Source organism: Streptomyces phaeofaciens, assembly GCF_014648915.1.
GTDB classification, from domain to species: domain Bacteria; phylum Actinomycetota; class Actinomycetes; order Streptomycetales; family Streptomycetaceae; genus Streptomyces; species Streptomyces phaeofaciens.
On sequence record NZ_BMSA01000024.1, the window covers coordinates 56,573 to 113,336 of the forward strand.

At 72.6% G+C, this 56,764-nt stretch carries 54 protein-coding genes and 1 riboswitch (2 of these 55 cut by a window edge); of the genes, 27 read left to right on the forward strand and 27 right to left on the reverse strand.

Annotated elements, in window-relative coordinates; genetic code table 11:
• The 13 genes from IE275_RS32875 to IE275_RS32935 form a co-directional block, all read left to right on the forward strand.
• A protein-coding gene (locus IE275_RS32875) for a Gfo/Idh/MocA family protein (protein ID WP_189715941.1) crosses the window boundary here: on the forward strand, positions 1-133 show its 3' portion. 1,064 nt of this gene lie to the left of the window's left edge; 133 of the gene's 1,197 nt are visible here — the last part of the coding sequence; the start codon falls outside the window, past its left edge; its stop codon occupies positions 131-133.
• Positions 133-1,023, forward strand: coding sequence for a DUF6807 domain-containing protein (locus IE275_RS32880; RefSeq protein ID WP_189715942.1), 891 nt, complete (start codon positions 133-135; stop codon positions 1,021-1,023). Before IE275_RS32875 ends, IE275_RS32880 begins: the two co-directional genes overlap by 1 nt.
• Entirely contained in the window at positions 1,020-2,522 is a 1,503-nt protein-coding gene (locus IE275_RS32885) for a glycoside hydrolase family 43 protein (RefSeq protein ID WP_189715943.1), read from the forward strand. Before IE275_RS32880 ends, IE275_RS32885 begins: the two co-directional genes overlap by 4 nt.
• A gap of 33 nt (positions 2,523-2,555) precedes the next feature.
• Positions 2,556-2,945, forward strand: a complete 390-nt coding sequence (locus IE275_RS32890; RefSeq protein WP_189715944.1) for a hypothetical protein — start codon at positions 2,556-2,558, stop codon at positions 2,943-2,945.
• A gap of 51 nt (positions 2,946-2,996) precedes the next feature.
• Positions 2,997-4,337: an ABC transporter substrate-binding protein gene (locus IE275_RS32895; RefSeq protein WP_189715945.1), complete on the forward strand. Its 1,341-nt coding sequence runs from the start codon at positions 2,997-2,999 to the stop codon at positions 4,335-4,337.
• Positions 4,338-4,439: 102 nt separating this feature from the next.
• A complete protein-coding gene (locus tag IE275_RS32900) occupies positions 4,440-5,237 on the forward strand; it encodes a rhamnogalacturonan acetylesterase (protein WP_189715947.1) in 798 nt (265 codons plus the stop codon).
• A gap of 18 nt (positions 5,238-5,255) precedes the next feature.
• Positions 5,256-6,572, forward strand: a complete 1,317-nt coding sequence (locus IE275_RS32905) for a pectate lyase family protein (protein WP_189715949.1) — start codon at positions 5,256-5,258, stop codon at positions 6,570-6,572.
• 80 nt (positions 6,573-6,652) lie between these two features.
• The gene (locus IE275_RS32910) at positions 6,653-7,771 is read left to right on the forward strand and encodes a pectinesterase family protein (RefSeq protein ID WP_189715950.1); all 1,119 of its coding nucleotides are present in this window, start codon (positions 6,653-6,655) and stop codon (positions 7,769-7,771) included.
• Between the two features lies 1 nt (position 7,772).
• Positions 7,773-8,807, forward strand: a complete 1,035-nt coding sequence (locus IE275_RS32915) for a pectinesterase family protein (RefSeq protein ID WP_189715952.1) — start codon at positions 7,773-7,775, stop codon at positions 8,805-8,807.
• Positions 8,794-9,999, forward strand: coding sequence for a dienelactone hydrolase family protein (locus IE275_RS32920; RefSeq protein ID WP_189715954.1), 1,206 nt, complete (start codon positions 8,794-8,796; stop codon positions 9,997-9,999). Before IE275_RS32915 ends, IE275_RS32920 begins: the two co-directional genes overlap by 14 nt.
• Before the next feature lie 35 nt (positions 10,000-10,034).
• Positions 10,035-11,147: a right-handed parallel beta-helix repeat-containing protein gene (locus IE275_RS32925; protein ID WP_189715956.1), complete on the forward strand. Its 1,113-nt coding sequence runs from the start codon at positions 10,035-10,037 to the stop codon at positions 11,145-11,147.
• Between the two features lie 87 nt (positions 11,148-11,234).
• Positions 11,235-12,032 carry an HAD family acid phosphatase gene (locus IE275_RS32930; protein WP_189715958.1) on the forward strand — a complete coding sequence of 266 codons (798 nt, stop codon included), beginning with the start codon at positions 11,235-11,237 and terminating at the stop codon, positions 12,030-12,032.
• Between the two features lie 153 nt (positions 12,033-12,185).
• Positions 12,186-13,340, forward strand: coding sequence for a right-handed parallel beta-helix repeat-containing protein (locus IE275_RS32935; RefSeq protein WP_189715960.1), 1,155 nt, complete (start codon positions 12,186-12,188; stop codon positions 13,338-13,340).
• 83 nt (positions 13,341-13,423) lie between these two features.
• On the opposite strand, the gene IE275_RS32940 is transcribed toward IE275_RS32935, so the two are convergent.
• From IE275_RS32940 to IE275_RS32950, 3 genes are all read right to left on the reverse strand, one after another.
• Complete coding sequence (locus IE275_RS32940; RefSeq protein ID WP_189715962.1) at positions 13,424-14,254, reverse strand: pectate lyase; 831 nt, start codon at positions 14,252-14,254, stop codon at positions 13,424-13,426.
• Positions 14,255-14,384: 130 nt separating this feature from the next.
• A complete protein-coding gene (locus tag IE275_RS32945; protein ID WP_189715964.1) occupies positions 14,385-15,281 on the reverse strand; it encodes a hypothetical protein in 897 nt (298 codons plus the stop codon).
• Positions 15,278-15,841 (reverse strand): SigE family RNA polymerase sigma factor, encoded by a 564-nt coding sequence (locus IE275_RS32950; protein WP_189715966.1) that lies wholly within the window; start codon positions 15,839-15,841, stop codon positions 15,278-15,280. The genes IE275_RS32945 and IE275_RS32950 overlap by 4 nt, the downstream gene beginning before the upstream one ends.
• A gap of 280 nt (positions 15,842-16,121) precedes the next feature.
• Between IE275_RS32950 and IE275_RS32955 the strand changes: the two genes are divergently transcribed.
• Positions 16,122-17,579: an NCS2 family permease gene (locus IE275_RS32955; RefSeq protein ID WP_189715968.1), complete on the forward strand. Its 1,458-nt coding sequence runs from the start codon at positions 16,122-16,124 to the stop codon at positions 17,577-17,579.
• Between the two features lie 49 nt (positions 17,580-17,628).
• Here the strand turns inward: IE275_RS32955 and IE275_RS32960 are convergent, their stop codons facing one another.
• From IE275_RS32960 to IE275_RS32970, 3 genes are all read right to left on the reverse strand, one after another.
• Positions 17,629-19,083, reverse strand: a complete 1,455-nt coding sequence (locus tag IE275_RS32960) for a peptidoglycan D,D-transpeptidase FtsI family protein (protein WP_189715970.1) — start codon at positions 19,081-19,083, stop codon at positions 17,629-17,631.
• 80 nt (positions 19,084-19,163) lie between these two features.
• Positions 19,164-19,634 carry a GNAT family N-acetyltransferase gene (locus tag IE275_RS32965; protein ID WP_189715972.1) on the reverse strand — a complete coding sequence of 157 codons (471 nt, stop codon included), beginning with the start codon at positions 19,632-19,634 and terminating at the stop codon, positions 19,164-19,166.
• Between the two features lie 66 nt (positions 19,635-19,700).
• Entirely contained in the window at positions 19,701-20,474 is a 774-nt protein-coding gene (locus IE275_RS32970; RefSeq protein ID WP_189715974.1) for an IclR family transcriptional regulator, read from the reverse strand.
• A gap of 110 nt (positions 20,475-20,584) precedes the next feature.
• Here IE275_RS32970 and IE275_RS32975 point away from each other — a divergent pair, with 110 nt between their 5' ends.
• From IE275_RS32975 to IE275_RS33005, 7 genes are all read left to right on the forward strand, one after another.
• Complete coding sequence (locus IE275_RS32975) at positions 20,585-22,114, forward strand: aldehyde dehydrogenase (NADP(+)) (protein ID WP_189715976.1); 1,530 nt, start codon at positions 20,585-20,587, stop codon at positions 22,112-22,114.
• Positions 22,115-22,170: 56 nt separating this feature from the next.
• Entirely contained in the window at positions 22,171-22,779 is a 609-nt protein-coding gene (locus IE275_RS32980) for a DUF1349 domain-containing protein (protein WP_189715978.1), read from the forward strand.
• A 43-nt stretch (positions 22,780-22,822) separates the two neighbouring features.
• Positions 22,823-23,341, forward strand: a complete 519-nt coding sequence (locus tag IE275_RS32985) for a GNAT family N-acetyltransferase (RefSeq protein ID WP_189715980.1) — start codon at positions 22,823-22,825, stop codon at positions 23,339-23,341.
• 78 nt (positions 23,342-23,419) lie between these two features.
• The gene (locus IE275_RS32990) at positions 23,420-24,136 is read left to right on the forward strand and encodes a DsbA family oxidoreductase (RefSeq protein WP_189715982.1); all 717 of its coding nucleotides are present in this window, start codon (positions 23,420-23,422) and stop codon (positions 24,134-24,136) included.
• Positions 24,137-24,241: 105 nt separating this feature from the next.
• The gene (locus tag IE275_RS32995; RefSeq protein WP_189715984.1) at positions 24,242-25,294 is read left to right on the forward strand and encodes an aminotransferase class V-fold PLP-dependent enzyme; all 1,053 of its coding nucleotides are present in this window, start codon (positions 24,242-24,244) and stop codon (positions 25,292-25,294) included.
• A gap of 145 nt (positions 25,295-25,439) precedes the next feature.
• A complete protein-coding gene (locus IE275_RS33000; protein WP_229870807.1) occupies positions 25,440-25,997 on the forward strand; it encodes an RNA polymerase sigma factor in 558 nt (185 codons plus the stop codon).
• Positions 25,998-26,022: 25 nt separating this feature from the next.
• Entirely contained in the window at positions 26,023-27,087 is a 1,065-nt protein-coding gene (locus IE275_RS33005) for a maleylpyruvate isomerase family mycothiol-dependent enzyme (RefSeq protein ID WP_189715988.1), read from the forward strand.
• A 36-nt stretch (positions 27,088-27,123) separates the two neighbouring features.
• Here IE275_RS33005 and thpD read toward each other — a convergent pair whose 3' ends face one another.
• The 6 genes from thpD to IE275_RS33035 all read right to left on the reverse strand — a co-directional run bounded on the left by thpD (position 27,124) and on the right by IE275_RS33035 (position 32,273).
• A complete protein-coding gene (gene thpD, locus IE275_RS33010; protein WP_189715990.1) occupies positions 27,124-28,017 on the reverse strand; it encodes an ectoine hydroxylase in 894 nt (297 codons plus the stop codon).
• A gap of 4 nt (positions 28,018-28,021) precedes the next feature.
• Complete coding sequence (locus tag IE275_RS33015; RefSeq protein WP_189715992.1) at positions 28,022-28,426, reverse strand: ectoine synthase; 405 nt, start codon at positions 28,424-28,426, stop codon at positions 28,022-28,024.
• Between the two features lie 46 nt (positions 28,427-28,472).
• Positions 28,473-29,744 (reverse strand): diaminobutyrate--2-oxoglutarate transaminase, encoded by a 1,272-nt coding sequence (ectB, locus tag IE275_RS33020; RefSeq protein ID WP_189715994.1) that lies wholly within the window; start codon positions 29,742-29,744, stop codon positions 28,473-28,475.
• A gap of 11 nt (positions 29,745-29,755) precedes the next feature.
• Complete coding sequence (gene ectA / locus IE275_RS33025) at positions 29,756-30,271, reverse strand: diaminobutyrate acetyltransferase (protein WP_189715996.1); 516 nt, start codon at positions 30,269-30,271, stop codon at positions 29,756-29,758.
• A 258-nt stretch (positions 30,272-30,529) separates the two neighbouring features.
• Positions 30,530-31,057, reverse strand: a complete 528-nt coding sequence (locus IE275_RS33030) for a DinB family protein (protein ID WP_189715998.1) — start codon at positions 31,055-31,057, stop codon at positions 30,530-30,532.
• Positions 31,058-31,172: 115 nt separating this feature from the next.
• A complete protein-coding gene (locus IE275_RS33035) occupies positions 31,173-32,273 on the reverse strand; it encodes a pyridoxal-phosphate-dependent aminotransferase family protein (RefSeq protein ID WP_189716000.1) in 1,101 nt (366 codons plus the stop codon).
• Between the two features lie 186 nt (positions 32,274-32,459).
• Here IE275_RS33035 and IE275_RS33040 point away from each other — a divergent pair, with 186 nt between their 5' ends.
• The 5 genes from IE275_RS33040 (at position 32,460) to IE275_RS33060 (ending at position 37,340) form a co-directional block, all read left to right on the forward strand.
• On the forward strand, positions 32,460-33,317 hold the full coding sequence (locus tag IE275_RS33040) for an ABC transporter substrate-binding protein (RefSeq protein WP_189716002.1): 858 nt from the start codon (positions 32,460-32,462) through the stop codon (positions 33,315-33,317).
• Between the two features lie 4 nt (positions 33,318-33,321).
• Positions 33,322-34,155, forward strand: coding sequence for an amino acid ABC transporter permease (locus IE275_RS33045; protein WP_189716004.1), 834 nt, complete (start codon positions 33,322-33,324; stop codon positions 34,153-34,155).
• Entirely contained in the window at positions 34,152-34,955 is an 804-nt protein-coding gene (locus IE275_RS33050; protein WP_189716006.1) for an amino acid ABC transporter ATP-binding protein, read from the forward strand. Before IE275_RS33045 ends, IE275_RS33050 begins: the two co-directional genes overlap by 4 nt.
• Before the next feature lie 13 nt (positions 34,956-34,968).
• Entirely contained in the window at positions 34,969-36,060 is a 1,092-nt protein-coding gene (locus IE275_RS33055) for an amidohydrolase family protein (protein ID WP_189716011.1), read from the forward strand.
• Positions 36,061-36,380: 320 nt separating this feature from the next.
• Positions 36,381-37,340 (forward strand): SCO1860 family LAETG-anchored protein, encoded by a 960-nt coding sequence (locus IE275_RS33060; protein ID WP_189716013.1) that lies wholly within the window; start codon positions 36,381-36,383, stop codon positions 37,338-37,340.
• 53 nt (positions 37,341-37,393) lie between these two features.
• Here the strand turns inward: IE275_RS33060 and cobC are convergent, their stop codons facing one another.
• Genes cobC through cobM form a run of 6 tightly spaced genes read right to left on the reverse strand, consistent with a single transcriptional unit; the run spans position 37,394 to position 43,705 of the window.
• Positions 37,394-38,455, reverse strand: coding sequence for an Rv2231c family histidinol phosphate aminotransferase CobC (gene cobC, locus IE275_RS33065; RefSeq protein ID WP_189716015.1), 1,062 nt, complete (start codon positions 38,453-38,455; stop codon positions 37,394-37,396).
• Entirely contained in the window at positions 38,445-39,380 is a 936-nt protein-coding gene (locus IE275_RS33070) for a sirohydrochlorin chelatase (RefSeq protein WP_189716017.1), read from the reverse strand. The genes cobC and IE275_RS33070 overlap by 11 nt, the downstream gene beginning before the upstream one ends.
• On the reverse strand, positions 39,377-39,964 hold the full coding sequence (locus IE275_RS33075) for a precorrin-8X methylmutase (RefSeq protein WP_189716019.1): 588 nt from the start codon (positions 39,962-39,964) through the stop codon (positions 39,377-39,379). Before IE275_RS33075 ends, IE275_RS33070 begins: the two co-directional genes overlap by 4 nt.
• Positions 39,961-41,643, reverse strand: a complete 1,683-nt coding sequence (gene cobJ, locus IE275_RS33080) for a precorrin-3B C(17)-methyltransferase (protein ID WP_189716021.1) — start codon at positions 41,641-41,643, stop codon at positions 39,961-39,963. Before cobJ ends, IE275_RS33075 begins: the two co-directional genes overlap by 4 nt.
• Complete coding sequence (cbiE, locus tag IE275_RS33085; RefSeq protein WP_189716023.1) at positions 41,640-42,890, reverse strand: precorrin-6y C5,15-methyltransferase (decarboxylating) subunit CbiE; 1,251 nt, start codon at positions 42,888-42,890, stop codon at positions 41,640-41,642. Before cbiE ends, cobJ begins: the two co-directional genes overlap by 4 nt.
• Complete coding sequence (gene cobM, locus IE275_RS33090) at positions 42,887-43,705, reverse strand: precorrin-4 C(11)-methyltransferase (protein ID WP_189716025.1); 819 nt, start codon at positions 43,703-43,705, stop codon at positions 42,887-42,889. The genes cbiE and cobM overlap by 4 nt, the downstream gene beginning before the upstream one ends.
• An 87-nt stretch (positions 43,706-43,792) precedes the next feature.
• On the opposite strand from cobM, the gene IE275_RS33095 reads away from it, so the two are divergent.
• Complete coding sequence (locus tag IE275_RS33095) at positions 43,793-44,521, forward strand: ZIP family metal transporter (RefSeq protein ID WP_189716027.1); 729 nt, start codon at positions 43,793-43,795, stop codon at positions 44,519-44,521.
• A gap of 11 nt (positions 44,522-44,532) precedes the next feature.
• Here the strand turns inward: IE275_RS33095 and cobI are convergent, their stop codons facing one another.
• The 9 genes from cobI to IE275_RS33140 form a co-directional block, all read right to left on the reverse strand.
• Positions 44,533-45,264 carry a precorrin-2 C(20)-methyltransferase gene (gene cobI / locus IE275_RS33100; protein WP_189716029.1) on the reverse strand — a complete coding sequence of 244 codons (732 nt, stop codon included), beginning with the start codon at positions 45,262-45,264 and terminating at the stop codon, positions 44,533-44,535.
• Positions 45,261-46,655: a cobyrinic acid a,c-diamide synthase CobB gene (locus IE275_RS33105; protein ID WP_189716031.1), complete on the reverse strand. Its 1,395-nt coding sequence runs from the start codon at positions 46,653-46,655 to the stop codon at positions 45,261-45,263. The genes cobI and IE275_RS33105 overlap by 4 nt, the downstream gene beginning before the upstream one ends.
• Positions 46,649-47,248, reverse strand: a complete 600-nt coding sequence (gene cobO, locus IE275_RS33110; RefSeq protein ID WP_189716033.1) for a cob(I)yrinic acid a,c-diamide adenosyltransferase — start codon at positions 47,246-47,248, stop codon at positions 46,649-46,651. The genes IE275_RS33105 and cobO overlap by 7 nt, the downstream gene beginning before the upstream one ends.
• Complete coding sequence (locus IE275_RS33115; RefSeq protein ID WP_189716035.1) at positions 47,248-49,245, reverse strand: putative cobaltochelatase; 1,998 nt, start codon at positions 49,243-49,245, stop codon at positions 47,248-47,250. Before IE275_RS33115 ends, cobO begins: the two co-directional genes overlap by 1 nt.
• A complete protein-coding gene (gene cobN, locus IE275_RS33120) occupies positions 49,242-52,895 on the reverse strand; it encodes a cobaltochelatase subunit CobN (protein ID WP_189716037.1) in 3,654 nt (1,217 codons plus the stop codon). Before cobN ends, IE275_RS33115 begins: the two co-directional genes overlap by 4 nt.
• Positions 52,892-54,403: a cobyric acid synthase gene (locus tag IE275_RS33125; RefSeq protein WP_189716039.1), complete on the reverse strand. Its 1,512-nt coding sequence runs from the start codon at positions 54,401-54,403 to the stop codon at positions 52,892-52,894. The genes cobN and IE275_RS33125 overlap by 4 nt, the downstream gene beginning before the upstream one ends.
• Positions 54,400-55,350, reverse strand: coding sequence for a cobalamin biosynthesis protein (locus IE275_RS33130; RefSeq protein ID WP_189716041.1), 951 nt, complete (start codon positions 55,348-55,350; stop codon positions 54,400-54,402). The genes IE275_RS33125 and IE275_RS33130 overlap by 4 nt, the downstream gene beginning before the upstream one ends.
• A 101-nt stretch (positions 55,351-55,451) precedes the next feature.
• Positions 55,452-55,591, reverse strand: a riboswitch (cobalamin riboswitch).
• A gap of 162 nt (positions 55,592-55,753) precedes the next feature.
• A complete protein-coding gene (locus tag IE275_RS33135; protein ID WP_189716043.1) occupies positions 55,754-55,975 on the reverse strand; it encodes a hypothetical protein in 222 nt (73 codons plus the stop codon).
• A 37-nt stretch (positions 55,976-56,012) separates the two neighbouring features.
• On the reverse strand, positions 56,013-56,764 hold the 3' portion of the coding sequence (locus tag IE275_RS33140; protein ID WP_189716045.1) for an inorganic phosphate transporter. It continues 484 nt past the right edge of the window; only the last 752 of its 1,236 coding nucleotides appear in the window; the start codon falls outside the window, past its right edge; its stop codon occupies positions 56,013-56,015.

Consider the following 56,764-nt stretch of genomic DNA (forward strand, 5'->3'; position numbering starts at 1 on the left):
CGGCGAGGACCGCAGGGTCGTCCCCGGCATCGACGGACTCGTCGCCGCCGCCGCCGACACGCTCGCCCTCTACTCCGAACTGGGCGCCACCTGGGCGCTCACGACCGCGCATCCGAAAGAGGTGAGCACCTGATGGCGGTACCGGCATCCGACTCCCCGGTCGTCCTGCGCGTCGCGGGCCGCCCGGTCGCCCGCTACGCCACCCGGCCCGAGCTGCCCGCCCGGCTCTCCCCGCGCCCCTATCTGCACCCCGTCACCACCCTGGCCGGCACGGCGGTCACCGAGCTGACCCCGCCCGACCACCTCCACCACCTCGGCGTCGGTGTGGCCGTACCCGACGTCGAGGGGTACAACTTCTGGGGCGGCCGCACCTACGTCCGTGACCGGGGCCCGACCGAGCTGGACAACCACGGCGCCCAGCGGCACCACTCCTTCCAGCTCCGCGACCCCGACGGGTTCGTGGAGGAGCTGCGCTGGGTCGCCGCCGGGACCGAGCTGCTGCGCGAGCGCCGTACCGTCGCGGCCACCGAACTGACCGGGACCGCCTGGGCCCTGGACTTCACCTTCTCCCTCACCAACGTCACCCCCGAGCCGCTGTCCCTCGGCAGCCCGGCGACGAACGGACGCCCCGGCGCGGCCTACGGCGGCTTCTTCTGGCGGGCCCGGAAGGAGAGCGCGGCGCCCCAGGTCTTCACCGCCCGCAGCGAGGGCGAGTCCGAGGTCCACGGCCGCCCCGCCGACTGGCTCGCCCTGGCCGGATGGGGGTCCCCCCGCTCGAGCGGAGCCGAGAGTGGGGGAGGCTGGACGCTCGTCCTCGCGGGCGCCACCGACGCCACCCGCCGCGACCCCTGGTTCGTGCGCACCGCCGAGTACCCCGGCGTCGGCTCCTCGCTGGCCTCGGCGGAGCGGCTGCCGATCCCGCCCGGCGAGACCGCCGTACGCCGGATCGTCACCGTCGTCGCCGACGGCCGGCTGGGCCGCGACGAGGCGGCGGCCCTGGTCCGGAAGGCGGTCGGCCAGTGACGTACCGCAACCCGGTGCTCGACGCCGACTGGTCCGACCCGGACGTGGTCCGCGTCGGCGACGACTTCTATCTCACCGCCTCCAGCTTCTCCCGCGCGCCCGGCCTGCCGCTGCTGCACTCGCGGGACCTGGTGAACTGGACCCTGGTCGGTCACGCCCTCGAACGCCTGGAACCGGCGGCCGAGTTCAGGACCCCCCGGCACGACTGCGGTGTCTGGGCCCCTTCGCTGCGCCACCACGACGACCGCTTCTGGATCTTCTGGGGCGACCCCGACCAGGGCGTCTTCCAGGTCAACGCGCCCGCGATCAGGGGACCGTGGACCCGGCCGCACCTGGTGAAGGAGGGCAAGGGGCTCATCGACCCGTGCCCCCTGTGGGACGACGAGACCGGCGAGGCGTATCTCGTCCACGCCTGGGCGAAGTCCCGCGCGGGCGTCAAGAACCGGCTCACCGGCCACCGGATGCACCCCGCCGGCACCTCGGTCCTCGACGAGGGCAAGGTGATCGTGGACGGGGACCGCATCCCCGGCTGGTTCACCCTCGAAGGGCCCAAGCTCTACCGGCACGACGGCTGGTTCTGGATCCTCGCCCCCGCCGGGGGAGTGGAGACCGGCTGGCAGGGCGCCTTCCGGGCCCGGGACTTCTTCGGCCCCTACGAGGAGCGGATCGTCCTGGAGCAGAGGGACACCGAGGTCAACGGCCCCCACCAGGGCGGCTGGGTGCGCACCCCGTCCGGCGAGGACTGGTTCCTGCACTTCCAGCAGCGCGGCGCGTACGGCCGGGTCGTCCACCTCCAGCCGATGCGCTGGGACGACGTGGAGGGCTGGCCGGTGATCGGCGACGAGGGCGCGCCCGTACGGGAGCACCGGCTTCCGGACCTGCCGCCGCAGCCGCCCGCCGCTCCCGCCACCGACGACGACTTCCCCGGCGGACGCTTCGGCCGTCAGTGGCAGTGGACCGCCAACCCCCAGGTCGGCTGGGCCACCCAGCACTCCGGCGACGGCCTGCGCCTGGCCTGTGTCCGGACGGCGGACGCGCACGACCTGCGTCGGCTGCCGCACGTCCTCACCCAGCGGCTCCCGGGCGTCCCGTCCGCCGTGGAGGTGGAGCTGACCCTGCACGGCGAGGAACCGGGCGCCCGCGCCGGACTCGCGGTCCTCGGCGACGCGTTCTCCTGGATCGGGCTGCAACGCGGGAGCGACGGGGACGTCCACCTCGTGCACCGCTTCGCCGAGCCGGTCGCCGAAGAGGAACGCGACGCCGACCACCCCCGGCCCGCCCCCGGGGGACGGGCCCGGCTGCGCATCGAGATCGGCGCGGGCGCACGCTGCCGTTTCGCGTACGACGTCGGCGACGGCCTGCGCCCCTCCGGTCCCGTGTTCACCGCCACGCCCTGGCGCTGGGTCGGCGCCCTGCTCGGTCTCTTCGCGCTCGCCCCCGCGGGACCGGGGCACGCCGGGGCGGCCTCGTTCGACGCGTTCCGCATCAGCCCGCTCTGATCCGCTTTTCCCGTACGCCTGTGGGGAGCCGCAATGACGCACTTCCGTAGCAAGCGCTTGCCGAGAGTCGGTGTCGAGCGGTCGGTGATCCGGCCGCCGGGCCGGGGGTCCGCCACCGACGGCGGCCGTCCGACGGCCGCTTCGGCCCGGACGGGCACCCCGTACGGGTTCCTGATCGCCCACGCGAAGGTCGTCGGTGACGCGCCCGACCGGTCCTTGCACCCGGGCCGACCCCGTCACCCCGGCGGTGGACCGGAGGCGGTCCCCCCGGCGCTGGTCCGGGACACCGATCCGCCGGCGGCCGTGACGTCGCCGTGCACCGGCACGAGCGGGTTCTCGTGGCGCGACGCGCGGTCGTGCACGGTCGCCGGCCGCCCCGCGGGCGTGGACGGCCGGGCGCCGTACGCCCGCTCCTCCCACTGACCCCCCACAACTTCATATCTCCGTTGGATCCAGACGAAGAGAGCCGACCACATGAAGAGCAGCATCCGCAGAAGCAGGCGCGCCGCCCTGGCCGTCGCCCTGGGCTCCGTGCTCGCGCTGACCGCCACCGCCTGCGGCGACGACGGCAGCGGCAGCGCGGGGGACAAGGGCAATGAGGGCTCGGGCAAGGGCGAGATCACCTTCTGGGACAACAACGGCGGTGTCCGCACCGACATCTGGAAGGAGATCATCGCCGACTTCGAGAAGGCGAACCCGGACATCAAGGTCAAGTACGTCGGGATCCCCGCCGCGAGCGCCCAGTCCAAGTACGACACCGCCATCCAGGGCGGCGGCCTGCCCGACGTCGGCGGTGTGGGCACCGCGATGCTCGCCGAGGTCGCGGTCCAGGGCGCCCTCGAACCGCTGGACGGCAAGCTGGACAAGAGCGAGCTGAAGGGGGTGCTGAGCGAGAACCTGGTGGCGAGCAGCCGGGCGGCGGGCGGCGGCGAGGAGCTGTACCAGATCCCGACCTCGTCCAACAACGGCACCCTGTGGTACCGCACCGACCTGTTCGAGAAGGCCGGCCTGGAGGCCCCGACCACCTGGACGAAGTTCTACGAGGCCGCCGACAAGCTCACGGACAAGGACAAGAACGCGTTCGGGTTCACCATCCGCGGCGGCGAGGGCTCCATCGCACCGGCCCTGGACGCGGCGTACAGCCAGACCGGCATCGACACCTTCTGGAACGGCGACACGACCACCGTCAACGACCCGAAGATCGTCGCGGCGCTGGAGAAGTACGTCGCCCTGTACAAGAAGGACACCCCGTCCGCCGACGTCAACAACGACTTCACCAAGATGGTCGCCCAGTGGGACAGCGGCACCATCGGCATGCTGAGCCACAACCTCGGTTCCTACCAGGACCACCTCAAGGCGCTGGGCGCGGACAAGTTCCGGGGCATCCCGAGCCCGACCCGGGACGACGGCAGCCGGGTGCAGATCTCCAACCCGGTCGACGGCCTGAGCGTCTTCAAGTCCAGCAAGAACAAGGCGGCCGCCTGGAAGTTCGTGGAGTTCGCCGTCTCGCACGCGGAGAACTCCAAGTACAACGAGTCCGCGGGGCAGATCCCGGCGAACACCGAGGCCGCGCAGGACGGCTGGATCCAGCAGGCGGAGGCGACGAAGCTGGCGGCGGAGGCGCTGAACGGGGCCGGCACCAAGATCGTGCAGCTGCCGTACTACCTGCCGGACTGGAACACGATCTCCAAGGCCGACAACGAGCCGAACTTCCAGAAGGTGCTGCTCGGCAAGATGAGCGCGAAGGACTTCCTGGACACGCTGGCCGAGCAGCTGAACGCGGCGCAGGCCGACTGGAAGAAGAACCACGGGTAGTTCGGGCGGTTTCGGTGTGCGGGGCGACTGCGGGCAGGCTGCCGCCGGTCGCGCAGTTCCCCGCGCCCCCCAAGGACAAAAGACTTCGAGAGGCGCACGTTCGTGTCCCTTACCCGTAGACAGGTCACCTCGGCGGCGCTCGCCGCCCTTCCGCTCGGCGCGACGGCCGCCGGGCCCGCCCGGGCCGGTGCGCGCCGGCCCCGTACGCTCTACCTCGCCGGTGACTCCACCGCGGCCCAGAAGTACTCCGACGCCGCGCCCGAGACCGGGTGGGGCATGGCGCTCCCGTTCTTCCTGCACGGCGACCGGCCGGTCGCCAACCACGCGGTGAACGGGCGCAGTTCCAAGAGTTTCGTCGACGAGGGCCGGCTCGACGCCGTCCTCGCGGCCCTGCGGCCGGGGGACTTCCTCCTCGTGCAGTTCGCGCACAACGACGAGAAGACCACCGACCCCACCCGCTACACCGAGCCGTGGACGACGTACCAGGACCATCTGCGGCTGTACATCGCCGGCGCCCGGGCCAAGGGGGCGCGGCCGGTCCTCGCCACGCCGGTCGAGCGCCGCAGGTTCGACGCCGAGGGGAACGCGGTGCCGACGCACGGCGAGTACCCCGCCGCGATGCGGGCGCTCGCCGCGCAGGAGCGGGTGGCGCTGCTCGACCTCCAGGCCCTGTCGCTCGCGCTGTGGCAGGAGCTGGGTGTCGAGGAGACCAAGACCTACTTCAACTGGACCGGGTCCGAGCAGGACAACACGCATTTCAATCCGCCGGGTGCGATCGCCGTGGCGCGGCTCGTCGCGCGGGAGCTGCTGCGCTCGCGGGTGCTCGGACCGCGTGACGTGGTCCGGCTGCACGACGAGATCCCCACGTCCTGGATCACCTGGCCCGAGCCGCTGTCGTAATCAGAGGAGACCCGCACAGTGCGTACACAGATATGTCATGCACGCGTCATAGCTGCCCTGGTGGGATGCACCGCCCTGGTGCTGTCCGTCACCGGTACCGCCTCCGCCGCCCCCGGCGCCTCCCGCGACCCGGGCCGCCAGGTCCTGCCCGCGAACGACGGCTGGGCCTCGCAGGGGAGCGGGACGACGGGCGGTTCGGCGGCGGACGCCGCACACGTCCACACCGTCACCACCTGGGCCGAGTTCAAGGCCGCCCTCGCCGCCGGCGGCTCCGCACCGAAGATCATCAAGGTGAAGGGCGTGATCGACGCCGTCGCCGAGGGCTGCGACTCCTTCGCCGCTCCCGGCTACGACTTCGACGACTACCTCACGGCGTACGCCCCCGAGACCTGGGGGCTGGACACCGACCTCGCCGCCGAGCCCGACGACAGCCCCGAAGGGCTGCGGCGCGCCTCCGCCGCCGCGCAGGACCAGGCCATCAAGGCGAACGTCCCCGCCAACACCACCATCGTGGGCGTGGGACGCGACGCCGGATTCAAGGGCGTCAGCCTCCAGATCAAGGCCGTCGACAATGTGATCATCCGCAACCTGTCCTTCGAGTCGCCCATCGACTGCTTCCCGCAGTGGGACCCGACCGACGGCGCCACCGGCAACTGGAACTCCGAGTACGACACCGCCGTCGTCTACGGCTCCACCCATGTCTGGCTGGACCACAACACCTTCACCGACGGATCCCACCCCGACAGCGCCGCGCCGACCTACTTCGGGATGCTCTACCAGCAGCACGACGGCGAACTGGACATCGTCCGGGGCGCCGACTACGTGACCGCGTCCTGGAACGTCTTCACCGAGCACGACAAGACGATCCTGATCGGCAACAGCGACAGCGAGTCGACGGCCGTCGGCGACCGCGGGCACCTGAAGGTGACCTTCCACCACAACCTGTTCTCCGGCCTGGTCGAGCGCGCGCCCCGGGTCCGCTTCGGACAGGTCGACTCCTACAACAACCACTTCGTCGCGAACGGCGACTACTCCTACAGCTTCGGCGTCGGCAAGGAGTCCCGACTCGTCGCCGAGCACAACGCGTTCACGCTGCCCGAGGGGGTCAGCGCGGCCAAGGTGTTCAAGCGGTGGAACGTCTCCCCGGTGACCGCCGCGAACAACTACGTCAACGGCACGCCCACCGACCTGATCGCCGTGCACAACGCGGAGATCCCCGCCGAGACCCTGGAGTCCGGCGCCGGCTGGACACCCACCCTGCGCACCAAGGTCGACCCCGTGAAGTCGGTCCCCCGGATCGTCGACTGCGGCGCGGGCGCGGGCCGCCTGGGCTGATCCACCCTCCCCCTACGACGGCCGGGGCGGCGCCCCGCTCCGCCCCGGCCACCCCCTCAGCCTCGCCAAGGAGCACCCGCATGCCCTCCCACCCTTCGAGAAGGCGGTTCCTCGCCGCGACCGCGGGGACGGCCACCGCGCTCGGCCTCGCCGCCGTACCCGCGCACGCGGGCACCGGCGGGCGCCGCCCGTTCGGCCGCTTCGGTTCCCCGGCCGCCCGCCGCACCCCGCGGACCCTGTACGTCGACCCGCTCGGCCGGGGCGACCACCCCACCGTCCGCGACGCCGTCGCCGCCGCCACCGGCAGCGGCTGGACCCTCGTCCTCGCCCCCGGCACCTACCGCGAGACCGTCGTCCTCGACGCCACCCGCACCGAGGCCACCTGGATCGGTGCCTCCGAGAACCCCCGCGACGTCGTCGTCGTGTACGACAACGCGGCCGGCACCCCCAAGCCCGGCGGCGGCACCTACGGCACCACCGGCTCGGCCACCACCACCGTGCAGGCCGACGGCTTCACCGCCCGCTGGATCACCTTCGCCAACGACTGGCTGCGCGCCGACCATCCGGAGATCACCGGCACCCAGGCCGTCGCCGTCAAGGTCCAGGGCGACCGCTCCGCCTTCCACCACTGTCGCTTCCTCGGTCACCAGGACACCCTGTACGCCGACTCGATCGCCCTCACCGCCTTCGCCCGGCAGTACTACGCGCACTGCTACACCGAAGGAGACGTCGACTTCGTCTTCGGCCGGGCCACCGCGGTCCACGAGCACTGCCACTTCCACACCCTGGACCGCACCGACCTGGCCGCCGCGCCCTACGGCTTCGTCTTCGCGCCCTCCACGGCCGGCGCCAACCCGTTCGGCCACCTGGTGACCCGCAGCCGGATCAGCGGTGCGGCCCCGGACGCCTTCTACAAGCTGGCCCGCCCCTGGGTCCCCAGCTCCGACCCCACCGCCCGCCCGAGCCTCGTCGTCCGCGACACCCACCTGGGACCCGGCATCGACGCGGCCGCGCCCTACACCGACATGTCGGCCTCCTTCCCCTGGCAGAACCAGCGGTTCGCCGAGTACCGCAACGTCGGGCCGGGAGCCGAGATCACCGTCCCCCAGAACCGCCCCCAACTCACCGCCCTCCAGGCCGAATCGGCGACCCGTGCCGCCTACCTGGGCGACTGGGAGCCCTGGAAGGAGGAGTGCTGACATGCGCCGCCGCGCCCTTCTCGCCGGCCTCACCGGCGCCGCCCTGACCGGGGCGGCCCCGGCCCACGCCCGCACCCACGCACGCCGCGTCCTGCACGTCCGCCCCGGCGACTCGGTCCAGGCGGCCGTGGACGCGGTCGACGGCCCCGGCTGGACGATCGTCGTGCACCCGGGGACGTACCGGGAGGTCGTCGCCGTTCCCGCGGAGAAGAGCGGGCTGACCCTGCGGGGTGCCGACCGCGACCCGCGCGCCGCGGTCATCGTCTTCGACAACGCGGGCGGGACGCAGCGGCCCGACGGTTCGGGCACCTACGGCACCGCGGGCTCCGCCACCTTCACCTCCGCCGCCCCCGGCCTCACCGTCCGCGATCTCACCCTGGCCAACGACTGGCTGCGCGCCGACCACCCGGAGATCACCGGCACCCAGGCGGTCGCCGCCCGTGTCACCGGCGACCGCACGCACTTCGACCACGTCCGGCTCCTGGCCCACCAGGACACCCTCTTCGCCGACACCACCGCGCTGGACGCCTTCGACCGGCAGTACTTCCACCGCTGCTACATCGAGGGAGACGTCGACTTCGTCTTCGGGCGGGCCCGGGCCGTCTTCGACACCTGCCACTTCCACACCCTCCAGCGGGACGTGACCTTCACCCCCAAGGGCATGGTCTTCGCGCCCGCCACCGCCCGCGCCAACCCCTACGGCTTCCTCGCGGTGCGCGGCCGGATCACCTCCGCCGCCGAGGACGGGGCGTACAAGATCGCCCGGCCCTGGGTCCCGTCGTACGAGACGACCGCCTGGCCCTCGCTGGTCGTACGGGACACCTGGATCGGCTCCGGGACCGACGCCGTGGCCCCCTACACGAACATGCGGGACGCCTATCCCTGGCAGACCATGCGCTTTCGCGAGTACGCCAACTCCGGGCCCGGCTCGGTGATCTCGGTGCCGGAGAACCGGCCGCAGCTGACCGGCGCGGAGGCGGCCATCCACACCCGGCGGACGTATCTCGGGGACTGGAGGCCGTATGGGCGCCCCTGACCCGGGGGTGGGGCGGCGGGCGTTCGTGGCCGGAGCCGGAGCCGCGCTCCTGACCGGGGCCGTCACCCCCGCCGACGCGCGGGCGGCCGGCGGGGAGGGACCGGCGGCCGCCGCGGACGGGCCGACGGCCGTCGTGGAAGGGCCACTGCCGGACTTCCATCCCGCGCTCAGAGCCGAGCTGACCTTCCCCCTGGCCTGGGGAAAGTCCCCGATCCGCGACTTCCGCGCCTGGCGGCGGGCGGCCCGCGCCAAGGTCGAGGAACTGCTGGTCGTCGGATCGCAGGACCGGACGCCGTACGCCCCCGAGTTCACCGACCGACGCCGACAGGACGGCTACACGAGCGAGTTGGTGACACTCGCCCTCACCCGCCACGAACGCGTCCGCGCCGCGCTCCTCACCCCGGACGGCCCCGGCCCCTTCCCGGCCGTACTGCTCCTGCACGACCACGGGGCGAAGTTCGACATCGGGAAGGAGAAGCTGGTCCGGCCCTGGTACGACGACACCCGGCTCGCCTCCGCGCAGGGCTGGGCGCAGCGGTACTTCAGCGGACGGTTCGTCGGCGACGAGCTGGCCCGGCGGGGGTATGTCGTGCTGTGCGCGGACGCCCTCGGCTGGGGCGACCGCGGGCCCCTCGCCTACGACCAGCAGCAGGCCCTCGCCTCCAACTTCTTCAACCTCGGCTCCTCGCTCGCCGGACTCATGGCCCGGGAGGACGCCCGGGCCGCCGGATTCCTGGCCGGCCTCGACCGGGTCGACCGGGGCCGGGTCGCGGCCGTCGGGTTCTCCATGGGCGCCTTCCGCGCCTGGCAGGCGGCGGCGCTCAACGACGACCTCGCCGCCGCGGCGGCCGTCTGCTGGATGACCGGCCTCAAGGAAATGATGGTGCCCGGCAACAACACCCTGCGCGGGCAGTCCTCTTACCACCTGCTTCATCCCGGGCTTCCCCGGTTCCTCGACTTCCCCGACGTGGCGAGCATCGCCGCACCCAGGCCGATGCTGTTCTTCGACGGCGGGCTCGACCCGCTGTTCCCCGCCGACGGTGTCCTCACCGCCCACGAGAAGCTGCGGGCCGTCTGGCGCTCGCGTCACGCCGAGGAGCGGTTGCACCTGAAGAGCTGGCCCGACCTCGGCCATGTCTTCGTCGACCGCATGCAGGACGAGGTCTTCGACTGGCTGGACTGCGTCCTGTGAACCCTCCCCTTCCGTACGAGAAAGGACCGCACTCCATGTCTCGTCGTACCGCTCTCACCGCACTCGCCGCCCTCACCCTGGGCGCCGGACTCGCCGTCCTCCCGACCCAGGCGCAGGCCGCAACCGTGGTGGTCAGCAACTCCACCGACCTGTCGAACGCCATCAAGAACGCCACCGCTGGCACCGTCATCCAGGTCCGCGCCGGCACCTACTACCCGACGGCCACCCTCCAGTCCACGGCCAACGGCACTTCCTCGTCGCCCGTCACCCTCACCGCGTACGGCTCGGAGACCGTGAAGATCGACGGCTCGTCCCTCCCCGACGGCGACTGGATCTTCAAGCTCACCGCCGACTACTGGAACGTCTCCAACATCACCTTCCAGAACTCCCCGGACAGCGCGGTCGTCTGCCAGTCCTGCACCGGAACGGTCTGGAACAACATCAAGACCATCAACGGCGGCGACTCCGGCTTCACCCTCACCGGGGACGGCACGGTCAACAACACCGTCAGGAACATCGACTCCTACGGTCACTACGACGCGGCGGGCCACGGCGAGAACGCCGACGGCATCGCCGTGAAGTACGGCTCCGGCAGCGGAAACCTCATCACCGGCGCCCGCCTCTACAACAACTCGGACGACGGTCTGGACTTCTGGTCCTTCTCCTCCCCGGTCACCGTCGAGCACACCTGGGCCTTCGGCAACGGCGTCAACCGCTGGTCCGACTCCGCCTTCGCGGGCGACGGCAACGGCTACAAGCTGGGCGGCGACGGCGAGGTCGTCGCGCACGTCGTCAACAACTCGGCCGCCTGGGGCAACGCCGGGAACGGATTCACCGAGAACTCCAACACCGGCGCGATCGTCCTCAATCGCACCACCGCCTACGCCAACAGCAAGTGGGGCTACTACTTCGCCACCGGCTCCGCCCGCCTGGGCAAGAACCTGGCGGTGAGCAATGGCAGCGGCCTGGTCAGCAAGGGCTCTTCGGTCGTCTCGGCCGGCAACAACTGGGACTCCGGCATCTCCACCCCCGCCTTCAGGTCGACGGACGCCTCCACGACGTACAACGCCCGCAGCTCCAGCGGCACCCTGCCGACCACCACGTTCCTGACGACGGGGTCGACGACGATCGGGGCGACGATGGACTGACCCGCAGCAGGCCTTTCCGGGTGCTTGACCCGTTTTTTGCCCGACGGGTCTCGCGCCCGACGAGGTGACGCGCGTAGAACACCTGTCATGCATAAGACACTACGCATCGCGGCCATCGGTGCCGCCTGCGCCGTCGCCGGTGCCGCGCTCTACGGCGCCGGCGCGGCCACGGCCGGCCAGTCCACGGCCAACTCCACCCACGAGCCCTACAACATCGGGCTCCTGGTGAAGGACATCGACACCTACTACGGCACCACGGCCGACGCGGCCGGTGTCTACCAGGCGTCGCCGACGAGCCCGTACGCCAAGGATCTCGCCGCGCTCGACAAGGCCGCGAAGAAGTACATCGACCAGGCGGCCCGCAAGGCCCACCACCGGGGCGAGAAGCCCGCGGTCGTCTTCGACATCGACGACACGCTGCTGCTCAGCCTCGACTACGAGAAGAAGACCAACTACACCTACAACTCGACCACGTGGGCCGACTACGTGGCCAAGGCGGACCGTCCGGCCGTCTTCGGCAGCCCCGAGCTGGTGCGCTACGCCACGTCCAAGGGCGTCGAGGTGTTCTACAACTCGGGCCTGAAGGAGTCGCAGCGCGCGGCGGCCGTCGAGAACCTGAAGAAGGTCGGCGCCGACGTGAACCTCGACGCCGCCCATGTGTTCCTCAAGGACGCGGCGAGCCCGCCGTCCTACCTGAGCGCCTGCGCGACCCCGGGCACCTGGACCTGCACCACCGTGCAGTACAAGTCCGGCACCCGCAAGCACATCGAGGACGACCTCGGGTACGAGATCATCGCCAACTTCGGCGACCAGTACTCCGACCTCGACGGCGGCTACGCCGACCGCACGTACAAGCTGCCGAACCCGACGTACTTCGTCAGCTGACGTTCCGTACGGTCCGAAGAGGGTTGCCGTCCCGGGCACTTTCGCCGGGGCGGCAACCCTTTTCGGCCATGGTGGCGACTGGTGGGCAGAAACGGGCCGGGGCGGCCCCTCCGGCCCGTTTCGGTCCCCTCACCCCACCGAAAGGAACGCCCCGTGCGTTTGAGCACCGGACGGCACCGCAGGACCCGCACCCTCTCGATCGCCGCCGCGGTGGCGGTGGCCGCGGGGGCGGGCGGTGTCTTCCTCGGCCTGTCGAACGGCGGCGCCCAGGCCGCCTCCTCGACGGTCACCGTCTCCACCACCGCACAGCTGGAGTCGGCCGTGAAGAACGCGGTCGCCGGCACCCTGATCCAGGTCCGCGCCGGCACCTACTACCCGACGGCCACCCTGAAGTCGACCGCGAGCGGCACCCCGACGAGCCGGATCACCCTCCAGGCCCACGGCGCCGAGAAGGTACGGATCGACGGCTCGAAGCTGGCCGCCGGCTCCTGGCTCGCCGGGATCTACGGCAGCCACTGGACCGTGCAGAACCTCACCTTCCAGAACTCCCCGGCCCAGGGATTCGTCGTCACCTCGTCCACCGGCGGGATCTTCAAGAACCTGGTCACGGCGGACAACGGCGACTCCGGGTTCACCCTGCGAGGCGACCACACCGTCGGCAACCTCGTGCAGAACCTGGACAGTCACGGCAACTACGACGCCGCCGGCCACGGCCAGAACGCGGACGGCATCGCCGTCAAGTTCGGCTCCGGATCGGGCAACCGGATCACCGGCGCCCGCCTGTACGACAACTCCGACGACGGCCTCGACCTGTGGCAGTTCTCCACGCCGGTCAGGATCGAGCACTCCTGGGCCTTCGGCAACGGCGAGAACCGCTGGAGCGACCCCGCCTTCGAGGGCAACGGCAACGGCTTCAAGCTGGGCGGCGGGGGTGTCGCGGTCGCGCATGTCGTCAACGACAACGCCGCCTGGGACAACACGCTGAACGGGTTCACCGAGAACTCCAACACCGGCGCGATCGTCCTCCACCGCAACACCGCCTACACGAACGCCCAGGCGGGGTTCTACTTCGCCACGGGCAAGGCCCGGCTGGCCCGCAACCTCGCGGTGGGCAACAAGGGCGGCTCGTCGAAGCCGGGGCCGTCGACGGTCTCCGCCGCGAACAACTGGGACGCCGCGGTGGCCACGCCCCCCTTCGTCTCGACGGACGCGACCACGGCGTACGGCGCCCGCGAGGCGGACGGATCGCTCCCGGCCACCACGTTCCTGACCACGGGCTCGACGGCCATCGGCTCGACGATGAGCTAGGAGAGACGCGAAACGCCCCCGCCGGTGAGCAACGGCGGGGGCGTTCTGCCGACCGGAGAGGGGCTCCGGCCAGCAGGTCCACATCACGTGTACGTGATGTCAGAGGAAGAGAACTTGCAGGTGGTTCCGTCCGCGCCGGTACCGATTTCGGTGGGCTCCTTGCCGGTGTCGTTGCCCTTGAAGCGCACGCAGGTCCTGACCTTCTTCTTCGGGTCGCCCTGGATGCGGATCTTCGACATCGTGACGGTGTCGCCGAAGTTGGCGTTGACACCGGCGATCACCTTCAGCGGTGCCACGACGTCGATGTCGCTCAGCACGATCGTGCGCTTGAACTGCTTCTTGCAGTTGCCGCAGGACCGCACCAGCTTGCCGGAGTTCTCCACCCGGAAACCGGTCACGACCAGCCTGCCGGCGCCGTTGAACTGGAGCACCTTGTCGGAGCCGTTCTTCGCGCCACCGCCGATGACCTTGTAGACGGCCGACGACGACGTGCCCTTGAAGCTCGCCGCGTCCTCGCCGACGTCCAGCCACCACACGTTCTGGAGCGTGCAGGAACCCTTGCAGTGGACGCCGTCCGCGCCCGGCGTCCCGATGATCACGTTCTTCAGGACGGCACCGTCGGCCAGCTCGAAGATCGGGTCCTGGCCCTCGTCCTGGCCGCTGCCGCCCAGCTCGCCCTTGCCGGAGAACTTCGTCAGCTTGCCGTCGTAGGTGCCCGACACCTTGATCGTCGAGGCCACGGCCTTGCTGCCGCTCGCCGTCGGCCAGACGGACGCGGCGCCCGCCGGCGACAGCAGCGTCGTGGTGACGATCGCCGCGCCGGTGATGCCGAGCGCGGTGGAACCCGCGATCAGCGCCCGTCGCCGGGTGACCCTGCGGCGGTGGCGGACGGGCGGCTGTGCTGAAGCAGTCATGTGCCGATTCCTCAACTGGGTGGTGACTCTTGCGCCTTGTGGTCGCCACCGGTGGGGAAAGGGTTGCCGCTGTTACGGAAGTTTTCCGCGAGCCGAGACCGAGCCGGGTCCCGGCCGGGTCCGGGGCCGGCTACGAGTCGGCGGCGGCGTCGGCGTCGTGGGCGGTGAAACCGCCGCCCAGGGAACGGGCTCTGCCGTCCGACTCGCCCGCGATCACATAGCGGTCGGCGGCGGCGTCACGGCCTCCGCGATCGTGGTCGTACTGCCCGGCGAACACCCACTCGCCCGCGGGGACCGTACGGCCCTCCTTGAGCACCCAGGTGTACACCAGCAGGTCGTCCCGCTCGGTGACGGTGAGGGTGAAGTCGTCCTCGGGCAGGGAGCGCCAGGCGCCGGCCGACGACACCCCGCCGGTCTGGGCGATCTTCAGCTGCACGGTGAGTGCGGTGACCGGCTGCTTCGCCTTCAGGGTGACATTGCTCTGGGCCCAGAAGTCGTTGCTGTGCGGATCCACGGAGCCGTCCGACCAGAGCGGGCCGTCGTCGTCGTCGGCGTTGTCCGGCAGCAGCGTGACGGCCGGCGCGGAGGGCGTCGACCCGGTGGAGGGCGTCGGGGATCCGCTCGGCCGGACCGGTTCCCGGGTGCCGGCGCCGCCGCCGGAACTCGGCGTGGCCTTCGGCGAGGCCGGCGGACGGCTCGTCGCGTCCGGGGACTCCGCAGGCGGAGACGAGACGGCGACCGTCTGCGGCGACGGGGTGTCGTCCTTCACCGCGGAGGCCACCGCGTAGCCGCCGGCCGCGAGCATGCCCGCGACCGCGGCCGTCGCGCCCACGATCCGGGCCCAGCCCCACACCAGCGGGCGGGTCGCCCGGTGGTCGCGCCGGTCGTGCCGGGCGGCCCGGTCATCGGGGTGCCCGGCCATGCCGCGCTCGACCCGCGCCAGGATGCGGGCCCGGTCGGGTTCGTACGCCTCGGCCGACTCGTGCAGCCGGGCACGCAGTTCGTCGTGCACGTCCCGCTGCATCATCGGTTCCTTCCCGAGGCCTCGCCGGTGCGTGCCATCGCATGTACCTTCAGCGGCGTTCCCTTGGCGCCGAGCAGCTTCTGCAACTCGGCCATCCCCTTGGAGGTCTGGCTCTTCACCGTACCCACCGAGATCCCCAGGGCGAGCGCGGTGTCCTTCTCCGAGAGGTCGAAGGCGTGCCGCAGCACCACGCAGGCCCGTTTGCGGAAGGGGAGTCTACGCAGTGCCGACTGGACGTCCACCACGCCCGCCACGTCGGGGTTCTCCGTCTTCTCCTCGCGCTGCGACCAGAACAGGGCGATCCTGCGGCGCTCACGGACGGCGCTGCGGATACGGGTGCGGGCCAGATTGGCGACGACGCCTCGGGCGTACGCCACCGGATGGTCGGCCGCGCGCACCCGGTCCCAGCGGTTCCACAGCGCCAGCAGGGCGTCCGCCGCCAGGTCGTCGGCGGCGTCGGCCTCGCCGGTCAGCAGGTGGGCGAGGCGGGCCAGTTCGGCGTAGTGGCGGTCGAAGAAGGCATGGAATTCCACGGAGGCGGCGTCGTCGACGACTGTGCCCACGGGTGACCTCTTCTCGGTGCGGCTCGGCACCGGCGGGGGAGCCGGCTGTGCGTGTCATGTGAATGACATGGGGATGTCCCGGGGAGGAGGCGGGACGAGATCCGGAAGCGTAGCAGTGCCCTGTCGCCCGGATTTGTACGGGGGTTCGAACGCCGTGTGGTGGGCCGACCGGTTGGCGGCCCGATTCCGTAACACGGCGAAAACCTGAAGACGGTTCAACACAGGAACAATCCAGCCAGCATCCGCACACCGATCAGCAGGCAGCAAGGAGCGACACGTCATGTCCGAGACGAAGCAGGCGGCCGACCGCGCGAGCGCACCGCCACCGGCGGTGAACAGCGTCGACCGGTTCTTCAGGATCTCCGAACGGGGCTCCACCTTCGGCCGGGAGATACGCGGCGGCCTCGCCACGTTCTTCACGATGGCCTACATCCTTGTCCTGAATCCCCTCATCCTCGGCAGCGCGAAGGACAAGTACGGCCACTCGCTCGACTTCGTCCAACTCACCACCGCCACCGCCCTGGTGGCCGCCGTGATGACGATCATCATGGGCGTCGGCGGCAACCTGCCGCTCGCGCTCGCCGCCGGCCTCGGCCTGAACGCGGTCGTCGCTTTCCAGATCGCCCCGCTGATGAGCTGGGACGACGCGATGGGCCTCGTCGTCCTCGAAGGCCTGCTGATCTGCGCTCTGGTGGTGACCGGGCTGCGCGAGGCCGTCATGCACGCCATCCCGCAGCCGCTCAAGCAGGCGATCAGTGTCGGCATCGGCCTGTTCATCGCGTTCATCGGCTTCGTCGACGCCGGGTTCGTCAGCCGGATCCCGGACGCGGCGGGCACCACCGTGCCGGTCCAGCTCGGCGGCACCGGCACCCTCGCCGGCTGGCCGGTCCTCGTGTTCTGCCTCGGTGTGCTGCTGACCGTCGGACTGCTCGCCCGCAAGGTCAAGGGCGCCATCCTCATCAGCATCGTGACCATGACGGTGCTCGCGATCGTCATCGACTCGATCGCCGACATCAAGTCCTGGGGCCTGACCACGCCGTCCTGGCCCGACAAGATCGTCGACACCCCCGACTTCGGGCTGATCGGTCACTTCAGCCTGTTCGGCGCCTTCGGCGCGCCGGGGGTCGGCGTGATCACCGTCGTCCTGCTGATCTTCACGCTGGTCCTGTCGGACTTCTTCGACACCATGGGCACGGTCGTCGGCATCAGCGCCGAGGCCGGGCTGCTCGACGAGGAGGGCAAGGTCCCGAACCTCGGCCGGGTGCTGCTCATCGACGGGGCGGCGGCGGTGGCCGGCGGTGCGGCCTCGTCCTCCTCCGCGACCTCCTACATCGAGTCCGCGGCCGGTGTCGGCGAGGGGTCGCGCACCGGCTTCTCCAACCTGGTCACCGGCGGGCTCTTCGCGCTCGCCCTGTTCCTGACGCCGGTCCTCACCATCGTCCCGCTGCAGGCGGCCGCGCCGGCCCTGGTCGCCGTCGGCTTCCTGATGATGACCCAGGTCAAGAACATCGACTGGGACAAGTACGAGATCGCCGTCCCGGCGTTCCTCACCATCGCCGTGATGCCGTTCACCTACTCGATCACCAACGGCATCGGCGCGGGCTTCGTCGCCTACGTCGTGATCAAGACGGTCCTCGGCAAGGCCAAGGAGGTCCACTGGCTGCTGTGGACGGCGTCCGCGCTGTTCCTGGTGTACTTCGCGATCGACCCGATCGAGCAGATCCTCGGCGTCAAGTGACGTCAGGGGGCGGCTTCCTCGAAGCCGCCCCCGCCCACGCCCGCGGTGCCTACGAGAGCGCCGCCTTCATCATCGCCCTGGCGACCGGCGCGGCCAGCCCGTTGCCGCTGACCTCCGACCGTGCCGCGTCCGACTGCTCGACGACGACCGCCACGGCGACCTGCTCGCCCGAGGAGTCGGACGTCCCGTAGGAGGTGAACCAGGCGTACGGCGCCTTGCTGTTGTTCTCGCCGTTCTGGGCCGTGCCCGTCTTGCCGCCCACGGTGACGCCGTCGATCAGCGCGTTCGTGCCCGTGCCCTTCTCCACGACCGTCCGCATCGCCGACCGCAGCTGCTCGGCGGTGGCCGAGCTGACGATCCGTGAGGTGGACGCCTCGTCGTCGTAGTCCTTCAGCACGTCGCCGCCGCCGTCGGTGATCTGGGAGACCATGTGCGGCGAGACCAGCTTGCCGTCGTTGGCGAGGGCGGCGGACACCATCGCCATCTGGAGCGGCGTCGCGGTCACGTCGAACTGGCCGATGCCGGTCAGGGCGGTGGACGACTCGTCCATGCCGGAGGGGTACACGCTCGCGTACGCCCGCACCGGCACATCCAGACTGTCGTCGTCGAAGCCGAACTTCTCGGCCATCGCCTTCAGCTTGTCCTGCCCGAGCTGGACCGCCATGTGCGCGAAGACGTTGTTGCAGGAGTACTGGAGCGCGACCCGGATCGTGGCGTCCTCGCAGGGCGCGGACGTGTTCTCGTTCTTCAGGACCGTGCGGGTGCCCGGCAGGGTGTAGGGGTCCTCGCTGTCCGTCTTCTCGTCCACCGACGCGTACAGCCCGTCCTCCAGCGCGGCCGCGGCCACCACCAGCTTGAACGTGGAACCCGGTGCCAGCGGCTGGCGCAGCGCCCGGTTGGTCAGCGGCTTGTCGGAGTCCGCGGTGAGCTTCTTCCAGGCGGCCCCGGCGGTGTTGGCGTCGGTCAGCGACGCGGGGTCGTACGACGGCGTCGAGACGACCGCGAGGATCTTGCCGGTCGCCGGGTCGATCGCGACGGCCGCGCCCTTCTTGTCGCCCAGGGCGTCGTACGCCGCCTTCTGCACGGCCGGGTCGATCGTCGTGATCACGTCACCGGGGTCGGCGCGCTTGTCGGTGACCGTGTCCATCACGGTCTTCAGCCGGGTGTCCGTGCCGTTGAGCAGGCTCTGGTAGATGCCCTCCAGCTGGGTCGGGGCGTAGCTCTGCGAGGCGTAGCCCGTCACCGCCGCGTACAGCTCGCCGTCGGTGTAGGTGCGCTTGTATCTGAGGTCGCCGTTCGACGTGGCGGCCGAGCCGGTCACCGCCTTTCCGGCCACGATGATGTTCCCGAGCGGTGCCGCGTACGTCTCGATCGCGGTGCGCCGGTTGTCCTTGTCGTCCGCGAGCGCCTGACCTTCGTAGAACTGCACCCAGGTCGCCCGGATCAGCAGGGCGAACACCAGCAGCAGCGCGAAGACCGAGGCGCGCCTGATCGTCTTGTTCATTGCGATCAGGAAGACGAACGGACCGAGGCGAATCGTTCCGTCCGCCCGCTTTTCTCATCGTGTGTTCATCCGGGACCCGCTCAGGTCTCCAGCCGCAGCACGACCTCCTCGATCTCCGCCGCGCGCGCGTTCGCGTACCCGGCGGCCAGGGCGGTGGGGCGGAAGCCGCACTTCTCCAGGACGCGCAGGGACCCGGTGTTGTCGGCGGCGGCCCGGGCGAACAGCGGGCGCTCCGGGACCTCGGTCACCAGGGCGCGCAGCGCGGCCGTGGCGATGCCCCGGCCCCAGTACGCCCGGTCGATCCAGTACGTCACCTCGCGCTCGCCCGGCTCCCCGTACACCGCCGTGCTGCCCACCACGTCCCCGTCGGCGAGGATCGTGCGCAGGACGGCGGGCGAGGCGCGGATCTTTCTCCAGTGGGCGTCGAAGGCGTCCCGGTCGGCCGGGTCCTTCGGGGTGAACGCGGCCATCCGGAGGGACTCGGGATCGTTCATCTGCCGGTAGAACACCGGCAGATCGCTGTCGTGCACACGGCGGAGGGCGATCTGCATGGACCGAGCCTACGTCGGCCGGCCCCGGGTCCGGGGCCGCCGCCCCGAGCCCGGCACCGCCCGCTCTCAGAGCCGGCGCGTGGCCAGCGTCAGCCGGTCCCGCGCGTCGAACAGCGCGTCCTTCACCAGCTGCTCGTGCGCGGGCGTGAGCCGGGCCACCGGCACCGAGCAGCTGATCGCGTCCCGGGCCGGGGTGCGGTACGGGATCGCCACGCCGAAGCAGCGCAGACCGAGGGTGTTCTCCTCGCGGTCCACCGCGAAGCCCTGCTCGCGCACCTGGTGCAGCTCCTCGATGAGCTTCTCCCGGTCGGTGATCGTGTGCTCGGTCAGCGCCGGGAGCGTCTCCGGGAGCATCTTGCGCACCTGCTCGTCGCCGTAGGTGCTCAGCAGCGCCTTGCCCAGGGAGGTGGAGTGGGCCGGCAGCCGGCGGCCGACCCGGGTGAAGGGGCGCAGATAGTGCTGGGACTGGCGGGTGGCGAGGTAGACGACGTTGGTGCCGTCGAGCCGGGCCAGGTGGATGGTCTCGGTGGTGTCGTCCGAGAGCCGGTCCAGCGTGGGGCGGGCGGCCGCGACGACCTCGTCGCCGTCGATGTAGGACGTGCCGACGAGCAGCGCCCGCACGCCGATGCCGTACCGCGTGCCCGTCGCGTCCGTCTCCACCCAGCCGAGCTCCACCAGGGTGCGCAGCAGCATGTAGAGGCTGGACTTGGGATAACCGACGGCCTCCTGGACCGACGCGAGGGAGTGCATACCGGGGCGGCCGGCGAAGTATTCGAGCAGTTCAACCGTCCGCACCGCGGACTTGACCTGCGCTCCGCCCCCCGTCTCGCCAGCCGACATCGCCCTTGACCCCTTCGTTCGACGGGAAATACTCTCCACCATATTCACAATCAGAGACAACGTTCAGTATATCGAACGACCCTGATACACAGCACGTGGAGGGACCTGCGGTGGCAGCAGCACCAGTCTGGAGTGTCGACCCCCGAACCGGGAAGCAGCGGGAACAGGTTGCGGTGGAGGCCACGGCCCAGGAGGTGGACACCGTCGTGCGCGCCGCGCACGCCACGCGTGGCTCGCTCGCCGACCGCACCGTCCGCGCGGCCTTCCTGCGCACCGCCGCGGACCGTCTCGAAGGGGCCAAGGAACAGCTGGTCGAGGTGGCCGACGCCGAGACCGCGCTCGGCCCGGTCCGGCTGAACGGCGAACTCGCCCGCACCTGCTACCAGCTGCGCGCGTTCGCCGACATCGTGGACGAGGGCGCGTTCCTCGACGTGGTGATCAACCACCCCGACGACACCGCCACCCCGCCGATCCCGGACCTGCGCCGCTACAAGGTGCCGCTGGGCGTCGTCGCCGTCTACTCGGCCTCCAACTTCCCCTTCGCGTTCTCCGTCGCCGGCGGCGACACCGCGAGCGCGCTCGCGGCCGGAAACCCGGTCGTCGTCAAGAGCCACCCCGACCACCCGGGGCTGTCCGAGCTGGTCGCCAAGGTGCTGCGCACGGCCGCCGCCGAGCACGGCGTCCCGCAGGACGTGCTGGGCCTGGTCCACGGCTTCGAGGCCGGCGTCGAGCTGATCAAGCACCCGCTGGTGGCCGCGGCCGGCTTCACCGGGTCCGTCCGGGGCGGCCGCGCGCTGTTCGACGCGGCGGCGGCCCGGCCGGTACCGATCCCGTTCCACGGCGAGCTGGGGTCGTTGAACCCCGTCGTGGTGACCGAGGCGGCGGCCGTCGAGCGCGCGGAGGCCATCGGCGCCGGGCTCGCCGGGTCCATGACGCTGGGCGTCGGCCAGTTCTGCGTCAAGCCGGGCCTGGTCCTCGTCCCGTCCGGCGCGGCCGGTGACGGCCTGGTCAAGTCGCTCACGGACGCGGTCAGCGACACGGCCGCGGGCGTCCTGCTCGACCACCGGATGCGGGACAACTTCGTCGCCGGGGTCGCCGAACGCGCGGAGCTGGCCGACGTCGAGTCGCCGGTGACGCCCGGCGCGGGCGGCGAGCACACCGTCAGCCCGGGCTTCCTGACCGTGCCGGCGGGCCGGCTGGCCGCCGAGGGCGCCCACGACCTGCTCCTGGAGGAGTGCTTCGGGCCGGTCACCGTGGTGGCCCGCTACGAGGACGACGCCGAGGTGAAGGCCGTGCTGTCCCGGCTGCCGGGGAACCTCACGGCGACCGTCCAGCTGTCCGAGGGGGAGGCCGCGGGCGAGGGTCGCGGCGCGGACATCCTCGCCGAGCTGACGCCGCTCGCCGGGCGTGTGCTGGTCAACGGCTGGCCGACGGGCGTCGCGGTGGCGCCGGCCCAGCACCACGGCGGCCCGTACCCGGCGACCACGTCGACGTCCACGTCGGTGGGCGGCACGGCCATCGAGCGCTGGCTGCGGCCCGTCGTCTACCAGGGTGCCCCCGAGGCGCTGCTCCCGCCGGAGCTGCGTGACGACAACCCGCTCGGCCTGCCCCGGCGGTTCGACAACCACCTCGAACGCTGATCGGGCGGACGCCCCCCAGGGCCGCGAGGAGACGGGGAGCCTGGGAAACTCTGCGCATGGACGTCGAGCTTCCCGAGCTTTCCTTTCCCCTCCGTACGTATGGGCCCGACGGGCACTGGTCCTACGAGGACGGCGTGCTCACCGGGTGGGCCGGACCCCGGCAGGACCGGTTCGTGCCGCCCACCGGGGAGGCGCTGGAGTCCGCCGGTGACGCGCCGCGGCTGCTGGGGGCGCCCGAGGGGGACTTCCAGCTGATCGCCCGGGTCACCGTGGGCTTCACCCACGCCTTCGACGCGGGGGTGCTGTACGCCCACGTCGGCGAACACGCCTGGGCCAAGCTCTGCCTGGAGTACTCCCCGGACGTGCCCACCGTCTGCACGGTGGTCACCCGGGGACACTCCGACGACGCCAACTCCTTGACCGTGGACGGGAGTTCGGTCTGGCTGCGGATCAGCCGCACCGGCCGCGCCTTCGCCTTCCACGCCTCCCGGGACGGCCGGCGCTGGACCTTCGTCCGGCTGTTCACCCTGGGCACGGAGAAGGAGACCGGCGCCGCCCTGGTCGGGTTCATGGCCCAGTCGCCGATGGGCGAGGGCTGTGTGGTGACGTACGACCACATCGAGTTCCGGGACACCTGGCCCGACGACCTCAGGAACGGCAGCTGACTCGGGGCGGAACCGGACCGGCGGCCGGCACGTCCTCCGTTGCATGATCGGAGATCGCCCCGCCGAGGGCACCGTCATCCGCAGCGTCGTGCCCGCCGAGACGGGGGCCGTCATCTCGTTGCACGCGCGCGCCCGCGCGACCTACTACCCGGACGGGGTCCCGCAGGACGGCACCGACTGGGCCGCCGCGTGGCGCGCCGCCGTCGAGCGGCCCGACGGGCAGGTGCTGTGCGCCGTCCGGCAGGGCCGGATGGTCGCCCTGGCCTCCTTCCGGGTGCCGGAGGGGACCGCCGCGCACACGGTCAAGCTGTTCCAGTTCCATGTCGACCCCGACCACTGGCGCACCGGCCTCGGTACGGCCCTGCACACCGCCTGCGCGGAGCAGTGGCAGGCGGACGGGCGCCGCACCGCGGTGCTCGACGTGCACGCGGACAACCTTCGCGCCCAGGCCTTCTACGCACGTCAGGGCTGGGTCCCGGACCCGGAGCGGCCGCCCGTCGAGGGTGACCACCATCTCTTCCTGCGGTTCTCGGTGCCCGGGGGAATGAACCCCTCTGCTTGAACGTTCACTCACCCGGTGGAGGGAAGCCTCCGCGCGGAGGCAGTCTCCGCACCCGTACGAGCTGGAGAGAGCCGAGACATGCGCGTCGAGATCTGGAGCGACATCGCCTGCCCGTGGTGCTACGTGGGCAAGGCCCGCTTCGAGAAGGCGCTCGAGGCCTTCCCGCACCGCGACAAGGTCGAGGTGGTGCACCGGTCCTTCGAGCTGGACCCGGGCCGCGCCAAGGGCGACGTCCAGCCCGTGATCACGATGCTCACCAAGAAGTACGGCATGAGCGAGGCGCAGGCGCAGGCCGGCGAGGAGAACCTGGGCGCGCAGGCCGCCGCCGAGGGCCTCGACTACCGCACCCGCGACCGCGACCACGGCAACACCTTCGACCTGCACCGGCTGCTGCACCTCGCCAAGGAGCGGGGCAGGCAGGACGAGCTGATCCAGATCCTGTACCGGGCGAACTTCGCCGAGGAGCGGTCCCTCTTCACCGAGGGCGACGAGCGGCTCGTGGAACTGGCCGTCGAGGCCGGCCTGGACGCCGACGCCGTCCGCGCGGTGCTCGCCGACCCCGCCGCGTACGCCGACGAGGTCCGCGCCGACGAGCGCGAGGCCGCCGAGCTCGGTGCGAACGGCGTGCCCTTCTTCGTCCTCGACCGCGCCTACGGCGTCTCCGGCGCCCAGCCCGCCGAGGTCTTCGCCCAGGCACTCACCCAGGCCTGGGGCGACCGCTCCCCGCTCACGCTGATCGACGACGGCGGCGCGGAGGCCTGTGGCCCGGACGGGTGTGCCGTGCCTCAGCGCTGAGCGCCACGGAAACCGCAGGCCGGGGCCGATGTATAAGCGTTCCTTAGGGAAACCGCGTAACAATCGGCAATGGACTTCGACTTCTCCCGGCCCCAGAGTGGACCCATGGAGACCTTCGAGAGCCTCGTCCGAGCCGAGTTCGCCCCGAAGAACACCTATCTCAACACCGCGAGCAACGGGCTGCTGCCGGCCCGCGCCGTCACGGCCCTGCACGAGGCCGTACGGCTGCGGGCCGAGGGCCGGCCGCTGACCCCGCTGTACGCCGACGTGGAGGCGGCCCGCGCCTCCTTCGCCCGGCTGGCCGGCGTCCCGGCCGAGCGGGTGGCGGCCGGGGCCTCGGTCGCCGCCCACACCGGGGTGATCGCCGCCTCGCTGCCCCCGGGCGCCGAGGTCCTCACCGCCGAGGACGACTTCACCTCCGTACTGACCCCGTTCCACCTGCGCGGCGACCTCAAGGTGCGCGCCGTGCCCCTGGAACGGATCCCCGAGTCCGTCCGCCCGGGCACCGCGCTCGTCGCGGTCAGCGCGGCGCAGTCCGCCGACGGACGGCTCGCCGACCTGCCCGCACTGCGCGAGGCGGCCCGCGAACACGGCGCCCGTACCTACGTCGACTTCTCCCAGGGCGCCGGCTGGCTGCCGATCGACGCCGGCGCGTACGACTACACGGCCACGGTCTGCTTCAAGTGGCTGCTCGGCCCGCACGGGGCGGCCTTCCTCGTCGTCCCGGAGGACTTCGGCGGGCTCACACCGGTACTGGCCGGCTGGGTCGCCGGCGAGCGGCCCTGGGACAGCTGCTACGGCCCCGTGACCGAACTCGCCCACTCCGCCCGGCGGTTCGACCTCACCCACGCCCTCTTCACCTTCGCCGGACTGCGCCCCGCTCTCGAACTCGTCGAGGAACTCGGCCCGGACGCCATCCGCGCCCACGACCTCGCCCTCGCCGAACGCTTCCGCGCCGGGCTCGCCGGCCTCGGCCACGAACCGGTCCCCGCCCCCGGCTCCGCCATCGTCTCCGTCCCCGGACTCGGGCACCGCCAGGGCGAGTTGAGCGCGGCGGGCATCGAGGTCTCCGACCGCGCCGGCAACCTGCGCGCCTCCTTCCACCTCTACAACACGCCCGCCGACGTGGACCGCCTGCTGGACGTGCTCGGGAACTGAGAACCACTGGCGCCGACGGTCCGGGGCCGCTAGGAAGGCACCAGGGGTGGTGGTGCCGGTGGATTCCACGGACACGGACACGGACACAGTCACGAACACGAACGCGGACCCGAACGCGAACACGAACAGGGCGACGGACACGGAGCTGCACCGGCGGCTGGTCTACGGGGACGGGTCCGCCCTGGCCGAGGCGTACACCGCCTACGGCACCCTCGTGCGCCGGGTCGCCCTGCGCGTCACCCGCAGCCCGGCCGCCGCCGAGGACGTCGCCCAGGAGGTCTTCGCCCACCTGTGGACCAGGCCGTACGCCTTCGACACGGGCCGCGGCACCCTGCGCACCTGGCTGTCGATGCTCGCGCACCGGCGGGCCGTGGACTGGGTGCGCGGCGAGGCCCGGCACCGCAAGGACGCACGCGCCGACGACACCGCGCTGCACACCATCGCGGACGCCGCGCCCGGCCCCGACGAGACGGTCGTCGCGCGCGAACGCTCCCTGCTGCTGCACACCGCGCTCGCCGGACTCCCCGAGCGCCAGCGGGAGGTGGTGCACCTCGCCTACTTCGCGGGCCGCACCTACCGGCAGGCCGCCGCCGAACTCGGCATCCCCGAGGGCACCGCCAAGACCCGGCTGCGCACCGCCCTGCGCACCTTGGCCGAAACTTTGGCCGACCCACCCGACGCACCGGGCGAAACGGGCGCATGATGGCCCCGAGAGGAGGAAGCACACGGTGACCCCCGAACACGACGCCCTGCGGGACCTCCTGGCCGCCTGGGCCTTCGACGCGGTGACCCCCACGGAGGCGGCCGCGGTCTCCCACCACCTCGGCGACTGCCCGGAGTGCGAGGCGGAGGCGGAACGCCTGCGTGACGTGGTCCGCCTGCTGGACGACCCCTCCGCCGAACCGGCCGAGCCGGAGCCGTCCGACGACGACCCCCTCACCGCCCTGTTCGCCGGCCCCCGCCCCGGCCGGCGCCGGCCCCGGCCCGCCGCCGCCCCGGTGGCCGCCCACGCCGCGCCCTACGCCGGGGCCGTCGCCGCGCTCGGCGCGCTGCTGCCCGAGGTGTACGGGCGGTGGGGGTACGACCGGTGGAGCGTGCCGGTCGTGCACGACTGGGACGTCCACGCGACGCTCGCCCATCTCATCGCGGCCGACGAGCAGCTGGCCCTCGCGCTCGGTGTCGCGGCAAGGGTACCGGCCTCCCCGGCCTCCGCGGCGGCGGAGGGCGCCGCGGGCGCGGGCTGGGAGGAGGCGTGGAACCGGCGTACGGCCGATGTCATCCTGCACGAGCGCCGCCGGTCGCCGGAGCGGACCCGGGCGTCCTGGGAGGCCCAGTCGGCCGCGCTGCTCGCCACGCCCGAGGCGCGGGATCCCGAACGGGCCGCGCGGGCCGTGGAGCTGATGGGCCTGCGGCTGCCGGTCACCGACCACTTCGCCGTCCGCGCCTTCGAGACCTGGATCCACACCGACGACATCGGCCGCGCCCTCGGGATCGCCGTCCCGCCACCGCCCGCCGCCCATCTGGAGCGGCTGGTCCGGCTGGCCGTCCGGATCCTCGGCACGGCCCTGGGGCCCGCGGCGGCACCCGTCCGCTTCTCCGTCACCGGCGTCGGCGAGTGGCTCCTGGGCTCCGACGCCGACCCGGTGCGCGCCGAACTCGCCCTGGACCCGGTCGACTTCTGCCTGCTGGCCGGCGGCCGGTACGCCCCCGGCGAGGTCCCGTGCGTGGGCACGGGCGACGCCGGGACCGTACGCGAGGTCCTGGAGCGCACCGCGGCGCTGGCGTGGCTGTGACCACGGCGACGCGGCGGTGCGCTCCGGCCGGAGCGCTCACCTGACCGGTGTGAAGTCCCGCGCGCCGATGAACTCCGGCCGGCGCACCGGCGCCGCGAACGGCTCCACCGCCGCGTTCTCCACGCTGTTGAACACGATGAACACGTTGCTGCGCGGGAACGGCGTGATGTTGTCCCCGGAGCCGTGCATGCAGTTGCAGTCGAACCAGGTCGCCGAGCCGGCCGGGCCGGTGAACAGCCGGATGCCGTGCTCGTCGGCAAGCCCGGTCAGCGCGGCATCCGACGGCGTGCCCGCGTCCTGCATCTGGAGCGACTTCTTGTAGTTGTCCTTCGGCGTCGCCCCGGCGCAGCCGAGGAACGTCCGGTGCGAGCCCGGCATGATCATCAGGCCGCCGTTGGTGTCGAGGTTCTCGGTGAGCGCGATCGACACGGACACCGTCCGCATCCCCGGCAGCCCGTCCTCCGCGTGCCAGGTCTCGAAGTCGGAGTGCCAGTAGAAGCCGCCGGCCCCGAAGCCCGGCTTGACGTTGATCCGCGACTGGTGGACGTACACGTCCGAGCCGAGGATCTGCCGGGCCCGCCCGACGACCCGCTCGTCCCGCACCAGGGCGGCGAACACGGGACTCAGCCGGTGCACCTCGAACACGGACCGGATCTCCTGGGAGCGCGGCTCCACGATCGACCGCGCGTCGGCCCGGAGCCCCTCGTCGGCGATCATCCGCTCCAGCTCACGCCGGCAGACGGCCACCTCGTCGTCGCTGATCAGCTGCTCGACGGTGAGGAAGCCGTCGCGCTCGTAGGCCTGGAGATCGGGTGCAGGGATCGGGCCCGGGGTGCTGGGGGAGCCCCAGAGCACGGGGTCCTGGCGGGGGACGGTCACCTCGGTGGTGCCGCGGGTGGGATAGAGATCGGTGACGGTGACGGTGGTCATGCGGTCACACCTCCTCGGGTTCGGTGAGCAGGGGGTAGACGCCGTTCTCGTCGTGGTCCTCCCGTCCGGTCACCGGCGGGTTGAACACGCACAGACAGCGGAAGTCCTCCAGGACGCGCAGCGTGTGCCGCTCGTGTCCGTCGAGGAGGTACATGGTCCCGGGAGTGATCGCGAACGTCCTCCCGGTCTCGTGGTCGGTGAGTTCGGCGGCTCCCTCGACGCAGACCACGGCCTCGATGTGGTTCGCGTACCACATCGACGTCTCGGTGCCCTTGTACAGAATCGTTTCGTGCAGGGAGAACCCCACCCGTTCCCGGGCGAGCACGATCCGCTTGCTCTCCCAGGTGCCGGACGCGGACCGCACATGGCGGTCGGTGCCCTCGATGTCCTTGAACGAACGGACGATCACGGCGTCCCCTCTCGGTCGGAGGTCGGAGGTCGGAGGTCGGAGGCGGTCAGACGGTCTCGCGGACGGCCCGGGCCAGCACGCTCAGGCCCTCGTCCAGCTCCTCGGGGGTCACGGTCAGGGCCGGCAGCAGCTTGACGACCTCGCTCTCCGGGCCGGACGTCTCGATCAGCAGCCCGAGGTCGAAGGCGCGGCGGGCGACCCTCCCGGCCCGCTCCTTGTCGTGGAACTCCAGCCCCCACACCAGCCCGCGGCCCCGGTACTCCTTCACATCGGCGAGGTTCTCCTCGGTGATCGAGATCAGCCCCTCCTCGATCTGCTCGCCGCGCGCCCGGGTCTGCTTCTCCATGGCCGACCCGTCGGTCCAGTACGTCTCCAGCGCGGCCGTGGCGGTGACGAACGCGGGGTTGTTGCCGCGGAAGGTGCCGTTGTGCTCACCCGGCTCCCACACGTCCAGCTCCGGCCGGAACAGGCAGAGGGACAGGGGCAGTCCGTAGCCGCTGATGGACTTGGACACGGTGACGATGTCGGGGACGATCCCGGCCTCCTCGAAGGAGAAGAACGCCCCGGTGCGGCCGCAGCCCATCTGGATGTCGTCGACGATCAGCAGCATGTCCTGCCGCTCGCACAGCTCCTTGAGGGCGCGCAGCCACTCGGGCCGGGCCACGTTGATCCCGCCCTCGCCCTGCACGGTCTCCACGATCACGGCGGCCGGCTTGTTGAGGCCGGACCCCTGGTCCTCGAGCAGCCGCTCGAACCACAGGAAGTCGGGGACGGTGCCCTCGAAGTAGTTGTCGAACGGCATGGGCGTGCCGTGCACCAGCGGAACACCGGCGCCGGCCCGTTTGAAGGCGTTGCCGGTCACGGCGAGCGAGCCGAGGGACATCCCGTGGAAGGCGTTGGTGAAGGACACGATCGCCTCGCGCCCCTTGACCTTCCGGGCAAGTTTCAGCGCGGCCTCCACCGCGTTGGTCCCGGTCGGCCCCGGGAACATGACCTTGTACGGCAGATCGCGCGGGCGCAGCACCAGATCCTGGAAGGTCCGCAGGAAGGCCCGTTTGGCCACGGTCGACATGTCGAGTCCGTGGGTGACTCCGTCGCGCAGCAGATAGTCGATCAACGCCCGTTTCAGTACGGGGTTGTTGTGGCCGTAGTTGAGTGATCCGGCACCGGCGAAGAAGTCGAGGTACCGGTGGCCGTCCTCGTCGTACATCAGGCTGCCCTGCGCGCGGTCGAAGACGGTGGGCCAGGCGCGGCAGTAGCTGCGTACCTCGGATTCGAGGGTCTCGAAGACGCTGAGGTCGGGCTGGGTGATGGTCACGGGGTCGCTCCTCAACTCGAAGGGGTCGTCAACGGGCCTATGCGGTACAGGACTTCGGGGTCGTGCGGGCCGTCCGGGAACAGTCCCGCACCGAACAGGACCTCCCGGGTGACGGTGGCCCCGTGCCGGACGGCGTAGGAGGTGAACAGCCGCTCGGAGGCGGTGTTGCCGGGGGTGATGGTGGTCTCGACGGTGGTGAGCGCGCGGTCGGCGGCGAGCCGCGCGGTCAGCCCGTCGAGCAGCGCGGCGGCGAGACCGCGGCCGCGGTGCGCGGCGTCGACGGCCACCTGCCAGACCAGCAGGGTGTGCGGGGCGTCCGGCCGGACGTACCCGGTGACGAAACCGACCGGTTCGCCGTCCTCCGCGCGCGCCACCGCCGAGGTGGCGGCGAAGTCGCGGCACCACAGCAGATAGCTGTAGGAGGAGTTCAGATCGAGCGTTCCGGATTCCTTGGCGATACGCCAGATGGCGGGTCCGTCCGCCACCGACGGGAGGTCGATACGCAGGTCTGCTTGTGCGGCAGTCATGCGGAAGGAACTTACCCAGCGAAATTCAATGCCGCATGGAGAGGCGGTGGTGATTCCGTGATGCAGCCGAGGCAGGGGGAAGTTATGTACGGTTTTGCACCGCACATAAGGTACATAAAGTCGCTTCTGTGGAATGGATCACGTAGCGAGAATCGGCTGGAAAATCCCCGCGTTTAGCGAGGGGGAAAGCGGGCAGGAGAACTTGGGAAAGCTGGCCTGTGAAATAAGCGGAAAGTAATTACCGAAATACTCGTGAATTCAGGTGCCGGTCACCCCGTCGATACGCTCCCGGAGAATGTCGGCGTGACCGTTGTGCCGGGCGTACTCCTCGATCAGATGGACGAGGATCCAGCGCAGGCTGACCTCGGTACCGGTCAGCGGGCCGTCGACGATGCGTCCGGTGTCGTCGAGCGAGTGCCCGGCGATCAGTTCACGGCCGCGCGCGATCTCGTGCCGCCAGACGGTCAGCGCCTCGTCCAGCCCCCGCCCGGCGTCGAGGGCGTACCCGGTCCTCTCCTCGAAGACCGGGGGCGCGTCCAGGCGCGCGAACACCCGCTGGAACCAGTTGCGTTCCACCTCGGCGAGATGCTGGACCAGTCCGAGCAGGGTCAGTGCGGACGGCTCGGCGGAGGCCCGCCGCAGCTGCCCGTCGTCCAGCCCCGCGCACTTCAGTTCCAGCGTGGCCCGGTGATACGCGAGCCAGCTCTCCAGCATGGGGCGCTCCGCGCCCGTCAGGGGAGGGACGGGCCGGCCGTCGGGAAGGCGCTGGGGCGTCTCGGCAGTCATACGGGGAGCATGCCAGGGCCCGCCGGTCCGCCCGCCGGTTTCGGCCCCGGCCGGATCCCCCGACCGCGTCCCGCCGTTCGGCCCTTCCTCCGCCCGGAGTCCCGGTCCCCGCGGCTCACCGCCAGGCGGCGTCCGCCGCGTGGAGTGCGGCCGGCAGGTCCACCGGCAGGCCCCGCTCGGCGAGGGCCGCGCCCAGGGCCGTCAGGGCGCCGCGGACCGTGCCCGGGGCGGCGGCCGGGCCGTAGTGGTTGACGCGGATCATCTCCGCGGCCAGCCTCCCGCCGCCCGCGGCCAGCGGGAGGGTGGGGTCCGCCGCCAGCGCGCGGGCCACCAGGTCCGACGCCGGCACACCCGACGGCGTCCGCAGGGTCGTGGCGACCGGCGCCGCGTCCCTCGCCTCGTACACGTACGGCTCCAGGCCCCCGCCCAGCGCCACCGTCCCCGCGCGGGTCGCCGCCGCGGCGGACGCGTGGCGGGCCATCACCGTCTCCGGCCCCTCCGACTCGATCCGCTCGACGCACGCCTCCAGCGCCAGCATCTCCAGCTGCGCCGGCGCGTGCAGCAGCGCCTTGCGCCCGCCGTCCACCCAGCGCTCCTTCCAGTCCAGGAGGGAGAGATACGAGCGGCGCGGGGCCCTCGGGTTCGCGGCCATCCGCGCCCACGCCCGCTCGCTCACCGACACCGCCGACACGCCCGCGGGCCCGCCCATCGCCTTCTGCGCGCCGATCACGCACAGGTCCACGCCCCACGCGTCCGGCAGCACCGGCTCGGCGCCGACCGAGGCCACGGCGTCCAGATAGAACAGGGCGCCCTGCTCCCGCACCGCCTCGCCGATCTCCGCGACCGGGTTGGTGTTGCCGGTGGCCGCCTCGGCGTGCACCAGGGAGACGAAGTCGATCTCCGGGTGCTCGGTGAACGCCGCCCGGATCTGCGCGGCCGTCACCGCCGTGTGGAAGGGCACCGCCAGATCGATCACCGTGGCACCGCAGTCCCGCAGCCAGTCCCCGAAGGTCTGCCCGTAGGGGCCGGTGATGACGTTGAGGGCCGTCGTCCCGGGGCCGGCGGTCGCCCGGATCGCGCCCTCCAGCGGCAGCAGCGCCTCGCCCTGCATGATCACGACGTCCTGCGCGGTGTCCAGCAGCCGCGCCACGCGGTCCTCGACCGACGCGAAGTGCGCGGCGCTCAGCGGGGCCAGGTCCAGGAACGGGTGTGTCACGACGGTGCTCTCTTCGACTCACGGGGTAGAGGTGACGAGAGTATCCGCCCGCACCCCGACCCCTCGGACCGGTGACTTCCCAGGTCCAACGGCTCCGCAACCATCGGTTTGGTTTGAGAGTCTCAAACTTCTCCTTATAATCGGAACCCCCAGTTCATCTCGTCCCCCTGAATAGGAAGGCCCGCCGTGAAGACGCTCCCCGGGCGACGGACCCGCGCCCTGGCCGCAGGCACCGCGACGGCCGCGCTGATGCTCGTGTCCGCCTGCACCTCCAGCGACGACGGAGGCAGCGGCTCCAAGACCGCCGCCGGCGGGGTCGAGCTGGCCAAGGCCGGCCAGCTCACCACCTGCACCCACCTGCCCTACCCGCCGTTCCAGTCGGAGATCGACGGCAAGGTGCAGGGCTTCGACGTGTCCCTGATCGACCTCGTCGCCGAGGACCTCGGCGTGAAGCAGGTGGTCCTCGACACCCCGTTCGAGAACTTCAAGACGGGTGCCTTCCTCAACTCCGGCGAGTGCGACGTGGCCGCGGCCGGCATGACCATCACCGAGGAACGCAAGAAGAACGTCGACTTCTCCGACCCGTACTTCGATGCCACCCAGGCCCTCCTGGTCGACAAGGACAGCGGCATCACCTCGCTCGCCGACGCCAAGGCCAAGGGCGTCAAGCTCGGCGCCCAGGCGCAGACCACCGGCGAGGACTACGCCAAGAAGCAGGGCTTCGACCCGGTCTCCTTCGAGTCCTCCGACGCCGTCCTCAACGGACTGCGCTCCGGCCAGGTCAAGGCCGTCGTCATCGACTACCCGGTGGTCCAGGGCTGGCTGAAGGACAAGGCCAACGCCGACGCCTTCGAGGTCGCCGACAACATCAACACCGGTGAGCAGTACGGCTTCACGGTGAAGAAGGGCAACACCGAGCTGCTCGCCGCCATCGACAAGGCGCTTGCCGAGGCCAAGGCGGACGGCACGTACAAGGAGATCTACGAGAAGTGGATCGGCCCGTACGACGCGTCCGCGGCCTCCCCGTCCGCGTCGGCGTCCTGACCTCATGACCGGGACGGACGTACCCCTCCAGCCGAAGAAGAAGGGCCTGACCCGGCGGCAGCGGCGCAGCCTCTCGCGCGGCGCGCAGTACGTGGTCTTCGTCGCGGTCGTGATCGGTGTCGCGGTCACGGCCGACTGGGGCCGGCTGAAGAACCAGTTCGCCCAGTGGGACATCGCCCGGGAGATGTTCCCGGACGTCATCACGCTGGCGCTCAAGAACACCGTGCTCTACACGCTGTCCGGCTTCGCCGTCGGACTCGTGCTCGGCATGGTGATCGCGCTGATGCGGCTGTCGTCGGTGGGCCCCTACCGCTGGTTCGCCGGTGTCTACATCGAGATCTTCCGCGGTCTGCCCGCCCTGCTGATCTTCATCTTCATCGGCGTGGCCGTGCCGCTCGCCTTCCCCGGCACGGAGATCGTCGGCGGCACCTACGGCAAGGTCGCCCTGGCGCTCGGCCTGGTGGCGGCCGCCTACATGGCGGAGACCATCCGGGCGGGCATCCAGGCCGTCCCCAAGGGGCAGATGGAGGCGGCCCGTTCGCTGGGCTTCTCGCCGGGCAGGGCGATGGTCTCGATCATCATCCCGCAGGCCTTCCGGATCATCCTCCCGCCGCTCACCAACGAACTGGTCCTGCTGTTCAAGGACTCCTCGCTGGTGCTGTTCCTCGGTGTCACCCTGGAGGAGCGCGAACTGTCCAAGTACGGCCGTGACCTGGCCAGCCAGACCGCCAACTCCACGCCGATCCTCGTCGCCGGCCTGTGCTACCTGCTGGTGACCATCCCGCTCGGCTTCGTCGTACGCCGCATGGAGACGAAGGCCCAGGAGGCCGTGAAATGAGCCGACCGGAGATCCAGGTCAAGGGCCTGCACAAGTCCTTCGGCGCCAACGAGGTGCTGCGCGGCATCGACCTGGAGATCGGCCAGGGCGAGGTCGTCTGCGTGATCGGCCCGTCCGGCTCGGGCAAGTCGACGCTGCTGCGGTGCGTGAACCTCCTGGAGGAGCCAACGAAGGGCCAGGTCTTCGTCGGCGGCACCGAGGTCACGGACCCGGACGTCGACATCGACGCCGTACGCCGCCGTATCGGCATGGTCTTCCAGCAGTTCAACCTCTTCCCGCACCTGACGGTGACCGAGAACCTCACGCTGCCGCAGCGCAGGGTGCTGCGCAGGGGCAAGGCGCAGGCCGCGAAGGTCGCCGCCGAGAACCTGTCCCGGGTGGGCCTGTCGGAGAAGGCGGACGCCTACCCCGCCTCCCTCTCCGGCGGCCAGCAGCAGCGCGTCGCGATCGCCCGCGCGCTCGCCATGGGCCCCGAGGTGATGCTGTTCGACGAGCCGACCTCGGCGCTCGACCCGGAGCTGGTCGGCGATGTCCTCGCCGTCATGCGCATGCTCGCGAACGAGGGCATGACGATGATGGTCGTCACCCATGAGATGACCTTCGCCCGCGAGGTCGCCGACCGGGTCGTCTTCATGGACGGCGGGGTGGTCGTCGAGGAGGGTGCCCCGGCCCGGGTCATCGGTGCGCCGGCCCACGAACGCACCCGCCACTTCCTCTCCCGCCTCCTCGACCCGGCCATGGCCCAGGTCGAGGAGGAGACCTCGGACCAGGTGGGCGGGGCGGACGGGACCGCTCACTAGTTAGGGTGCCCGCATGAGCGATCGCGCGGTGCTGCACGTGAAGGGACGGGTCCTCATCGGACCCGAGGACGTCCGCGACGAGGTGTGGGTCGTCGGGGGCCGGATCTGCCACGACCGTCCCGCCGACGCCCGCGACGTGCGGACCGTGCAGGGGTGGGCGCTGCCCGGACTGGTCGACGCCCACTGCCATGTGGGCCTCGGCGCGCACGGCCCGGTCGACGCGGACGTCGCGGAGAAGCAGGCACTGGCCGACCGCGAGGCCGGCACCCTGCTGATCCGCGACGCCGGCTCGCCCTCCGACACCCGCTGGGTGGACGACCGCGACGACCTGCCGAAGATCATCCGCGCGGGCCGGCACATCGCCCGCACCCGCCGCTACATCCGCGGCTACGCCCACGAGATCGAGCCCGACGACCTGGTCGCGTACGTCGCACAGGAGGCCCGGCGCGGCGACGGATGGGTCAAGCTGGTCGGCGACTGGATCGACCGCGAGATCGGCGACCTGGCCCCGAGCTGGCCCCGGGAGGCGGCCGAGGCGGCCATCGCCGAGGCCCACCGGCTGGGTGCCCGGGTCACCGCGCACTGCTTCGCCGAGAACTCCCTGCGCGACCTCGTCGAGGCCGGCATCGACTGCATCGAGCACGCCACGGGCCTCACCGAGGACCTGATCCCGCTGTTCGCCGAGCGCGGCGTCGCCATCGTCCCGACCCTCGTCAACATCGCGACCTTCCCGCGGCTCGCCGCCGGCGGCGAGGACCGGTTCCCCCGCTGGTCGGCCCATATGCGCCGACTCCACGAGCGCCGCTACGACACCGTCCGCTCCGCGTACGACGCCGGCCTGCCGGTCTTCGTCGGCACGGACGCCGGCGGCACCCTCCCGCACGGTCTGGTCGCCGCCGAGGTCGCCGAACTGGTCACCGCCGGCATCCCGCCCCGGGACGCCCTCGCGGCGGCCACCTGGGCCGCGCGCGCCTGGCTCGGCCGCCCCGGCCTGGACGAGGGCGCCCCCGCCGACCTCGTCGTCTACGACACCGACCCCCGCGCCGACGTCCGCGTCCTCGCGGCCCCGCGCCGGGTCGTGGTCAACGGACAGGTCATGGCCTGAGACCACCGCGCCACCGGGCGGCGCGCCGACCAGCGCCGCCGGCCACCGGCCGTGACGAAGGGCCGCTCCCGGCCACCGGCCGTGACGAAGGGCCGCCGCCGGCCGTTGTGCACCCCCGGTCACGCGCCGGTGCGCCGGGCCCGTGGATCCCCGTAACGGGTGGGGCTGCGGCGCATCCGGGGAACATCCGTGCCGTGGAATTCGAAAAGGTTCACGGAAACCCCACTTTGGGGTGAAGTCCGGTCGGATCGCTGACCGTTCACCCGTGGTGCGTAATTCTTGCCGGGTCCCAAGCACGTCTCTCTGGGGGTCCCACCACCTTGAACGGCAACCACTTCCGCATGCCCGCACGCCGTCTCGCCTCCGTGGCGGCGGCCACCGTCCTGGCCGCCGGTCCCGCGGCCCTGGCCGGCGCGGCTCCCGCCCAGGCGACCCCCGACGAGGGCAGCGCGAGCGCCGTCGTGCTGCGCACCGGGCTCGACGTGGCCCTGCTCAACAAGACGGTCGACGTCCCGCTCGCCGTCTCCCTCAACGAGGTGACCGCCCCGCAGAGCGCCGAGAAGACCGCCCTCACCGCCGAACTGGACGGCGTCGCCGGCGGAAAGCCGTTCAACGTCCTGCGCGCCGAGGTCGCCGAGGCCGAGGCGACCGTCGACGACACCAGGGCCGAGGCGTCCACCCGCCTCGCCCACGCCAAGGTGCACGTCCCGGGCCTGCCCCTGCTCTCCGTCGTCGAGATCGGCACGGTCACCTCCAGGGCGACCTGCGAGACCGGCGAGGCACCGGTCGCCGAGTCCAACCTGATCGGCTCGGTGACGGCCCTCGGCAAGAAGGTCTCGGTGAGCACCGGCGGCACCACCGAGGTGAAGGTGCCCGGCGTCGGCGAGGTCCGCCTCGACCTGTCGAAGCGCGAGACGACCACGCGCACGGCCGCCGCCACCGCCCTCGAACTCACCGTCTCCGTCAACCCGTCGAAGCTGAACGTCGCCGAGGTCACCGGCACCGTGACCCTCGCGCGGGCGACCTGCGAGACTCCCGCGGCACCCGCGAAGGAGGCGGCGCGGGGGACCGGCGAGGAGAGCGAGGAGGAGCCGGAGACGGCCTCCGAGGCGAGCGGCGCCGACCCGGCCGTCGACGTCAGGCCGCAGGGCGCCCAGGCCGAGGCCGACCTGGCCCGCACCGGCGGCACCTCCCTGACGCCGTACATCGCGGGCGGCGCGGTGGCCCTGCTGGCCGCCGGCGGGGGAGCGGTGGCCCTGGCCCGGCGCAGCCGCGGCTGACCCGGACCACGCCGTCCGCCGCCGCGACGGCACCCGCGAGAGGGTGCCGTCGCTCAGCGGTCCGCCAGCGTCATCGCCCGGTCCAGCGCCTGGAGGAACGAGTTGACCGTCGTCCGGTCCCGCACCGCCAGCCGCAGCCACTCCTCGCCCAGGCCCGGGAACGTGTCCCCGCGCCGCACCGCGAACCCCAGGTCACGCAGATGCCGGCGCACGGCCACCGCCCGCGGCAGCCGGACGAGCACGAAGGGGCCGTCGGCCGGTTCCGCGACCAGCAGTCCGTCCGGTGCGAACTCCCGCAGCCCGGCGATCAGATGAGCCCGGTCCGCGGCGACCCGGTGCGCCGCGTGCGCCGCCTCCGCCAGCGCGCGCGGCGACACGCACACCTCCGCCGCGGCCAGCGCCGGCGTGGACACCGGCCACAGCGGCTGCGCCCGCTCCAGCTCCGCGACCGTCTCCGGCGCGGCGAGCACGTACCCGATCCGCAGCCCCGCCAGCCCCCAGGTCTTCGTCAGGCTGCGCAGCACCACCAGACCCGGCACGTCCCGGCGGCCGGCGAGGGCCTCGCGCTCGCCGGGCACCGCGTCCATGAACGCCTCGTCGACCACCAGCGTCCGTCCCGCGCGGGCCAGCCGGGCGATCGTCTTCGCCGGGTGCAGCACCGAGGTGGGGTTCGTCGGGTTGCCGATCACCACCAGGTCGGCGTCCTCGGGGACGGCCGCCGGATCCAGCCGGAAACCGTCCTCGGCGCGCAGCACCACCCGGTCCACGCTGTGCCCGGCGTCCCGCAGCGCCGCCTCGGGCTCGGTGAACTGCGGGTGCACGACGACCGGCCGGCGCACCTTCAGGGCCCGCGCGAGCAGCACGAACGCCTCCGCCGCGCCGGCCGTCAGCAGCACCCGCTCCACCGGCAGCCCGTGCCGCGCCGCCACCGCCGCCCGCGCCGCCCGCCCGTCCGGGTAGGCGGCGAGACCGGCCAGCGACGCGGTGAGGTGCTCGCGCAGCCAGCGCGGGGGCGTGTCCGCGCGGACGTTCACGGCGAGGTCGACGAGCGCCGTGCCGCCGTCCCGCACCTCCGCGTCGCCGTGGTGGCGCAGGTCGGGCCCGTCAGTGCGCATGGGAGTGCGTGTGCCCGTGGTGGTGGCCGTGATGGTGCCCGTCGTGGTGTCCGTCGTCGTCCGGGTGGAAGTGCGGCTGCTGCGGCATGCCCACCTTGTCCTCGAAGCCGGGCAGCGCGATCCGGTACACGCACGAGTCGCAGTTCATCCGCAGATCGCCCTTGAGGGCCTCCTCGTAGCGCTCCATCACCAGGTCGAGCAGCTCCGGCTCGGGCCCGATGACGTCGGCCGAGCGCACCTCCACCTCGGGGTGCGCGGCCGCCCAGCCCTCGGTCTGCTGCCGCACCCGGTCCGGCAGGATGCCGGTGAACAGGAAGTAGGGCAGGACGACGATCCGCCGGGCCCCCAGCCGCACGCACCGGTCGAGTCCGCTCGGCACGTCCGGCGCGGCCAGCGACACGAACGCCGTCTCCACGCCCGCGTACCCGCGCCCCTCCCACAGCAGCCGGGCCGCCTTGTGGACCTCGGCGTTGGCGTCCGGGTCCGTCGACCCGCGCCCGACGAGCAGCACGGTGACGTCCGACCGGTCCTGCGGGCTGCGCCCGGCCGCGCCCAGCGCCTCGTCGAGCCGCCGCTCCAGGACGCTCAGCAGCGAGGGGTGCGGGCCCAGCGGACGGCCGTAGGTGTACGAGATTCCCGGGTGCCGTTCCTTCTCGCGGGAGAGCGCCGCCGGGATGTCCCCCTTGGCGTGCCCCGCGGACACCAGCATCAGCGGCACGGCGGCGAACCGGCGCACCCCCCGCTCCACCAGCTCGGCCACGGCCTCGCCCAGCGGCGGCGGGGACAGCTCGATGAAGCCGCCCGCGACGGGCAGTTCGGGGTGACGGCGGCCCAGCTCCCGGACGAAGTCGCGGAACGCCTCGGCTCCGGCGTCGTCGCGGGTGCCGTGGCCGGCGATGAGCAGGGCGGGCGGCGGGGTGGTCACGGTTTCTCCTCAGCGGGAACGGGGTGGTACAGCAGGGCGTTGAGCGCGGCGGCGGCGACCGCCGACCCGCCCTTCTCGGACACGTTGCTCACGGCGGGCAGCCCGCTCTCGCGGAGCGCGGCCTTCGACTCGGCCGCCCCCACGAAACCGACGGGCAGCCCGATGACGAGAGCGGGGGAGGCGTCGAGCGTCAGCAGCTCCTCCAGGGCGGTCGGCGCACAGCCGATCACCCAGAGCGCGCCGGGCCCGACCTGTTCGTACGCCAGCCGGATCGCGTGGGCCGAACGCGTCAGCCCCGGGCCGGACACGGCGTCCTTCAGCCGGCAGACGGTCTCGCGCCGGGTGATCCCGGCCGCGACCATCTCCACGTCCACGACGACGGGCGCCCCCGCGTGCAGCGCGCCGTGCGCCTTCGCCAGGTCGCCCTCGTCCAGGACGAGATCGCTCGCGTACTCCAGGTCCGCGGCGGAGTGGATGACCCGCTCCACCACCGCCCGGGTCAGCGGCGGGAACGCCGAGGTGTCCAGCCGGGCGCGCAGCCGCCGGAAGGACTCCTGCTCGATGGGGTGGACCACACGGTTCACTTGGGTTCCTCCTGCCAGCGGTAGCCGCGCGGCGTCACCATGCGCCCCGCGATGTTCCGGGTCGCCGTGTTGCCGACGGTCACGACCGTCATCATGTCCACCGTCGCCGGGTCCAGGCCCGTGAGCGTGGTCACCCGCGCGGTGCCGTCGGGGCGCGAGGCGTTGCGGACGACCCCGACGGGCGTGATGGGTTCCCGGTGCTCGGCGAGGATCGCCAGCGCCTTGGGCAGCTGCCAGTCACGGCCCCGGGAGCGGGGGTTGTAGAAGGTGACCACGAGGTCCGCCTCGGCCGCCGCCCGCACCCGCCGCTCGATGACCTCCCACGGCGTGTGCAGATCGGACAGGCTGATCGACACATGGTCGTGGCCGAGGGGCGCGCCGAGGAGCGCGGCGGCCGCGAGCGCGGCGGTCACGCCCGGCACCCCGACCACGTCGATGTCGTCGGACGCCTCGGCGAGCGCCGGGGAGGCCATGGCGTACACCCCGGCGTCCCCGCTGCCGATCAGCGCGACCGCGTGCCCCTGGCGGGCCTGCGCGACGGCCGTCCGCGCCCGCTCCTCCTCGGCACCGAGCCCCGACTCCAGGATCCGGGTGCCGGGCCGCAGCAGGTCGCGGATCTGGTCCACGTACTGGTCGAGGCCTACGAGCACGGAGGCGCGCCGCAGTTCGGCCTCGGCGCGCGGCGTGAGCAGGTCCCGCGCGCCGGGCCCGAGCCCGACCACCGCGAGCCGTCCGCGCCCCGGCCGCCGTACGACGGCACAGGTCGCCGTCGCGGGCACCCCGGCCGACTTCCGCTTGGGGACGAGGAGTTCGCCCCCGCGCACCAGCGCGGCGGCCTCCGCGACCGAGGGCGTGCCGACGGCGGCGAGCGGCGCGTCGGACGGGTTCGGCACCTCGACGCCGGCCAGCTCCCCGGCCGCGTACGTCACGAGAGGCACGCCGAGCCGTGCCGCGGCCGCCACGATGCCGGGCTCCTCCGCCTTGGCCTCGACCGTGGCCAGCTCGGCCACGCTGTGCGGGGACAGCCCCGCGTCCCGCAGGGCGCCCTCGATCATGCCGAGCACCTCCTCGGCCGGCGCCCCCCTGGACGCGCCGACGCCGACGACGAGGGACGGCGGCCGCAGCAGCACCTCCCCGGGAGCGGGCTCGACCGCGCGATCCGTGAGCCGCACGCGGTACGCGCCCTCTGCGGCGAACGGCACCGGCGGCAGCGGCCACGCCACCTCCGCGTCCAGCGCGACCGGCTCCCCGTCCAGCAGGGCCCGGCTCACCCCGGCGACATCGCCCTCCACCGGCAGGCCGAGGGTGTCGAGGCCGAGGATGCCGACGGCGTCCGTCGCCGTGGTCACCACCGGTGCGGCGCCCAGCACCCGGCCCACCTCCTCGGCGAGCGCGTTGGCGCCGCCGCCGTGCCCGCCGACCAGCGAGACGGCGAACCGCCCGCCCTCGTCGACACAGACCACACCGGGGTCGGACGCCTTGTCGCCGAGCAGCGGCGCGACGAGCCGGACGACGGCCCCCGTCGCCAGGAAGCACACGAGCTGCTCGCACTCCGCGAACGCCCGCCGCACGGCGTCCCCGACGGGACCTTCGTACACGCGCGTGCGGTCCGGCCACGCCGCGGCCAGCCGGCCTTGCGCCGCCGCCCCCGCCGCGGTGGCGGAAATGAGGCCGATCACAGAGCAACTCCTTCTCGAGAGACGGGGGTCGTGCCCCCGGGAGTCCGGGTCCCCCACAGCAGGAACACGGGATTGGTCGCGGCGAGCCGGGTCACGTCCCCGGGCAGCGGCGCGAGCCGTGACGACTGAAGCAGTACACCGCCGGCCTCGAAGCCGGCCTCGGTGAGCGCGGCCCGCACCGCCGGAACCCGGTCCAGGGCGGCCATCGCGACCACCACCGTCCGCCGGGCCCGCCGCGCGCAGGCGCCTACGACGGCGGGCAGCTTCCGTCCGCCGCCGCCGACGAACACGGCGTCCGGATCGTCGAGCCCGGCCAGCGCGTCCGGCGCCGTGCCGTGCACGACGTCCACGCAGACGCCGTGCGCGTGGGCGTTGGCGCGGATCCGCTCCACCCCGTCCGCGGCCTTCTCGACCGCGCTCACGGCGGCCCCGAGCCGCGCGCACTCCACGGCCACCGACCCCGATCCGGAGCCGACGTCCCAGACCAGGTCGCCGGGTCGCGGCCCGAGCCGGGCCAGGGCCAGCGCCCGCACCTCGAACTTGGTGATCATCGAGTCGCGGTGCGCGAAGTCGCCCTCGTCCAGCGCCCACCCGGCGGGCCCGGCACCGGCCCCGGCCAGCGTGCGCGCGGGACCGGGCGCCCGCGTCTCGTCCAGGCACAGGACGACGTTCACCGCCGTACCCCAGTCGCGCTCCGCGGCCTCGGCGGGGGAGACCCGCTCGATGCGCTCGCGCTCCGGATCGCCCAGCGCGGACGCCACCACGAGCACCCGCGCGCTCCGCCGGAGCGCCGCTCCCAGTTCGGCCGGCCCGGCGCCGGGCCCGGTCAGCACGGCGACCTTCGGATGTGCGCGGCAGACGTTGACGGCCGTCCGCGGATCCCGCCCGTGCGCGCTGACCACGACCGCGTCGTCCCAGGTCAGCCCCAGCCGGGCGAAGGCGGCGGCCACCGACGAGACCCCCGGCCGGACGTCCAGCCGGTGCGGCCCGAACCGCTCGGCCAGCGCCCGCACGATCCCGAAGAACCCCGGATCGCCCGACGCCAGCACCACCACCGGCCGGTCCTTGGAGTCGTACTCCTCGATGGCGTCGAGGGCGGGCGCCAGCGGCCCGAGCACGATCCGCCGGGCGCCCTCCGGCAGCCCCACGGCGTCCAGGTGCCGCCGGCCGCCGACGACCAGCTCGGCGCCGGCCAGCTCGTTTGGGCCGGGCGGGGCCCCGGTCCCCGTGCCGAAGACCGTGATCACGTACTGGCACCCCGCTCGCGCAGGGCCCGGCGGGCCTGGGGGTCGGCCTTGCGGTAGCCGTGGAAGTGGCCCGGGTGGTACAGGTGCGAGCGGGTGCCGCTGGCGTCCAGGGCCGGGCCGACCAGGAAGAGCGTGTGCTTCCAGAGCTTGTGCTCCTTCACCGTCTCCTCCAGCGTGCCGATCGTGCACCGCACGACCAGCTCCTCCGGCCAGGTCGCCTGGTAGGCGATCACGACGGGGGTGGCGGTCGGGTAGCCGCCCTCCAGCAGCTCCCGTACGAGCTGCCCGCTGCGGGCCGCCGACAGGAAGACCGCCATGGTCGTGCCGTGCTTGGCGAACTCCCGCACCTCCTCGCCGGGCGGCATCGGCGTCTTGCCGCCGCCCAGCCGGGTGAGGATCACGGACTGCGCGACCTCGGGGATGGTCAGCTCGCGCCCGGCGAGCGCGGCGACGGCCGAGAACGACGACACACCGGGCACGATCTCGGTCTCGACGCCCAGTTCCGCGCACCGGTCGAACTGCTCCTGCGTACCGCCCCACAGGGCGGGGTCCCCGGAGTGGATCCGGGCGACCCGCAGACCGTCCCGGCCGGCCCGCTCGTACACGGCCACGACGTCCTCCAGGGACATCGTCGCCGAGTCGAGGATCTCCGCACCCTCGCGCGCGTGCTCCAGGACCTCCGCCTGGACCAGGCTCGCGGCCCAGATCACCACGTCCGCCTCGGCGATGGCGCGCGCGGCGCGGAACGTCAGCAGGTCGGCGGCGCCGGGGCCGGCCCCGACGAAGGTCACCTTGCCGGTGGGGGCATCGGCCATGGGTTCGGGTCCTCTCATGCGTACGGGAAAAGGTCAGTGCGGGGCGCGGATGTGCGCGACCGGGGTCGGATCGGATACCAAGGGGCCATGGCGGTCCTCGTCGCGCTCGGCGCGTTCCTCATGACGCTGGCCGGCGGCTGGACGGCACAGCGTGTCACCGACCGCCGCCACCTGGTTCTCGGCCTGGCGGGCGGCCTGATGCTGGGCGTGGTCGGCCTCGATCTGCTGCCGGAGGCCCTGGAGGCGGCCGGCACGGAGGTCTTCGGCGTCCCGGCCGCGCTCCTGCTGTTCGTGGCCGGCTTCCTCGTGGCCCATCTGGTGGAACGTCTGCTCGCCGTCCGCCAGGCCGCGCACGGCGCCGACGAGCACCACGGCAGGACGCCCGAGGTGGGCCTGACGGCGGCCGCCGCGATGGTCGGCCACAGCGCCATGGACGGCGTGGCCATCGGGGCGGCCTTCCAGGTCGGCGACGGCATGGGGGTGGCCGTGGCCCTCGCCGTGATCGCGCACGACTTCGCGGACGGCTTCAACACGTACACGATCGCGAGCGTGTACGGGAACGCCCGCCGCAAGGCGCTGGCCATGCTGTTCGCGGACGCGGCGGCCCCGGTGCTCGGCGCGGCCTCGACGACCTTCTTCACCCTCCCCGAGCAGCTGCTCGGCGGCTATCTCGGCTTCTTCGGCGGCGCGCTGCTCTATCTGGCGGCCGCCGAGATCCTCCCCGAGGCCCACCACGAACACCCCGCCCGCTCGACCGTGCTGTGCACGATCGCGGGCGCCGCGTTCATCTGGCTGGTGGTGGGCCTGGCCGGCTGACGTCGGCGGTCTCACAGCTTGCCGCCCCGTCCGCCCTCGCGCCGCGCGGGCGCGATGAGCGTCGAGAGGTAGGGGAGCGGCTCCCCGTCCAGCTCGGCGGCCGGCCGGATCGACTCCTCGGCCAGCCCGAGCGCCGACCCCCACACGGCGTCCTGGATCCGCCCGGTCTCCCGCAGCGCCTCGGCGACCTCGGCGGCCTGCCGCCCGAACTTGTACGCCACGACGGTCCCGGGACCGGCCAGCGCGTCCTTCAGCACGGCGGACCCGGCGGTCACGGGCACCAGCGTCAGCGGTTCGGTGCCCTCGGTCAGCACGGCACCCGAGCGCGCGGCCAGATCCTGCATGGCGGTGATCCCGGGGACGGTCTCGACGACCGTCCCCGGCACCAGTTCCACGATCGTCTGCGCGAGATAGGTGAAGGTCGAGTACACGTTCGGGTCGCCGATGGTCGCGAAGGCGACCGTCCCGTGCTCCCCGAGGAGCCGGGCGACCCGCTCCCCGGCCGCGTCCCAGGCGGACTCGCGCCGACCCCGGTCGGTCCGCTCGTTCAGCGCGAACACGACCCGGACGACCTTCTCCGCCGGCACGTAGTGCAGCACGGTGGCCTCGGCCCGCCCCCGCTCACCGGTGTCCATGACGGGCACGACGACCACATCGGCGGCGCGCAGCGCGTTCACGCCCTTGACGGTCACCAGTTCCGGGTCCCCGGGACCCACCCCGACCCCGATCAGTCTGCTGCTCATGATGTCCGGCACCTCTCCACGAACCGACGGGCGACACCGGGCTCGGACGCCCAGTGGGTGTGCAGATAGCTCGCGTGCACACCGTGTTGTACGAAGCCTTCGACCCGCCGCTCGGGGGCACGCACACCCCATGCGGGGTCCGCTCCGGCCCCCGGCTCGACGACGGTCCGGTGGAACTCGTGCCCCCGCATCCGGGTACCGGCCGGCGCGAGCACACTGTCGCTCACGGCGACCGCGTCCCGGTAGCCGAGAGTGAGCCGCTCCGACATCCGCGCGGTGGCGTCCAGCACCCCGCACATCGGCCGCCCGTCCAGCTCCCGGCACAGATACAGCAGCCCGGCGCACTCGGCGGCGACCGGCGCCCCGGACCGCGCGAGTGCGGCGACGGCCTTGCGCAACGGCTCGTTGGCGGACAGCTCGGCGCCGTACACCTCGGGGAACCCGCCCCCGACGACGAGTCCGGCGGTGCCCTCCGGGAGTTGCTCGTCCCGCAGCGGGTCGAAGGTGACGACCTCGGCGCCGGCGGCGGTCAGAAGCTCGACGTGCTCGGCGTAGGAAAAGGTGAAGGCGGCCCCACCGGCGACGGCGACGACGGGCTTGCGCTCTGTGTCGGCTCGCTTCTCGTCCGACCGAGACCGGTGGTCGTGGGTGGGCAAGCCGGGGGTCCAGGGGGCGGAGCCCCCCGGTACGTCCCCGGCAGCACGGGCAAGCGCTTCCAACGCGCCGAGGTCACACCCCTGAGCCACCTGCGCGGCCATGGAGGCGACAGCCTCGACAGCGGCCCCCTGCCGTTCGGCGACAGGAACCAACCCGAGGTGCCGCGAGGGCACGGACACCTGCGGCGCCCGCCGCAGGACACCCAGCACCGGCACCCCGGCCGACTCCAGCGCCTCCCGCAACAGCTCCTCGTGCCGGTCGGAGGCGACCTTGTTCAGGATCACGCCCCCGATCCGCACCTCGGGATCCCAGGAGACGAACCCGTGCACCAGCGCCGCCACCGACCGCGACTGCGACGACGCGTCCACGACGAGCACGACCGGCGCCCGCAGCAGCTTCGCGACCTGGGCGGTGGACGCCAGCTCACCCTCCCCGGCGGCCCCGTCGTACATCCCCATCACGCCCTCGACGACGGCGAGATCGCACCCGCGCGCACCGTGCGCGAACAGCGGCCCGATCAGCCCGGGACCGCACAGGTACGCGTCGAGGTTGCGCCCCGCCCGCCCGGTCGCGAGCGCGTGGTAGCCGGGGTCGATGTAGTCCGGCCCGACCTTGTGCGGGGACACGGCGAGCCCCCGCGCGGCGAACGCGGCCATCAGCCCGGTGGCGACGGTGGTCTTGCCGCTGCCGGACGACGGCGCGGCGATGACCAGCCGGGGAACGGATGTCACCACTCGATGCCCCGCTGGCCCTTCTGGCCCGCGTCCATCGGATGCTTGACCTTGGACATGTCGGTCACGAGATCGGCGACGTCGACGAGCTTCTCGGGCGCGTTCCGCCCGGTGATCACGACATGCTGGGTCCCGGGCCGGTGACGCAGCACGTCGACGACCTCGTCGGTGTCCACCCACCCCCAGTGCATCGGGTACGCGAACTCGTCGAGCACGTAGAGCTTGTACGTCTCGGCCGCCAGGTCCCGCTTGACCTGCTCCCACCCCTCGCGGGCCTTGTCCTCGTTGTCCATCTGCGCATCCCGCTGGACCCAGGACCAGCCCTCGCCCATCTTGTGCCAGTCGACGGAGCCGCCCTCCCCGGAGGCTCCCAGCACCCGCAGCGCGTTCTCCTCGCCGACCTTCCACTTGGCCGACTTGACGAACTGGAACACCCCGATCGGCCAACCCTGGTTCCAGGCGCGCAGCGCGAGCCCGAACGCCGCCGTCGACTTGCCCTTGCCGATCCCGGTGTGCACGACGACCAGCGGCCGGTTCCGCCGCTGACGTGTCGTCAGACCGTCGTCGGGTACGACACTCGGCTGTCCCTGCGGCATTACGCGGCCCTCCTGTCGCCCTGAACATCCCTGACCAGCCCGGCGATCGAGTCCGCCCGCAGTGCGTCGAGCGTCACCGCCGTGCCTCCCAGCTCACCCGCCAGCTGCCCCGCGAGCCCCAGGCGCACCGGCCCCGACTCGCAGTCCACCACCACCGACGCGACGCCGTCGGCGGCGAACAGCCGGGCCGCCCGCCCCGCGAGCGCGACCGGCTCCGTCCCGCCGGTGGCCCGCCCGTCCGTCACGACGACGACCAGCGCCCGCCGCGCCGGATCCCGCAGCCGCTCCACGCGCAGCACCTCGTGCGCCCTGAGCAGCCCGGCGGCCAGCGGGGTCCGCCCACCGGTCGGCAGCGACTGAAGCCGCACGGCCGCCGCGTCCACCGAGGACGTGGGCGGCAACGCCACCTCGGCCGCGGCCCCCCGGAAGGTCACCAGACCCACCTTGTCGCGCCGTTGGTAGGCGTCGAGGAGCAGCGACAGCACGGCCCCCTTCACGGCACTCATCCGCTGCCGGGCCGCCATCGACCCGGAGGCGTCCACGACGAACAGCACGAGGTTCCCCTCGCGGCCCTCCCGGGTCGCCTGCCGCAGATCGTCCCGGCGCACCACCAGCCCCCGCCCGGACCGCCCGCGCGCCAGCTGGTGCGGCGCGGCGGCCTGCACGGTCGCCGCCAGATGCAGCTTGGTCAGGGCCCCGCGAGGGCGCCGCGCCCCCGTCGTCCGCCCGTGCTCGGTCCGCGCCCGCGACCGCCGTCCGGCGGCCCCCTCACCGATCCCGGGCACGCTCAGCACCTTGGTACGGAACGGCTCCGCGGCGCGTACGGCGGACCGCTCGCCGGAGCCGGAGGTCTGCGGTTCCCCGCCCTCACCGGCCTCCGGACGCGCCGCCGTGTCGCCGCCCCGCGGGCCGCCGTCGTCGGGCGTCGGCTCGCCGCCGCCCCCACCCGGACCGTCGGGGCCGGGGTCGGGATCCTCGTCGCCCTCGCCGGCGAACTCCTCCAGCGTCTGGTCGAGCCGGTCCTCGTCGAGACCCGGCGCGTCGAACGGGTTGCGCCGGCGCCGGTGCGGCAGCGCCAGCAGCGCGGCCTGCCGCACGTCCTCGGCGAGCACGTCCGTACGCCCGTCCCAGGCGGCCAGCGCGGTCGCCGTACGGGCCATCACGATGTCGGCGCGCATGCCGTCCACCTCGAAGGCGGCACAGGTCGCCGCGATCTGCCGCAGCGCCCCGTCGCCCAGCCGCACCGACGGCAACAGCTTGCGCGCCGCCACGATCCGCGCCCGTACGGCGGTCTCCTCGTCCGCCCACCGGGCCGCGAAGCCGGCGGGATCGTCGTCGTACGCGAGCCGGCGCCGCACGACCTCCACCCGCTGGTCGGGCTCCCGCGAGGCGGCCACCTCCACGGTCAGCCCGAACCGGTCGAGGAGCTGCGGCCGCAGCTCGCCCTCCTCCGGGTTCATGGTCCCGACCAGCAGGAAACGGGCGGCGTGCCGTACGGAGACACCCTCGCGCTCCACGTACGAGGCACCCATCGCCGCCGCGTCCAGCAGCAGGTCGACCAGGTGGTCGTGGAGGAGGTTGACCTCGTCGACGTACAGGATCCCGCGGTGCGCGTCGGCGAGCAGGCCCGGCTCGAAGGCCTTCACGCCCTCGGCCAGCGCCCGCTCGATGTCCAGCGCGCCCACCAGCCGGTCCTCCGAGGCGCCCACCGGCAGCTCGACCATCCGCGCCGGCCGGGTCGAAGACGCCCCCGGCTCGTGCGGCCCGTCCGGGCACGTGGCGTCGGGGGAGCCGGGGTCGCAGGAGAACCGGCAGCCGGAGACGACGTCCAGGGCGGGCAGGAGCGCCGAGAGCGCGCGGACGGCCGTCGACTTGGCCGTGCCCTTCTCACCGCGCACCAGCACCCCGCCGACCGCCGGTGACACGGCGTTCAGCAGCAGCGCGAGGCGCAGGTCGTCCTGGCCGACGACGGCCGTGAAAGGAAAGGGGGTGGTCACTGGTCGCCCTCCAGATCGCCTTCGAGCTCCAGGTAGGTCGCGCGCAGCCGCTCGAGCGTGTCGGCGTCCGGCTCGGCCCACAGCCCGCGGTCGGCGGCCTCCAGAAGCCGCTCGGTGATGCCGCGCAGGGCCCACGGGTTGGACTTCTTCATGAAGTCCCGGTTCTCCGCGTCGAAGACGTACTCCGCGCTGAGCTTCTCGTACATCCAGTCGTCGACCACGCCCGCCGTGGCGTCGTAGCCGAAGAGATAGTCGACGGTCGCCGCCATCTCGAAGGCGCCCTTGTAGCCGTGCCGCCGCATGGCCGCCATCCAGCGCGGGTTGACGACCCGGGCGCGGAAGACGCGGTGGGTCTCCTCGCCCAGCGTCCGGGTCTTCACCTGGTCCGGAGTCGCCGAGTCACCCACGTACGCCTCGGGGTTGGCGCCCGTCAGATGGCGCACCATGGCGACCATGCCGCCGTGGTACTGGAAGTAGTCGTCGGCGTCGACGAGGTCGTGCTCGCGTGTGTCCACGTTCTTCGCGGCGACGGCGATCCGCTTGAACGCGGTCTCCATGTCCCCGCGCGCCGCCCGCCCGTCGAGCCCGCGCCCGTACGCGTAGCCGCCCCACACCGCGTACACCTCGGCGAGGTCGGCGTCCGAGCGCCAGTTGCGGGCGTCGATCAGCGGCAGCAGACCCGCGCCGTACGCGCCCGGCTTGGAGCCGAAGATACGGGCGGTCGCGCGCCGCCGGTCGCCGTGCCCGGCGCTGTCCTCGTCGGCGTGCGCCTTCACGAAGTTACTCTCGGCGGGCTCGTCCAGGTCGGCGACCGTGCGGACGGCGTCGTCGATCAGCCCCACCACATGCGGGAACGCGTCCCGGAAGAAGCCGGAGATCCGGACCGTGACGTCGATGCGCGGCCGGCCCAGCTCCGCCAGGCCGATCACCTCGAAGCCGGTGACCCGGCGCGAGGCGTCGTCCCACACCGGACGGCAGCCCAGCAGCGCCAGGATCTCGGCGATGTCGTCGCCCTGGGTCCGCATGGCCGAGGTGCCCCAGACGGTCAGGCCGACCGACTTCGGGTACTCCCCGGTGTCCTGGAGGTACCGCTGCACGAGCGAGTCGGCGAGCGACTGCCCGACCTCCCAGCTCAGCCGCGACGGAATGGCCTTGGGGTCGACGGAGTAGAAGTTCCGCCCGGTCGGCAGGACGTTGACGAGCCCGCGGGTCGGCGAGCCCGAAGGACCGGCCGGCACATAACCGCCGTCGAGCGCCTTGAGGATGTGCCCGATCTCGTCCGTCGTGCGCGCCAGCCGCGGCACGACCTCGTCGCAGGCGAACTCCAGCACCGCGACGGCGTCGGGGAGTTCGAGCCCCAGCACGTCACGGACCAGGGCCGGAACGGTCCGCACGTCCCAGTTCCGCTCCTCCATGCCCTCCGCGACCCGCCGGCACAGCTGCTCCAGCAGGTCGACGGCGTCGGCCGCCGTGCGCGCGGGACCCTCCACGAGGTCCGTCAGCTCGACCGGTACCTTCAGCGGCGCACCCGGCTCCGCGAGCAACTCCTTCTCGACCAGCCCGAAATGGGTCGCGAACGAGGCCCTGAGCCCCGGCAGCGCGTTGGCCCGACCGCCCCACACCTGCGAGGCGCGCAGCACGGCGAGCACCAGGTTCACGCGCGGCTCGCCCACCGGCCCGCCGCCCAGGACGTGCAGCCCGTCGCGGATCTGCACGTCCTTGATCTCGCACAGATAGCCGTCGATGTGCATGACGAAGCTGTCGAAGTCGTCCTCGCCCGGCTGCTCGTCCACATGCAGGTCGTGGTGGAGCTCCGCCGCCTTGACCAGCGTCCAGATCTGCGCGCGCACGGCGGGCGCCTTCACCGGGTCCAGGTCGGAGACGAGCGCGTACTCGTCGAGCAGCTGCTCCAGCTTCGCCAGGTCGCCGTAGGTGTCCGCGCGGGCCATCGGCGGCACCAGGTGGTCGACGACGGTGGCGTGCCCGCGCCGCTTGGCCTGGGTGCCCTCGCCGGGGTCGTTGACGATGAACGGGTAGATCAGCGGCAGGTCGCCGAGGACGGCGTCAGGACCGCAGCCCCGGGAGAGCCCCAGCCCCTTGCCGGGCAGCCACTCCATCGTGCCGTGCTTGCCCATGTGCACGATCGCGTCGGCGCCGAAACTGTTCTCCAGCCAGCGGTAGGCCGCCATGTAGTGGTGCGACGGCGGCATGTCGGGGTCGTGGTAGATCGCGATCGGGTTCTCGCCGAAGCCGCGCGGCGGCTGGATCATCACGACGACGTTCCCGAACCGGAGCGAGGCGAGCACGATGTCGTCCCCGTCGACGTACAGGCTGCCCGGCGGCTCGCCCCAGGCCTCGGTCATCGCGTCCCGCAGCTCCGGGTCGAGCGTGTCGAACCACGCCCGGTAGTCGGCGAGCGGCACGCGCGCGGGCGCGGCGGCCAGCTGCTCCTCGGTCAGCCACTCCACGTCGTGCCCGCCGGCCGCGATCAGCCGGTGGATCAGTTCGTCGCCGTTGTCGGGGTACTCGGTGAGCGCGTAGCCCGCGTCCCGGAGCGCGTCCAGGACCCGGACCGCCGACGCGGGCGTGTCGAGGCCGACCGCGTTGCCGACCCGCGAGTGCTTGGTCGGGTACGCGGTGAAGACGAGCGCCACCTTCTTCTCGCCGTTCGGCGTGTGCGCCAACCGCGCGTGCCGTACGGCGATCCCGGCCACGCGCCCGGCCCGCTCGGGGTCCGCGACGTACACCGGCACGTCGTCCGGACCCTGCTCCTTGAAGGAGAACGGGACGGTGACGAGCCGTCCGTCGAACTCCGGGATCGCGACCTGCATCGCCGCGTCCATGGGGGACAGGGCGGCGTCGGACTCCTCCCAGGCCTGCTTCGACGAGGTCAGACAGAGCCCCTGGAGGACCGGCACGTCGAGGTCGGCGAGCGCCCCGACGTCCCAGGCCTCCTCGTCGCCGCCCGCCGAGGCCTGCGAGGCGTGCGTGCCGCCGGCGGCCAGCACGGTGGCGACCAGGGCGTCCGTCCGGGACAGCAGCGCGTACAGCCCGGCGTCGGCCCCGCGCAGCGAACCGCAGTACACGGCGAGGGCGTTGGCGCCCCGGGCCTCGATCGCGTCGCACAGGGTGTCCACGAACGCGGTGTTGCCGCTCAGCTCGTGGGCCCGGTAGAAGAGCACGCCGACGGTCGGCCGGCCCGCGACGAAGGCCCGCTCGCCGTGGACACCGTACTCGGGCATCTTCTGCGGCTCGACGAACCCCTCGCCCGTCAGCAGCACGGTGTCGGAGAGGAACCGCGCCAGTTCGGTGAGGTTGGCGGGCCCGCCCTCGACCAGGTACCGCAGCGCCTCCGCGACGACACCGGCGGGCACGGACGACTCGGCCATCAGCTCCGCGTCCGGCACGCTCTCGCCGCCGAGCAGCACGGTCGGGATCCCGGACGCCTTCAGCGCGGCCAGCCCCTCCTCCCAGGCGCGCTTGCCGCCGAGCAGCCGTACGACGGCGAGATCGGCGCCGTCCAGGAGCGCGGGCAGTTCCTCGGTGACATCGACGCGGGTCGGGTTGCCGATCCGGTAGTCCGCGCCGGAAGCGGCCCGGGCCGCCAGCAGATCGGTGTCGGCGGTCGACAACAACAACACTGTGCTCATGCGGGCGCTCCCGGTGGAATGAAAGGCAGTCCTTGCGGCGCGCCCGACTCGATGAGCCGCCAGAGCGCGTCGGTGTCCGCGTGCTGTTCGATCAGGTCGCCGAGCCGGTCGAGCTGCTCCTCGCGCAGCGCGGCGAACGAGGTGTCCGCGGCCGGGACGAACCGGCGGCCCGCGGCGGCCGCCACCTCGCGCAGGAAGGCCCGCCGGAACCCGTCCGACTCCAGCGAGCCGTGCCAGTGCGTGCCCCAGACCGAGCCCACCCGGCACCCGTCCAGGAAGGGTTCGCCCCCGGTGAGCGAGGCGACGCCGTGATGGATCTCGTATCCCTCGACCCGCTCGCCGAGGGCTTCCCCCACCGGCCGGGTGAGGGTCTTCTCGCGGGCGAACCGCACCCGGACGGGCAGCAGACCCAGCCCGTCGACGTGCCCGCGCCGGCTCTCGACGTCGTCCTCGATGTGTTCGCCGAGCAGCTGGAAGCCGCCGCAGATCCCGAGCACGGGCCGCCCCTCGCGGGCCCGGCGCACCAGGGCGTCGGCGAGGCCCCGCTCGTGCAGCCACTCCAGCGCCCGGACGGTCCCCCGCGTCCCCGGGACGACGACGAGGTCGGCGTCGGCCAGTTCCTCGGGCCGGTCCACGAACCGCACGACGACGCCGGGTTCGGCGGCGAGGGCGTCCACGTCGGTGAAGTTGGACATCAGGGGGACGGCGCAGACGGCGACCCGCAGGATGTCCTCGCCGACCGGCGCGGCCGTGTCCGACTCCCGGACCGTCCCGCGCAGCGACACCCGCAGCCCGTCCTCCTCGTCGATCCCGAGCCCGTGCCGGAAGGGGAGGACACCGTAGGTCCGCCGGCCGGTGAGCCCGTGCAGCATGTCGAGCCCCGGCTCCAGGAGGGAGACGTCTCCCCGGAACTTGTTGACGACGAACCCGGCGACGAGCGCCTGGTCCTCGGGCGAGAGCAGGGCGACGGTCCCGAAGAAGGAGGCGAAGACACCGCCGCGGTCGATGTCGCCGACGACCAGCACGGGCAGCCCGGCGTTGCGCGCGATCCCCATGTTCACGATGTCGGTCCGCCGCAGATTGATCTCCGCCGGACTGCCCGCCCCCTCACAGATCACCGCGTCATACGTGCCCCGCAACTCGGCGAGACAGTCGAGCACGGTGCCCAGGAGCTGCTCCTGCCGCCCTCCGTGGTAGGTGCGGGCGCTCAGTTCGCCCACCGGCTTCCCGAGCAGCACGACCTGACTGCTCTGCTCGCCCCCCGGCTTGAGCAGCACGGGATTCATCAGCGCGGTCGGCTCGATCCGGCAGGCCTGCGCCTGCATGGCCTGGGCCCGCCCGATCTCGGCGCCCTCCTTCGTCACGAAGGAGTTCAGCGACATGTTCTGCGCCTTGAAGGGCGCGACCTTCACCCCCTGCCGCACCAGCCACCGGCAGATTCCGGCCGTGACGACGCTCTTGCCCGCGTCGGACGTGGTGCCGGCGACCAGAAGTCCCCCGCCCGTCATGACGTACGCCCCTTCGCTCTCGTGGCCATGGCGCGCGCGGCGACGGTGACGCCGAGCACGAGCAGAGCGACCCGGCGGGAAAGACCCACGGCCCGCTCGATGTCGTGGATCTCCACGGCCCGCCCCTGATGGTTCAGCACCGGCCGGTGCTCGATACGGCCCCCGTACGACAGCGTCCCGCCCAGCCGCACCCCGAGGGATCCCGCGAAGGACGCCTCGACGGGCCCGGCGTTGGGACTGGGGTGCCGGCCGGCGTCGTCCCGCCAGGCCCGCACGGCCCCGCGCGGATCGTCACCGGCCAGCGCGGCGAGTACGGCGGTCAGGCGCGCCCCCGGCCATCCGGCGAGGTCGTCGAGGCGCGCGGAGGCCCAGCCGAAGCGCCGGTACCGGGCCGACCTGTGGCCGACCATGGCGTCGAGCGTGTTGACGGCCCGGAACCCGAGCAGCCCCGGCACCCCGCCGACCGCGCCCCACACGAGCGCCCCGACGACGGCGTCGGAGGTGTTCTCGGCGACGGACTCGACCACGGCTCGCGCGATCCCGTCGGCGTCCAGAGCCTGTGGATCCCGCCCGCACAGATGCGGCAGCCGGGCCCGCGCCGCGTCGACGTCCCCGGTCGCCAGCGCGTGCCCGACGGCCCGGGCCTCGCGGGCCAGGGAGGTTCCGCCGACGACCGCCCAGGTGGCGGCGGCGGTGAGGGCGACGGAGGCGGCGGGGGAGTCCCGTGCGCCGCGCGAGGCGAGCGCCCCGAGCGCGACGGCGCCCCCGGCGCACACGACGGTGTGCAGCGCGCCCCACCCGCGGTGGTCGCGCCACAGCACCCGCTCCACGGCACCGGCGGCCCGCCCGAAACCGGCGACCGGATGCCCCCGGCGGGGATCGCCGAGCAGCAGGTCGCCGAGGAGGCCGAGGGCGGCGCCGTACGCGTGAACGCGATCGGCACGCACCGGCTCAGCCGGCCGTGCGGGCGGGCAGCGATCCGGTGCGGTACCTCAACGGCCGAGCGAGCATGGCGATATGTCCTCACTCAGGGTGTCCACGCCCTGGTTCGACGAGACCGGCGGTGAGAGTTCCTGGCTCCCGGGGGTTACTACCCCGGTGACAGTGGCGGGACCGCGCCGGATTCGCACCGGCTTCCTCTTCTGCCGCCGTACATGGCTCCGGCAGTCCACCACGGGCCCCGAAGGGCCGTCAACTTGCCTTTGACCTGCGCGGGGAGAGTGTGCAGAACCCCACACCGCGGGCCGGGGGGCCGGGTGCCGGGGCCCGCCGCGCACAAGGAAGCGCCCTGCCCGGCCCCCGATCGAGGGGGACGCGGACAGGGCGCTTCCCGCGCCGTCTGCCGTGGCCTCAGGCCACGATCAGCGAGATCCCGTACGCGACCGCCGCCGCGCACGACGCGAAGCAGGCGTACGCGCCGGTCAGGGCGAGGGTGGCCGAGTCGCCCTGTTCGGCGGCTCGTTCGCGGTGGGAGAGGGCCATGATGCCGAGGGTGAAGAGGGCCACGAGGGCCACGGTGACCACGAGGCTGACGCCGAAGACGGAGCCCAGGGCTGCCCAGTCGATCTTCATGGGGTTGCTGCTTCCTTCGTAACCGGGTGGGCGGGGCTCAGACCGTGGTGGCGGGCGAGGCCGCCGGTTCGCCCGTCGGGGCGGCGATCGTGGCGGTCAGGTTCTCGGTCACCGTGCCGGTCGGCGGCGGCGTCACCATGGCGATGGCCGTGGTGACCACCCCGGCCGGCTCGTCCGCGTCGTTGACGTTGTTGTGGTCGACGACCTCGCGACGGGAGAGCTTCCAGATCGCGGCGCTGGAGGCGACGAGGAAGACCGCGACGACGGCCGTGCCCCAGGAGCCGAAGCCGGTCACGTACTCGGCGAGCGCGCCCACCAGGGCGGCGGCCGGCAGGGTCAGGCCCCAGGCGACGAACATCCGGGTCGCGGTCGACCAGCGGACCACCCCGCCCTTGCGGCCCAGTCCCGCGCCCATCACCGAACCGGAGACCGAGTGCGTGGTGGACAGGGAGAAGCCGAGGTGCGAGGAGGCCAGGATGACCGTGGCCGCGCTGGTCTGGGCGGCGAAGCCCTGCTGCGGCTGGAGGTCGGTGAGGCCCTTGCCCATGGTGCGGATGATGCGCCAGCCGCCGAGGTAGGTGCCCAGCGCGATGGCCAGACCGGCGGAGAGGATGACCCACACCGGCGGGTCGGAATCGGGGGCGACGGCACCGCCGGCCACCAGCGCGAGGGTGATGATGCCCATCGTCTTCTGGGCGTCGTTGGTGCCGTGGGCGAGGGAGACCAGGCCGGCCGAGGCGATCTGGCCCGCGCGGTAGCCCTTCTCGGCCGCCTTGCCGTCGGCCTTCC

Coding starts and splice junctions, on each gene's coding strand:
- IE275_RS33125 (WP_189716039.1), bottom strand. CDS start 54,403: ATGACGGGCGGGGGACTTCTGGTCGCCGGCACCACGTCCGACGCGGGC.
- IE275_RS33045 (WP_189716004.1), top strand. CDS start 33,322: ATGACCGGGACGGACGTACCCCTCCAGCCGAAGAAGAAGGGCCTGACC.
- IE275_RS32965 (WP_189715972.1), bottom strand. CDS start 19,634: ATGCAGATCGCCCTCCGCCGTGTGCACGACAGCGATCTGCCGGTGTTC.
- cobO (WP_189716033.1), bottom strand. CDS start 47,248: ATGCCGCAGGGACAGCCGAGTGTCGTACCCGACGACGGTCTGACGACA.
- IE275_RS32880 (WP_189715942.1), top strand. CDS start 133: ATGGCGGTACCGGCATCCGACTCCCCGGTCGTCCTGCGCGTCGCGGGC.
- cobM (WP_189716025.1), bottom strand. CDS start 43,705: ATGGCCGATGCCCCCACCGGCAAGGTGACCTTCGTCGGGGCCGGCCCC.
- IE275_RS32895 (WP_189715945.1), top strand. CDS start 2,997: ATGAAGAGCAGCATCCGCAGAAGCAGGCGCGCCGCCCTGGCCGTCGCC.
- IE275_RS32890 (WP_189715944.1), top strand. CDS start 2,556: ATGACGCACTTCCGTAGCAAGCGCTTGCCGAGAGTCGGTGTCGAGCGG.
- IE275_RS32910 (WP_189715950.1), top strand. CDS start 6,653: ATGCCCTCCCACCCTTCGAGAAGGCGGTTCCTCGCCGCGACCGCGGGG.
- IE275_RS32985 (WP_189715980.1), top strand. CDS start 22,823: ATGATCGGAGATCGCCCCGCCGAGGGCACCGTCATCCGCAGCGTCGTG.
- IE275_RS32930 (WP_189715958.1), top strand. CDS start 11,235: ATGCATAAGACACTACGCATCGCGGCCATCGGTGCCGCCTGCGCCGTC.
- IE275_RS32955 (WP_189715968.1), top strand. CDS start 16,122: ATGTCCGAGACGAAGCAGGCGGCCGACCGCGCGAGCGCACCGCCACCG.
- IE275_RS32970 (WP_189715974.1), bottom strand. CDS start 20,474: ATGTCGGCTGGCGAGACGGGGGGCGGAGCGCAGGTCAAGTCCGCGGTG.
- IE275_RS32925 (WP_189715956.1), top strand. CDS start 10,035: ATGTCTCGTCGTACCGCTCTCACCGCACTCGCCGCCCTCACCCTGGGC.
- IE275_RS32920 (WP_189715954.1), top strand. CDS start 8,794: ATGGGCGCCCCTGACCCGGGGGTGGGGCGGCGGGCGTTCGTGGCCGGA.
- IE275_RS33055 (WP_189716011.1), top strand. CDS start 34,969: ATGAGCGATCGCGCGGTGCTGCACGTGAAGGGACGGGTCCTCATCGGA.
- IE275_RS33030 (WP_189715998.1), bottom strand. CDS start 31,057: ATGACTGCCGAGACGCCCCAGCGCCTTCCCGACGGCCGGCCCGTCCCT.
- cobC (WP_189716015.1), bottom strand. CDS start 38,455: ATGCGCACTGACGGGCCCGACCTGCGCCACCACGGCGACGCGGAGGTG.
- ectA (WP_189715996.1), bottom strand. CDS start 30,271: ATGACTGCCGCACAAGCAGACCTGCGTATCGACCTCCCGTCGGTGGCG.
- cobI (WP_189716029.1), bottom strand. CDS start 45,264: ATGAGCAGCAGACTGATCGGGGTCGGGGTGGGTCCCGGGGACCCGGAA.
- IE275_RS32915 (WP_189715952.1), top strand. CDS start 7,773: ATGCGCCGCCGCGCCCTTCTCGCCGGCCTCACCGGCGCCGCCCTGACC.
- IE275_RS33135 (WP_189716043.1), bottom strand. CDS start 55,975: ATGAAGATCGACTGGGCAGCCCTGGGCTCCGTCTTCGGCGTCAGCCTC.
- thpD (WP_189715990.1), bottom strand. CDS start 28,017: ATGACCACCGTCACCGTCACCGATCTCTATCCCACCCGCGGCACCACC.
- IE275_RS32995 (WP_189715984.1), top strand. CDS start 24,242: ATGGAGACCTTCGAGAGCCTCGTCCGAGCCGAGTTCGCCCCGAAGAAC.
- IE275_RS32960 (WP_189715970.1), bottom strand. CDS start 19,083: ATGAACAAGACGATCAGGCGCGCCTCGGTCTTCGCGCTGCTGCTGGTG.
- cobN (WP_189716037.1), bottom strand. CDS start 52,895: ATGAGCACAGTGTTGTTGTTGTCGACCGCCGACACCGATCTGCTGGCG.
- IE275_RS32990 (WP_189715982.1), top strand. CDS start 23,420: ATGCGCGTCGAGATCTGGAGCGACATCGCCTGCCCGTGGTGCTACGTG.
- IE275_RS33050 (WP_189716006.1), top strand. CDS start 34,152: ATGAGCCGACCGGAGATCCAGGTCAAGGGCCTGCACAAGTCCTTCGGC.
- IE275_RS33095 (WP_189716027.1), top strand. CDS start 43,793: ATGGCGGTCCTCGTCGCGCTCGGCGCGTTCCTCATGACGCTGGCCGGC.
- IE275_RS32980 (WP_189715978.1), top strand. CDS start 22,171: ATGGACGTCGAGCTTCCCGAGCTTTCCTTTCCCCTCCGTACGTATGGG.
- IE275_RS32940 (WP_189715962.1), bottom strand. CDS start 14,254: ATGACTGCTTCAGCACAGCCGCCCGTCCGCCACCGCCGCAGGGTCACC.
- IE275_RS32945 (WP_189715964.1), bottom strand. CDS start 15,281: ATGATGCAGCGGGACGTGCACGACGAACTGCGTGCCCGGCTGCACGAG.